The sequence below is a fragment of the Herbiconiux sp. genome (assembly GCF_023264895.1).
GTDB lineage: Bacteria > Actinomycetota > Actinomycetes > Actinomycetales > Microbacteriaceae > Herbiconiux.
Window position 1 is genome coordinate 1 of record NZ_JAHFUY010000027.1, and the last position, 52,079, is coordinate 52,079.

A 52,079-nucleotide genomic window follows, 5' to 3' on the forward strand; every position below is an offset into this window, starting at 1 on the left:
CGCGATCCGACCATTCCTCCCCGCCGGCTGCCACCCCGAACAACCCACGCCAAGCACGCCCCTACCGCAAAGCCCCAGAAGGCATCCCCAAAGCCCACTCCGCCACATCCGAGATGAAGCGAGCATGAGCCTCCCCCAGCAGATCCGCCCCACTGTTCACATAAGACCCGCTCCCATCCACAGCGATGAAGATCCGAGCGCACACCACCTCCACGTCGACCTCCCCGAACTCCCCCGCAGCGACCCCTTCCCGCAGCAGCGCGAGAAGCCGCTCCCGGTCCAGCGCGTCCTGCTCGTCGAGCACCACCCGCAGCGGTTCGCTGAACCGCGAGAGGTGCCGCGCGTTCAGCCACAGCCGCGCGAGCGGCGCCGAGGTCCCGCTCTCGATGTACCGGATGAAGTGCACGAGCCGTTCGACCGGCGTCCCGGCAGCCGGGAAGAACCGCTCCCGTTCCACCTCGGCGGCCCGCGTGAACGCCTCGATCACGAGGTCCTCGGCCGCCGGGAAGTAGTGGGTGATGAGGCCGGGCCGCACGCCGAGGCGGTCGGCGACGGCGCGCAGGGTGATGCGTTCGATCCCCTCCTCGAGCGCGATGTCGGCCGCCGCCCCGAGGATCTCCTCGCGCCGCTCCTCGGGTCGTTTGCGGGATCGGGGTGACGGAGTGCTTGACGTCATGGGATCCATGTTATTGACTGTGTGACCAACAGTCCATTGGGCGCGTGACCAATAGCCCGAGCATCCGAGAGGCACGGCATGAACGACACCCCAGCGCGAGCGGCGCACGAAGCGCACGAAGCGCAAGCGGCGCGCGGAGCGCACGAAGCGCGAACAGGCCGCCCCACCGACACGGCCGCGCATCCGGAGACCCGAGGCATCGAGCTCATCGCCGACTCCGAGCGCAGCGGCCGCGCCCGCAGCCTCTTCTTCATCTGGGCCGCGCCCAGCGTGAGCATCCTCACCCTCACCATCGGCGCCACCCTCATCCTGCTCGGCCTCGAGCTCTGGCAGGCGGTCGCGGTCGTGCTCGCGGCCTCGCTGCTCTGGATCCTGCCCGGCATCGTCGCCGCGAGCGGCCCGGCGGCCGGCACGTCGGGCTCGGTCATCACCCGCGCGATGTACGGCATCCTCGGCAACCGGCTGTTCGTGGCGGTCGTCGGCTGGTTCATCGGTGCGGTGTTCCTCTCGCTCACCTGGCTCGCGTCGTCGTTCATGGGTGCCGACCTGCTGCGCCGTGTCGGAGTCGACGACCCGATCTGGGTGCCGATCGGGGTCACGATCGTGGTCTCGGCGGTCACCGTGCTCGTGGCGATCTACGGGCACGGCCTCATCGCGAAGCTCTACCCGGCCATGGCCGTAGCGCTGTTCCTGATCTTCCTGCTCGTCGCCGCCTTCATCCTGCCGACCGTCGACTGGCAGTACACGGCCCCCGCACCGCTCGAGGGCGTGGCGCTCTGGTCGGCGGTGTCGATCGGCTTCACGATCCTCGCCTCCACTCCCCTGTCGTTCATCAACAGCCCCGACATCGCCCGCTACCTCCCGCGCTCCACGAAGCCCTCGCACATCGCGGCGGCGACGGCGCTCGGCGGGGCCGTGCCGTTCGTGGTGTTCACGGTGCTCGGCGCGCTCCTCGCCACGAGCGTCGGCCCGGCAGCCTTCGATGCGGGCCTCGACGTGGCGCTGCTCGACCTGCTGCCCGTCTGGGTGGGGCCGCTGCTGGTGGCCGGCGTGATCATCAACACGATCGCACTCAACGCCATGACGGCCTACTCGTCGAGCATGGCGCTGCAGTCGATCGGGTTCCGGCTCCGTCGCATCCCGGCCACGGTGATCGTGGGGCTCGTGGGCACCGCGCTCACCATCTACCTCGTGCTGTCGTCGAGCCTGCTCGAGGCCGCGAACCTCATGCTGCAGTTCCTCGTGATCGTCTCCGGCCCGGCCATGGCCATCTTCGTGGTCGATGCGCTGCTCCGGCGCTTCGCCTACGACGGGCTCGAACTCTTCGACGACCGGCCGGGCGGCCGCTACTGGTACTCGCACGGGTGGGGCGTCCCGGGCCTCGCCGCGCTCCTCCTCGGCGGCCTCGTCACGGCGCTCTCGCTCGCCACGGATGTCTGGGCCGGTCCGATCGCCGAGGCCACCGGCTACATCGACCTCTCGGTGCCGCTCGGCATGCTCGTGGCCGCCGCCGTCTACGCCGGCCTGCTGCGCACACCGCTCGGAAAGAAGGGACGACCATGACCACCCGCTACCGCAACGCCCGCATCTTCACGGCAGACCCGCATCCGGATCACGCCTGGGCCGAGACCCTCGTGGTCGACGGCGACATCATCACCTTCGTGGGCCGCGACGACGACGCTCCCGAAGCATCGACGACGGTGGATCTCGGCGGCCGCCTCGTGCTGCCCGGGTTCACGGATGCGCACACGCACCTCCTCATGATGGGTGCGGCCCTCGGCCAGGTCGCGTTGACCCACGCGCGCACCCTCGACGAGATCCAGGGGCTGCTCGCCGCCGCGCACGCCGCCGCGCCCTCGGCCACGGTGCTCCGCGGGCGCGGCTGGCTGTTCGACTCGATCCCGGGCGGCCTCCCGACCGCGGCGATGATCGATGCCGTCGTGAGCGACGTGCCGGTGTACCTCGACGCCAACGACTACCACTCGTGCTGGGTGAACGCCGCCGCCCTGGCCGAGCTCGGCATCACCCGCGACACCCCCGATCCGCTCGGCGGGCGGATCGCGCGCGACGCCGACGGCGAACCGACCGGCCTGCTCTACGAGACCGCGGCGACGCAGTACGCGTGGGCGCACCGCGACGCCACGACCACCGACGCCGACCGTGATGCGGACGTGGAGCGCGTGCTCGAGGCCTACCTCGCGAGCGGGGTCACGGGTGTGGTCGACATGGCGTTCGACGACTACGGTCTCGCGGCGTTCGAGCGGGCACGGGAGCGCCGGGGCGGCACGCTGCCCCTCCGGGTGGCCGCGCACTGGATCGTGGAGAACACCGGCGACGAGGCGGCGAACCTCGCGCAGGTGGCGCGCGCCGCCGAGCTGGCGGAGCGGACCGGCGGCACGGCCGGCAGGACGACCGGCGGCGGAAGCGACGCCGCGGTCGGGACGGCGCCGTGGCTGCGGGTCGTCGGCATCAAGCTCATCCTCGACGGCGTCATCGACGCCTGCACGGCGGCGATGCGGGAGCCCTACGCGGGCGGCGGCAACGCCGATCCGATCTGGCCCCTCGAGCAGCTGAAGCCCGTCGTGGCGGCGGCCGATGCGGCCGGCCTGCAGATCGCCCAGCACGCGATCGGCGACCTCGCGAGCGGGATCGCCCTCGACGCCCTCGAGCACGCCATCGCGGTGAACGGCGAGCAGCCGGGCGACCGAGCAAGCGGCCCCGGTGCGGGCCGGCCCGGCCGCCTGCACCGGATCGAGCACCTCGAGTACGCGGCGCCGGGAACGGCCGAGCGGATGGCGGCGCTCGGGGTCACGGCCTCCATGCAGCCCGTGCACTCCGATCCGGCGATCTTCGACAACTGGGCCGCCCAGCTCGGCGACGAGCGCGTCGACCGGGCGTTCGCCTGGCCGGAGTACGAGCAGGCGGGAGCGCTGCTGGCGTTCTCGACCGACGCGCCGACGGCACCGCACGAGGCCCTCGCGAACCTCTACATCGCGGCCACCCGTGCTTCGGCGCTCGACCCGGCGGTGCCCGCCGTGCGTCCGCAGTTCGCGCTGCCGCTCGAGAGCGCCATCGGCCACGCCACGCGCGACGCGGCGGCCTCGGTGGGAGACGGCGCCTGGCGCGGCAGACTCGCCCCCGGGTTCGCCGCCGACCTGATCGTGCTCGACACCGATCCGTTCACCGCCGGAGCGCCGTCCTTGCTCGGAGCCCGCGTTCTCGAGACGATCGTCGCAGGGCGATCGCAGCACACCGCAGCAGCACCCACCGAGGAGGAAGCACGATGACCTGGAGGATGCCGTCCGAGACGGCCGAGCACACCCGCACCTGGATGGCGTTCCCCCGCGAGGGCATCACGCTCGGCGGCACCGACGCCGAGCGCACGGCGGGCTACGCGGCCTGGACCGCCGTGGCCCACGCCGTCGCCGAGTTCGAGCCCGTCACGATGGTGGTCGACCCGAGCGAGACGGCGCGCGCCCGGCGCATGCTGTCCGGCGACATCGAGCTGCTCGAGGCGCCCCTCGACGAGTTCTGGATGCGCGATGTCGGCCCCACCTTCGTGCTCGACGACGACCGGCCCGGCCACCTCGGCGCCGTCGACTGGACCTTCAACGGCTGGGGCGACCACGAGTGGTCCGAGTGGCGGCTGTCGGCCGGTCTCGGCCGCGTGGTCGCCGAGGCCGCGGGTGCCGAGCTCGTGAGCTCGCTGCTCGTGAACGAGGGCGGCGGCATCCACGTCGACGGCGCCGGCACCGTGCTCGTCACCGAGACCGTGCAGCTCGACCCCCGCCGGAACCCCTACGCCGACCGTGCCCGGGTGGAGGCGGAGCTCCGGCGCACCATCGGCGCCACGCGCGTCGTCTGGCTGCCCCGCGGCCTCACCCGCGACTACGACCACTTCGGCACGAGCGGTCACGTCGACATCGTCGCCACGATCACGGCTCCCGGCACCGTGCTGCTGCACGACCAGCGCGACCCGCAGCATCCCGACCACGCGGTCTCGGCCGAGCTCCGCGCGTTCCTCGCCGGGCAGACGGATGCGGCCGGGCGGCCCTTCACAGTCGTCGACCTGCCGGCCCCGGCGACCCTCCGCGACGCGGTCGAGGCGAACGACGCCGCCGATGCGGCCGGCACCGCGGTCGCCGATGCCGACGCAGGCGCCGCCGGCGACTTCGTCGACTGGAGCTACGTCAACCACCTCGTCGTCAACGCAGGCGTCGTCGCCTGCGGCTTCGACGAGCCCGAGGCCGACGCCGGGGCCCGCGAGATCCTCGCCGAGGCCTATCCGGGCCGCACGGTGGTGACGGTCGACGCGCGCGAGCTCTTCGCCCGCGGCGGCGGCATCCACTGCATCACCCAGCAGCAGCCCGCGGTGACGTCGTGATCGAGGTGCACGAGGCATCCGTCGCCGACCTGCAGCGCGCCCTCGCCGAGGGGAGCACGACGGCGGTCGAGCTCGTGCGCGCCCACCTCGCCCGCATCGACGCCTTCGACGGGCCCGCGACGCCCACGGCCCTGAACTCGGTCGTGGTGCGGAACCCCGAGGCCCTCGCCGAGGCCGAGGTGTCGGATGCCCGGCGACGTGCCGGGGAGACGCTCGGCCCGCTCGACGGCATCCCCTACACCGCGAAGGACAGCTACCTCGTGCGGGGCCTCACCGCCGCGGCCGGCAGCCCGGCGTTCGCCGAGCTCGTCGCCCAGCGGGATGCCTTCACCATCGAGCGGCTGCGCGCGGGCGGTGCGATCTGCCTCGGCCTCACCAACATGCCGCCGATGGCCAACGGCGGCATGCAGCGGGGCGTCTACGGCCGGGCCGAGAGCCCCTACGACGCCGCCTTCCTCACCTCGGCGTTCGGCTCGGGCTCCTCGAACGGCTCGGGCACCGCCACCGCGGCGAGCCTCGGTGTCTTCGGGCTCGGCGAGGAGACCTGGTCTAGCGGCCGGGCGCCGGCCTCGTGCAACGCGCTCTGCGCCTACACGCCCTCGCGCGGGGTGATCTCGGTGCGCGGCAACTGGCCGCTCACCCCCACGATGGATGTCGTCGTGCCCCACACGCGCTCGATGGCCGACCTCCTGGCGGTGCTCGACATCATCGTCGCCGACGATCCCGAGACGCGTGGCGACTTCTGGCGCGCGCAGCCGTGGGTGCCGCTGCCGTCGGCCTCCGAGGTGCGGCCTCCCTCGTACCCGGCTCTCGCCCCGGTCGATGCGTCGGCCGCCCGTGAGCGGCTGGCCGGGGCGCGCCTGGGTGTTCCGCGTCTCTACATCAACGCCGATCCGCTCGCCGGCACCGCCGAGCCTGCGGGCATCGGCGGTGCCACGGGTCAGCGGATCGAGACGCGGCAGTCGGTCATCGACCTCTGGGAGTCGGCGCGCGCCGACCTCGAGGCCGCGGGCGCGAGCGTCGTGGAGGTCGACTTCCCGCTCGTGTCGAACTACGAGGGCGACCGGCCGGGCGCGCCCACGATCCTCACGCGGGGGCTGGTGTCGCCGGAGTTCCTGCAGCGCGAGATCGTGGACCTCTCGGCGTGGGCGTGGGACGACTTCCTGCGCGCCAACGGCGATCCCGCCCTGCCGTCGCTCGACGGGGTCGACGGCGCGCAGATCTTCCCGCAGCCGCCCGGCGCCCTCCCCGACCGCTACGACGGCTTCCCGGACGACATCGCCGACTACCCGCGTCAGGTGCGCGAGCATCCGGTCTCGGCGTTCACCGAGATCCCTCACCTCGAGGAGGGGGTGCGGGGCCTCGAGGAGACCCGCCGGCTCGACCTCGAGGAGTGGATGGACGGGCTCGGCCTCGACGCGGTCGTCTTCCCGGCGATGGCCGATGTGGCCCCCGCCGACGCCGACGTGGAGCCCGCCTCGGCCGACATCGCGTGGCGGAACGGGGTCTGGGTGGCCAACGGCAACCTCGCCATCCGGCACGCCGGGGTGCCCACCGTGACCGTGCCGATGGGCACCATGAGCGACACCGGAATGCCCGTGGGGCTCACCTTCGCGGGCCGCGGGCACTCCGACAGCGCGCTCCTCGCGCTCGCGGCGGCGTTCGAGCGGCTCGCGCCGCGGCGCACCCCGCCCCCGCGCACGCCGCCGCTCGGGTGAGTCGCTCGGGTCAGGCGTTCGGCCCGGCACCGTGACGAGGCATCACGGTGACGGGGCATGTGGGGATGCCCCGCCACCGCGCATCGACGTCCCCCTCCACCCGAGACAGACGCGACTCCGTCAGGCTAGGGCCGACGAGGGGTCGCTGCCCCGGGGTTGATTTGCGGGCGCGTTCGTGCAGGTCGCGTTCGTGCAGTGCGCGCAAGCCCCTGCCGGAACGCACGCCGAGGACTACAGTCGGCCTCAACGTGAAGGAGCGACGATGAACGACGAACCCTACCTCTGGCTCGAATACCTCTACATCGGCCTGCTGGGGCTGGCGACCGTGGCGATCGTGTGGGTGTCGGCGATCGTCATCCTCAGGCTCTTCCGGGGCCAGCGCTGACAGTTCGCCGCACGGTTGTCGACCCCCTGGACAGCCGCGGAAACGCGTCGTAGCCTTTCCTGAGGTCGCGACGCTGAATCCCTATCAGGGTGGCCGCGGTCGTCTCGGAGTCCTGGTTCGCAGACCGAACCGCTCCGCACAGAGGGCAAGGGCGCCCCACAACGTCGTGCAGCGCCCTTGCTCTCGTCCAAGCCTCCGGCCTGCCGCCTTTTGGCCTTCAGCACTCCGGTAGAAAGACCTGTGGCCCCAGGTGGGTGCTCCTGGGGCCACGCCGAAGCAACTGCGTTCGGGTCGGCCGCCGAAGGATGGGGATCGGAACGGCGGCCGTGGCCATCGTATGCGCACCGCCTGCCGCACCGCGGGCCACCGCGCCGTGCTTCACCCGCACATTCACCCGACGGCCCCGTTCACTCGTCGATCAGCGCGACGGCCCTCGTCCATCCGGCCGATGCACCGAGGATCTTCGCGGGGAAGCACGAGACCGTGAAACCGGAGTCGGGCAGTGTGTCGAGTGCCGTGAGCTTCTCGATCTGGCAGTAGGCGGCCTCCATGCCCGCCTTGTGACCTTCCCACACGATGCTCGGGTCCCCGGTTTCAGCGAAACGAGCAGCGGTGGCCGAAAAGGGTGCATCCCAGCTCCAGCCGTCGGTACCCACCACTCGAATGCCGGCCGCAATCAGATGGAGTGTCGCTTCCCGGCCGAAGCCGCAGCCGCTGTCGACGAAGTCGCCGTGCCCGAGTCGCGCTCCGGCTGCCGTGTTCGCAAGCACGATGTCGAACGGGTGGAGCTCGTACCCGATGCGGGCGAGTTCGGCGTCGATGTCAGCAGGCTGCACGACATACCCGTCGGGGAGGTGCCTGAAGTCGAGTTTGACGCCCGGTGCGAAGAACCATTCCAGCGGAACGGCATCGATACCCCAGGCGGGCTCGCCTCGGTTCATCGTGGGATGGTAATGCCACGGGGAATCCACATGCGTCCCATTGTGGGTCGAGAGGGTCACGTTCTCGACGGCCCATCCCGTTCCTCCGGTCAACTCCTCGATGGCCAGACCCGGGAACAACGATTCCACGAGAGATTCGGTCTGCTCGTGCGTGGTGTACTCGATCCGCGGCCGCTGGAACGGCGGATCTGCGACGGTGTCGTTGTCCAGTGTGATGGAGAGGTCGATGATCCTCATCATGCCGTACCGGTCGTGGTCGACCAGGGGTTGGTGAGCGCTTCCTCGAGCTGCGGTGACGCGCCGTCTTCTGTGGCGGTCATGCCTGACGCAGCAGGAAACGCCTCCATCATCGAGTCGGGCATGTTCCAGTTCTTGAAGAAGTTGTTCGACCCCACCGATGGCGTCCAGCGCCGCGCCTCCCAATCGGGCACGTAGTTGCGGTAGCCTCCCGAGTTGACCTCCACCCTCAGCCCGCTGGGCTCTCGGAAGTAGAGGTAGTTCTGCTCGCCGATCCCGTGGATCGACGGTCCGTACTCGATCGGCACGGAAGATTCGAGCATGAGGTCGGCGGTGCGCACGAGGTCTTCCGGGTGGTCGGTCCAGAAAGCGATGTGGTGGACGCGACCGGGCACGCCGGAAGTGTCGAGCACGATACCGAGGTCGTGGGACTTCTCGTTGGTCGTGAGCACAGTGAACACGTTCACGGGCGCATGGTCGAGGTAGGTCTTCGCCATCACGCGGAAGCCCAGGGCCTCGGAGTACCACGCTGCGAACCCCTCCACATCGGTGCTGGCGACCGTGACGTGGTCGAGGAAGCGGGGCGCGGCACCATGGACGGCCCTGCGCTCGGGTCGATCGGGGTAGACGGAAGCGAACTCCGGGTCCGTCGTGAAGGGCTCAACCTCCCAGAACAGGGTCATCGAGTGCCCGAAGGGGCCCACGAACTCGTAGGCCCGCCCCACCGCCGGGAGGTCATCGCGCCAGACGCCAGAGATGCCGCGTTCATCAAGCCGGCCGACGAGCTCGTCGAGTGCCTCGGAGTAGTCGACCCGCCAGGCCATCGTCGCGAGCGATGCTTCTGCACCCGGAGCGATCACGAGACTGTAGCGGTAGTAGTCGCCCCAGCACCTCAGGTAGATGCGGTCGCCTCGTCGGTCCACGATACGCATACCGAATCTCTCGACGTAGAAGTTCGCCGACTTCTCCGCATCCGGTGCGGTGATCTCCAGGTGGGCGATGTGGCCCAGCAGCTTCTTCATCTGACGCGTCCTCCGACTCCTGCTCGTCTTCGAGCTCAGAGGCCACGATGTCCGGTGGGTTCCGAAGCGTAAATGCGCCCGCACCTATGGCATCCATCGATCACGCCGATACTCTTCCCCCATGAATCTCCGGAGCATCGATCTCAACCTGCTCGTCTCTCTCGACGCACTGCTGAACGAGAGCAGCGTGAGCCGGGCAGCCGATCGGATGCGTGTGGGCCAGCCTGCCATGAGTGCAACTCTCGCCAGGTTACGTGCGCTCTTCGACAACCCATTGCTCGTGCGGGTGGGAAGGGAATTGCGGCTCACGCCGTTCGCGGAGGCGCTCCGGGAACCGCTCGCCGAGGTGCTCGCCGGGATCGAGGCCGTCGTGAACGCGGGCGTCGCCTTCGACCCCGCGACGAGTTCCCGGACCTTCACGGTGATGGCGAGCGACTACGTGGCCCTCGTGCTTCTTCGTCCGCTCATGGAGAGGCTGCGCAGCGTGGCTCCGGGCGTGCGGCTCGTGATCACACCGGTGGGACCCGACCTGCTCATGCAGCTGGGACGCAGCCAGACCGACGCGGTCGTCGTGCCCCGGGAAATTCTCCCCTCGAGGCTCGACCTTCCTCACGAGACCCTCTTCGAGGACTCGTTCGTGTGCGTCACCGATGCCGCGCTGGGCAACAGGGAGGGGTCAGGCTTCTCGGCCGGGGATCTGACGACAGCGCCTTACCTGCAGTCCAATCAGGGCCAGATGACCACCCTCGTCGACGGGCGCTTGCGGGCCCACGGCATCCAACGCGATCCTGAGGTCGTCACGACGTCGTTCGTGATGGCTCCGTTCCTGCTCCCGGGCACGAACCTCTTCACGATCGTGCAGCGGCGGCTCGCGCTCGAGCTCATGGGCGATGACGCGCGCTACCAGATCTTCCCGCCGCCGATCGACCTTGGGGTGATCACGGAGACGATGGTGTGGTCGCCACGCTACGGTGCAGATCCGGGGCACCGCTGGCTGCGGGAACAGCTCGCCGACTTGGCGAGCCAGGGTGATCATCGATCCGGATGATGGGTGACATACGGACGGTGCCATAGGAACGGCGTCCTGCGTCCTGCACACTCGGGTCTAATCGACACACTGGAGTGGCAATGCGCTGGGTACGGTACATCTCGGATTCGGACGGTCTGGAGCACGTCGGGATGCTCGGAAGCGACACGATCCTGGCACTCGGTGCTGAGGAGCGGCTCCTCGACATTCTCGGCCGAGGGGATCTGGAGCAGGCGGCGCGAGCTGCTACGGAAGCGCCCTTCGAAGTGGTACCCGCCTCCTCGGTGCACCTGCTCGCTCCGATCGAGACGCCTCCCTCGGTGCGTGACTTCATGTCGTTCGAAGAGCACGTGACCGCCTCCATGGCGGCGCTTGGACGCTCGGTGAGCACCGTCTGGTACGAGCGTCCCGTCTTCTATTTCAGCAATCCGGTCGCGGTGGCGGGACCGGCGCAGGCGATCGCGATTCCTCCGGGCTGCGCCGAATTCGACTTCGAGCTCGAGATCGCGGCAGTCGTCGGCGATCGCTGTTCCGATGTGGCGGTCGACGACGCCGAGCGACACATCGCCGGTTACACGATCCTCTGTGATTGGAGTGCGCGGGACCTTCAGGAACGGGAGATGGCCGTGGGGCTCGGACCCTCGAAGGGCAAGGATTCGGCAACCACGCTCGGGCCGGCTCTCGTGACTCCCGATGAGCTCACCGACCGACGAAGCGGCCACGGGTATGCCTTGAGGATGTCCGTCGACGTGAACGGTCGACCGTATTCGCGCGGCGACTGGTCGAGCATCCACTGGTCGTTCGCCCAGATGCTGAGCCACGCGTCCCGGGGCACCACCCTCGTGCCAGGGGACGTGCTCGGCAGCGGCACGGTGGGCACCGGTTGCATCCTCGAGCTCGGCCGGGTGCACGGGTTCGAGCGATTCCCGTACCTCGAGGCCGGGGACGTGGTGACCCTCGAGGTCGAGCGCCTGGGCCGGATCAGCACCACCATCCAGCCGCCACGCGGCGCCTGATCGAAAGAGAGCAAGCATGTTCGAACCATTCCCCGGCAACTACGTCTGGAACCTGTCGGTGAACCTCTCGCTCTCGACCGGCGGGCAGCTGACCGAGATCCTCGAGGCCATCGATCCCGTGATCGCACTTTCGGCAAAGGGGGACGACGCCACGTCCGCCTACCTCGACGCCTGGGAGGGGCTCGGCGATCGCATGGTCTCGCTGGGCGACGAAGAGCTTGCCGCAGGCCGACCGTGGAGTGCCGCATCTCGTTTCGAACGCGCCGCCAACTACTACATGACAGGCGAACGGATGCAGGAGATCGGCGGTCGCCGCAGAACCGAGGTCTACGGCAAGATGCTCGAGGCCTTCGCTCGGGTCGTGGTGCACGGCGGTGAACCCGTCTCGAGGGTCGAGATCCCGTGTGAGGGCGGGAGCTTCCCCGGCTTGTTCTTCCGGGCACCCGGTGCCGGGCCGCGGACCCCCGTGATGGTGCAGTTCAACGGCCTCGACTCCACGAAGGAGCAGATGTGGGGGTCACCGCTGCGCACCGAACTGGCGCGCCGGGGGATCTCGCTCCTGATGGTCGACCACCCGGGAACAGGCGAGGCGCTTCGACTGCGGGGCCTCACGGCTGTGCCGGAGAGCGAGCGCTGGGGATCGGCCTGCATCGACTATCTGGAATCGCGGGACGACATCGACCAGGCGCGCATCGGCATCGTGGGCTGGTCGCTCGGCGGGTACTACGCACCGCGGGCTGCGGCATTCGAACCGCGATTCGCGCTGTGTGTGGCCTGGGGCGCCAACTACCACTGGGGTGAGCTGCAGAAGGCACGATCCCGGCGCGAGGGTGAGAATCCGGTACCGCACTACTGGAAGCACGTGCAGTGGGTGTGGGGCGTCGAGGATCAGGACGCCTTCATGGAACGCGCGGCCGAGGTCTCCCTGGCGGGAGTCGTGCCTTTGATCGCCGTGCCTTTCCTCGTGACGCACGGAGCGGGTGACCGTCAGATCCCTCTCACCGATGCGACCGAGCAGTTCGAGGCCGCCACCGGCTCGCCCGACCGCGAGCTGAAGATCTTCACTGAACGCGACGGCGGCATCGAGCACGTCAGCGTCGACAACATGCTCCCCGTGTCGGCGTTCATCGCCGACTGGGTGGCGGCACGACTGTGACGCCGCACCTCCCTCATCCCGAAAGGACACCATGAACGAGCACTCCAGCACCCGACCCCGCGGTTCGCGGGGAACCGTCGCCATCGTCGGCGCCGGCGTCGGTGGCCTCTCTGCCGCGCTCTCCCTCCACGAGGCCGGCTTCGACGTCACGGTCTACGAGAAGAGTCTGCTTGTGGAGCCGCTCGGCGGAGCCATCACCATCAACGCAATCGGCATCGTGATCCTCCGCAGCTACGGCATCGACATCGAGGACCTGAAGCCGGCGCGCAGCCAGCGCATGGTCAGAAGCGACGGCCGCCATCGGGTGCTCTGGGAGACCGATGATTCGCTGCTCCACCAGGCCGGGGTCTCCGGGTGGCTCGCGGGTGCCATGCGCTCCGACATCTATCAGCGAATGCTCGCCCGGGTGCCCTCCGACATGATCCGGGGCGGCTACGCGCTCGACCACCTCGAACAGTCCGCCGACGCCGTCGAGCTCCACTTCACCGACGGCCGGGTGGAGCGGGCCGATCTTGTGATCGGTGCCGATGGCATTCACTCCAAGGTTCGCGAGAGCATCTGGGGGCCGTCCGAGCTCAAGCATCTCGGTATCGCGGTCTGGCTCGGGTGGGCGGAATTCGACGGTGCGTCACGCGATGAGATGGTCATGCACCACGACGAGCATTACCAGCTGGGAATCCAGCCCCTGCGATATCAGGAGAAGGACTGCTTCGAATGGTGGTTCGTCGAGTCGTGTGCGATCGACCAGGCCGCGCCGGCGGATCCCTACCGGTACGTCGCTGACCGTGTGCAGGAGTTCGTCGATCCTGTCCCCGCGCTCGTGGGCGCCACGGACCCTGACCATCTGTTCCGATGGGTCGTCAAATACCGCGACAACCTCGGCGCGTGGTCGAAAGGCCGGGCCACATTGCTCGGCGACGCCGCACATCCGACCTCTCCCTACGCCGGGTACGGGGCGGGTATGGCGATAGAGGACGGCTACTTCCTCGGGCGGTACCTACGGGGCCGCGACCTCAGCGACTCCCGATCGGTGGAAGCCGGCCTGGCCCGGTACGACGCGCAGCGGGTCGAGTACACGAACGGCGTGGTCAGCTTCGCTCAGACGCTCGGTCGGGTCTTCCACAACTATCCAAAGCCGGTGCGGATGCTGCGCAACTTCCTGTTCGACCACACGAAGATCCCACAGAAGCAGATCAGCAAGGGCTACACAGGCGAGGCGCAGACTCTGCTCCGCGACGTGCTGAGCGCTCAGGGTCCCCAGTGATCCGGCAGGTGGGAGCCGGTTCGTCCTAGCGGTGCGCGGCGAGGGCCACGATCGTGCGGATCCAGCGGTACGCCTCCGCCATGGTGGGGGCGACGACCCGCACCGACCGCTCCCCCGTGCGCGTCACCGGCGGGGGCACGCTCGCGGCGTCGGCCTGCACCGCGAAGGCGAGGTCGACGTCGACGGTGACGGGTCCCTCGATCCGCACGTGGCCGCCCCCGCGCGCGGTGACGAGCGCGTGCACGGCGTCCTCGATCCGCTCGCACGCGACCGACGGATGCACCGACTCGGCCGCCGACGACGACACGGCCGTGCTCACGACCACCGTGCCCACGTCGGCGGAGAGCTCGGCCACCTCGGCGGCGAGCGCGTCGCTCCCGGAGACCAGGAGGAGTGTCGCGCCGACCTCGGTGAGCACGGCGGCGTTCAGCCCCGCCTCGCCGAGCGGCCGGCCGTTGCAGCGGAGGTCGACGACGGCGTCGTCGAAGGTGTGGCTCAGCGTTCCGCGCACGCCGGCGCGGGGGTGGTAGCCGATGAAGAGCGCCTCGTCGCCGCTCCGGATGCCGTCGACCATCGCGAGCGGCCGCGGCTTCCCGCGCAGCAGGGTGGCGGTGGGGTCGAGGTCGGCGGGCAGGATGTTGCGATAGCCGCCGTGGCCGTCGGAGACGACGACCTCGGCCGCGGCATCCGCTCGCCTGATGCCCCGCACGGCGGCGTTCACCTCGTCGGCGAGCAGGCGCCGCGCCCAGTCGTACTCGGCTTTCCCGGGCCGCAGCTCCTCACTCGCCACGACCCCCGCCACGCCCTCCAGGTCGGCCGAGATGAAGAACCTGCGCGTCGCGTCCATCCCCCGAGCCTAGGCGGAGGCCCGGCCGCGTGCCCGGGCGGCGACCTCACCGACCTAGAGCCCGCGCACCCGGTCGAGCAGCCGCGCCCGGGTGATCAGCAGCATCCCGGCCACGATGCCGAGCACGCTCAACACCAGCACCACGGTCGGGGCGGCGTTGTAATTGTGGACCGTCTGGGGCCCGAAGGCGTCGCCCTCCACGTCATACGAGCAGTCGACGCCCAGGGGGAAGTAGGTGCGCCGACCCTCGATCCGCGTGCTCTCGTAGAAGGGGCCGCCCTGCTCGGGCTTCGGCCCGTCGATGCACTGCAGGTCGGGCACCACCCAACCGCTGCGGATCCAGCCCACGGAGAACATCAGCAGGGCGATGAGGGCGAACACGATCACGCACACCCATCCGGCGAACCTCTGCGTGCTGGCGCTCATCCCCCGAGCGTAGGCCCTGCGCCGGGCGCCCCGGGGCGAGCCGACCTCAGCCCTGGCGGGCCTTGAAGCGGGGGTTGAGCTTGTTGATCACGAAGGTGCGGCCGCGGCGGCGCACGATCTGCGCTCCGGGCATGCTCTTCATCGACTTGAGCGAGTTGCGGACCTTCATGAAGACCTCCGATTGTTATTGAGAACTGTTCTCAAGTAGCCTAGTCGACATGAGCGCCCCCACGTCACCCGGTCTGGCCGTCACCCTCGTGAGCGGCAGCGATGCCGTCGCGAATTCCGTCGTGGCCCGACTGCTCTGCGGCGCCTCCCCCACCGACCCTCCGCGCGAGATCGAGGCCCCCGACGTCGACGACGCGGAGTTCGCCACCGGACTCGCCGACGACCTCGCCGAGGCCTCCCGCAACGGGCTCACCGGAACGACCGCGATCGTGCTCGAACCCGGCACCGACGTGGTCGAGGTGGCTCTCGTGCTCGAGCACGTGCTCGGCGGGCAGGAGCCGGCCGTCGCCGTCGGCATCCGCGACGTCGTGGCGGTGTCGTCCGTCCGAGAGATCCTCGCCCTGCTCTTCGTGACCGGATCCGATCCGTCGGCCTTCCGCCGCGGCGGCGACTTCGACTCACCGGGCAGGCTCGCCCGCCGACTCGAGTTCGCGAGCCTGATCGTGCTGACCGACACCGCGTCGGCTCCCCCCGAGCTCGGCCTCGTGCAGTCGTTCCTCGCTCGCCTCGCCCCCGCGGCCCGGATCGTGGCGCTCGAGAACCTCGGCAACGCACGCCCGCGCGCCGCGGCCGTCGTCGTGCGCGGGCGGGCGCACCGCCTGGGCGCCGCGATGGGCTGGCAGCAGCAGCTCGCCACCGGCACTCCCGCGACCGGGCGGCGCGCCCCGATCGGCGCCTTCGTCTTCCGCGATCCCCGGCCGTTCCATCCCGAGCGCCTGCACGAGGCGATCCAGCAGCACCTCACTCCGGACCGGGTGGGGCGGATCGCGCGCTCCCGCGGATTCGTGCGCCTCGCGTCGCGGCCCGAGCGGGTGGGCTCCTGGTCGAGCGCCGGCGACGTGGTCGACATCGATCCGACCTTGATGCTCAACTGGGATCCGGAGTCACCCGTTGGGCAGGAGATCGCCTTCTTCGGGCTCGACCTCGACGGCGACGCGCTGGCGGCCGTGCTCGGCGACTGCCTCGTGCGAGGCGAGGAGCTCGTGGCGGGAGCGGGGGTCTGGTCACGCTGGGCCGACCCGTTCCCGGAGTGGACGATCCACCACCACTGACCGCGCCGGGCCCCGCCCGCCTCAGGTCGTGATGTAGAAGAAGAACATCACGAACGGCACCGCCGACACCACGACTCCGACCGTCGCCAGCCACCGCGCGGCCGAGGGCCGCGACCGCAGCACCGACACCACTCCGGCGAACATCCCGATCACCGCGAACCACAGCGGGATCCACGTCGGGATCCCCACCACCAGCGTCACGATCGCGACGAGCCCGCCGAGCACCGCCACGACGGCGACGGGGTCCACACCTCCTCGCGGCCGCTGCAGGGTCTGAGGTCGTTCCGTGGGGTCGTCGATCGCGCTCATGCCCCCAGCGAACCCACCGCTCCCTGCCTCCCGCAAGGGGCTTGCGCCCTCGCGAGACCCTCGCGCGGGATCCGGAGATGACGTATAATCACCAAGCGCGTCCGCACTAGCGGAGCGAAGTGGACTCGGCAGCCTTCCGGACGGTGGGTGGGCCGAGTTCCGCGGTTAAGCCCCTGCCGTCGTCACACCCTGAACGATCGTTGCTATCCGCCGACGCCAATCGCCACCTTTGACGAAGCTCCAGGCGACCGCATCGGGAATCCACAGCAACGGCTCATCGATGGGCCCCTCGAACTCGTACTGGAACCCATCGCCCGCTCCCCGAGCGCGCAGTTCACGGAAGAGGACCCGCCTGTCCGACTTCTCGATCGATGCATCACGCTCCAACACGATCCGCCGATGCCCTTCCCGCACCGCGAAGGCGACGAGTTCGCCGAGGCATTCTTCCCGCGCGTCGCGTTCCCGAGCCAGTCCTGACTGGAACACATGGGCGGCAACCTCGAGTTCGACGAGCCTCGTCAGGACGGCGCGACGCCGAGCATCGCTCTCGTGGGTGAAGTGGAGACGGCGCTGACCGGGCAGCACCAGGGCCCTCAGCGCTTGCCGCATCGTCGCCAGCTTGCCCGGCTCGATCACCGCGGCGACGACTGTGTACTTCCGATTCTTGCTCTCATCCACAAAGACGACACTCATTTGGGGATCACAGTGCATGACATTAGCTCACTTAAGCAGGTGAGGTCGGGTGCGAGCGGCTCGATTTCGTGGGGGCGGTTCGAGACCGTACTATGGCGGGTTGTCGGCCCCTGAACCTGGTCGGCGTGATTTCGGGAATCGCGTCGGAAGGGTGTCTCTGTGGGTGTCGTGGCGGTTGCGCGGTGGAAGTTCGGGGCCTGGCGGGTCGTCATCGAGGGCTCGGGGTTCGCCTTCACCGCCGACAGCGTCGGCAGCATCCCGCATCTGGTCAGCCTGCACACCCCGGCCGCCCCGGGCGGCGCAGCTGAGATCGCACCGGATGACGTCGTGGTGCGGTTCGACTTCCCCGGCGAGGTGGGCAAGCACCTCGAGAAGGCTCGCCGGTTCCGCGCGACGGGCCAGCACACCGCCGCCGAACGCGAGCTCGGTCACGCCGCCCTCAAGCTGCGCTCGAAGCGGATGCCTCCCGCCGACATCGCCGCGTGCCTCGAGATCACCGAGCACGAGGTGCATCGCACCTCCGGCCACGGCGGGTTCTAGACGCGGGCCCGCTCAGAGAGCGAGGTGCCCGTTGACGAGCTCCTCCGCGAGATCTCTCAGGCGCCGCTGCTCCCGCCGGGCCTGGCCCCGCAGCAGCTGGTAGGCAGCGTCGATGCTGATGCCGTGCCGACTGGCCACGAGTCCCTTGGCCTGCTCGATCAGCACGCGGGCGTCGAGCGCGCGCTGCAGCTGCGCGGCGAGGTCGGCGTGCTCCGCGATGGTGCGCTGCTGCACGACCGCGATCGTCGCCACCTGCGCCATCGCCTGCACGAGCGCCGCCGACCGGTCGTCGAGCGCCTCCGGCCGATCGAAGAAGATGCCCACCGCCCCCAGGTGGTGCCCCCGCAGCGTGAGCGGCACCGCGTAGACGGCGCGGAATCCGCTCTGCTCGGCGAGCTCCACGAAGCGCGGCCACCGGTCGCGCTCGGCGTCGAGCCGGGTGCTCTCGACCGGCGCCGCCGATCGGTAGGCCTCGAGGCAGGGCCCCTCGTCGGCCCCGAGCTGCGCCTCCTCCACCTCGGCGGCCCGCTCGCTCGTGGAGGCCACGACGCGCAGCGCGCCCTGCGCATCCGCCAGCACGATGCCCGCGTCGACGGCGGGGGTCACCGCGGTGGCGGCCGCGACGAGCCTGTCCATCGTGTCGATCACGTCGTGCTCGGGCCGCAGGGTGTCTGCGAGCTCCACGATGGCCTCGGCGAACGCCGTCTCCGCAGCCTGCGTCTCGTCCATGCCCCACCGTCCCGTCGCTCTGCTCTCACCCTCGTCTCCCGGCCGCCGAAAGACAAGCAGAAGTCACCCGAACAGGGGATACGGCGCCGACCCCCCTGGAACTAGAGTCGACCTGGCGAGCGACGACACCCACCCGTCGCTCGCCTCCCGATCACCGATCCATCCCCGGGCACGAGCCGACGTCACGTCTTGTCCGAAGGCCCGGCCGATCTCGAGGATGCGCGTGCCTGATTCAGTGACCAGCTATGGTGTCGGAAAGTTCGGCTCGAGCGAAGCCCGCCCGAAGATCGTGGGGGTCTACGCCGGAGCCGGAGGCTGGAAGGCCGCGGAGGGTTCCCGCCTCACGAAGGGCACGGCGGCCCAGCTGCGCGCCGAGGGCGTCACGATGGTGCGCGTGCGGTGGCGCTTCCGCACCCACGAGATCCTGCTGCGCCGGTATCTCGGCGGCTGACACGGGCGCATCCGGGGCCACCCCGATACGCTCGGGCTCATGGAGCCACAGGACGAGAAGGATGCGCACGGGCCCGACGCGGCCGACGACACCAGAGCGGAGAACGCCGCGGAGAACCCAGCCAAGGCCGAGACCGAGGACGCGCTGAGGTCGATCAAGTCGCTCGGCGAGGACCTGAGGGGCTGAGAGGCGAGATGAGCCACCCGGAGCAGGGACCGGTGTACGGACAGCCGCAGCCACAGCCACAGCCACAGAACCAACCGCAGAACCAGCCGCAGGGCGGCACAGCCCTCGCCACGACCGCCCTCATCCTGGGCATCGTCACGATGGTGCTCGCGTTCGTGCCCATCCTCAACCTGCTCGCGGTGTTCGTGGGCATCGCGGCGCTCGTGGTCGGGCTCATCGGCGTGAACCGGGCCCGCTCCCGCGGCAAGGGGAAGGCGCTCACGGGCGCCATCCTCGGCGGTGTGGGCACCCTGCTCTCCATCGTCCTCATCGTCGTGTACACCGTCATCGGGGTCACGGCGCTCATCGACAGCGTCGAGTCGAACCGTCCCACGGCCATCTCGCTGCCCCCGCTGCAGATCACCCCCTCGCCCGCGCCCGAGCTGCCGACCGCAGGCGGTCCGCTCGATCCGGATCCGGCACCGGGCTCGGCCGCCGAGCGCCAGGTATTCACGGGCGAGGGCGACGACGTCGTGGTCATCGACCTGGCGGGGCGCGCGGGAGTCGTCACCTTCGACTGCCCCGCGTGCGAGGGTCCGACGTCGCTGGAGACGAACGGCTCCGCGCCCGAGCTCGTCGAGGTGGAGGGGCCCTGGAACGGCCAGTACCTGCTCGACCCGACCGGGTTCGACGACCCCACGACCGAGCTGACGGTGACCACGACGGGCCTGTGGTCTCTCGTGGTCGACGACGTGTCGTCGGTGACCCCGTCCTCCGGCGAGGTGTCGGGTGCGGGCGACCGGGTGGTCCTCTTCACCGAGGAGTTCTTCGAGGCCGCCGTGACCCATGACGGCGCCGGACTGTTCGGTCTGGTGTCGTACGCCACCGGATCGCCCGAGGTCGTCATCGACCCCGCGGACGACGTCGACCTCGACGGATCCGTCGACCTCAGCGGCCCCGGCTACGCCCAGGTGATCGCCGACGGCGACTGGACGATCACACCCACCGATCCCCTCCTGCAGTAGCAGCCTCAGGAGGCGGAGGGGTCCGGCGCTGTGTCGTCGGTGTCGTCGAGCGCCACCGCGGTGCGCGGGGTGAGCCCCGGGATCTGCGAGGCGGGCACGGGGAGGCGCACGATCAGCGATCCGGGATCGACGCCGAAGCGGCCCCGCGTGGTCTCGCCCACCGGGTCGCCGTCGAGCTCGGCGAGCACGGGCTGGTCGAGCTCGAACTCGAACTCGCGGCCGGGCCACTGCTTGAGCGACGCGAGCCCGTTGCGGTTGCGGGTGGCGACGTCGATCGCGACGCCGAGCCAGCCGGCCACGGCGTTCGGCCGCAGCATCACGAGCTCGAGGTCGCCGTCGTCGAGCACCGCGCCGGTGGCGAGCTCGATGTTGGCCACCACCGAGCTGCAGTTGCAGGCGAGCACCATGAGGCAGTCGGTGGGCTCCTCGGCCTCGCCGTCGATGGTGAGCGTGGCCTCGAAGCCGCCCTTGAACAGGGCGGGCGCGCCGGCGGCGACGTAGGCGCCCCAGCCGACCTTCTTCTTCAGCTCGTCGTCGGTGTTGTCCATGATCTGGGCGTCGAGCCCGACTCCGCCCATCACCACGAAGGTGCGCTCCTCGCCGTCGTCGAACGTGGCGGTGCCCACGTCGATGGCGCGCTCCTGGCCGAGCAGGGCGATCTCGACGGCGTCGTCGAGGGAGTTCAGCGGCAGGCCGAGGTTGCGGGCGAGGAGGTTGCCGGTGCCGCTCGGCAGCAGCCCGTAGGGCACTCCGGTGCCGCGGAGCACGCCGGCGACCGCGCGCACGGTGCCGTCTCCTCCCATGGCGCACACGAGATCGGCGCCCGCCTCGAGGGCCTCGCGACCCGCGGCGGCGCCGGAGTCCTCGATGCTCGTCTCGAACCAGAGCGGCTCGTTCCAGCCGGCGCGCGCGGCGCCGGCGGCCACGATGGCCTTGACCTCGTCGACGTCGGTGAACTTCGAGGGGTTGATGACGACCGCGACGGTGCGCGGTTCGGCAGAAGTGGTGGTCATGTGCTCAGTCTCCCTCACGCGAAGGGAGCACGACCGCCACCGGGTGACGGTCGTGCTCTCGGATGGTGCGCCGATCAGTTCTTGAAGGCGTCCTTGACGTTCTCGCCGGCCTGCTTCACGTCCGACTTGGTCTGGTCGGCCTTGCCCTCGGCGACGAGCTCGTCGTTGTTCGTGACCTTGCCCACGGCCTCCTTGGCCTTGCCGGCCAGGTCTTCGGCGGCGTTCTTGATCTTGTCTGCTGCGCTCATGTCGAGCTCCTTTCGATGGTGTTCTTCGGGTGGGAGGGCGCCTGCGGGTCGCACGCGCCCGGGGTTGAGTCAGTGGTCGGTCATTGCAGACGGGTGCTCGAGCCCGTGCGGGCCCGGAACCCCCCGCTGATCTGCACGAGCGCCGGCAGCGGCCGGCCGAGCAGCTCGTCGAGGGCACGCACGGCGCCATCGACGATGTCCGCGGCGTCCTTCGGCGAGACACCTCGCCGGCAGGTGACCGCGACCTTGAGCACCGGCGTGCGGCGCACCCGGTAGGCCGAGACGTGCGAGGCGATGAATTCGGGTCGGGACCCGATCGCGTCCTCGAGGGCGTTCGCGGCGAGCGCCGCGTCGATCTCGGTGCGGCCGTGCTCGCTCGTGCCCTCGGAGAGCACGGTGCGGGTGTGACCGCGCCCCTGCCGCACGATGAAGACGATGAGCAGGATGACGGCGAGCACGAGCACGACGAGCACGGCCGGCATGATCCAGCTCACCCCGGTGTCGCCGAGCGGGGTGGCCTGCAGCCAGGAGGCGACCTGGGCGTTCACGTCGCCCGCGATCGCCTTCCAGGCGTCGCGCACCACGGGGATCAGCACGGCGGCCGCTGCTGCCGCGCCGACGACCACGAGGAACAGGCCGACGATGAGGATGAGGAGGCGGTTGGCCGCCCGGTTGGTGCTGTTCATGCGCCGATCCTCCCGCTCTCCGCGAGGCGCACACGCGCCGAGACCGCCGGGCTGAGGCCGTAGCCGGCGAGGCGGCGAGCCGTCTCGGCGGTGACCTCGTCGCGGTCGACGGGGATGCCCGAGGTGGGGGTCAGGTGCACCACGGCACGCCGGTGCGAGACCGAGACCGAGGCGTTGTCGGGGTCGACGTTGCCGGCGACCGAGGCGTGCCGGGCGAGCGCCGAGGCGATCACCTCGTTGTCGACCACCACGGCCGTGCGCTCGGAGGCGAGCACATGGCGCGCACGCCGGCCGGGCGACAGGGCGGCGATCACGAGCACGAGCCCGATCACGGCCGCCACGATGCCCGCCGCCGCCACGATCGCCGCGGGGGCGGCGGCGAGGCCGACGGTGGAGGTGAACATGTCGACCGGAGCCACGAGCAGCGCAGGGGCGCCGATCAGGGCGATCACGATCTCGGTGCCCACCCAGGCGAGCGTCACGATGAGCAGCACGGCCAGCACGATCGCGAGGAGCGAGCGCGGCGAGTGGGTCTCCCGGCGCAGGATCCGTCGGTAGACGGGGCCGAAGGAGGGTCCGGATGCGCGCGCCGGAGCCGTGGGGGCGGTGGTGCGCGCATCCGGGGCTTGGGGGGCCGGCTTGGCGAGGGTGGTGCTCATCGGACTCTGTCCTCTTCTCGGATGTCGGCGGCGGTGAGCCGCACGACCACGCGGGAGACGGCCGAACCGGTGAGGGCCCGGACGCGGTCGCGGATGGTCTCCTGGGCGGCGGCGGCGCGGTCGACGACGGAGCCGCCGGTGCGCGCCACCACGTCGGAGCCGGCCTGCACACGGTTCAGCGACACGACCCGGATGGGTGTCGAGACGGTGAGCACGAGCAGTCCCTTCTCGTCGGCGATGTCGACCCCCACGCGGGAGGCCTTGACGTCGAGGGCGTCGGCCGTGACGGCCGCCACCACCCGGTTGAGGGCTTTCGCGGCGATCCGGTTGCGGCCCCTCGGCTCCGTCGCGGCAGCGTCGGCCGCGGCAGTGCTGGTCGGGGCTGCGCTCATGACGACGAGCGCTTCCCGCGGAAGGCGTCGACGAGGCCGGCGACGCTGAGCTTGCCCTCGACGATGCGGCCGACGAGGGCGCCGATCGCCATGGCGACGGCCACGAAGAAGAAGGCCCAGAAGCCGATCACGACCCAGGTCAGGGCGAGGACCGCCCCGACCAGGATTCCGGTGCGGGTGGCGGAGGCGGTCACTGGACTCGCGCCTCGGGGGTCTCGTCGACGTCGTCGGAGGGCAGGTGCACGTCGTTGACGGTCACGTTGACCTCGGTGACCTGGAGGCCGACGATGGTCTCGACGGCCTGGATGACGCCGGAGCGCACGCCGTCGGCGACGTCCTGCAGCGAGAGCGGGTACTCGGCCACGATCGTGACGTCGACGGCGACCTGGGTCTCGCCGACCTCGACGCTGATGCCCTGGGTCTGGTCGACTCCGCCGACGGCCTCGCGGATGGCGCCGAACGCGCGGGCCGCTCCGCCACCGAGGGCGTACACGCCGCGGGCCTCGCGGGCGGCGATACCGGCGACCTTCGCCACGACGCCGTCGTTGATGACGGTCTTGCCGAGGGCGGTCTGCAGGTTGGTGGGTGAGCTCGTGGTGCTCGTGACGGTGGCGGTGGTCGGCGTGGGCGTCGAGGTGGCCATGGTGTGCTCCTTCGGTTCGGGTGCTGTTGCGTTGTCACCGGTGAGACGCACCCTGCTCGGGATTCGTCACGCCTTCGTCATGAAAATATCCGGATTCATCTAGAACGGCTAGTCATTAGTTCATCTAGACACCTGGCGACCGGGACCGAATGTGCACGGTGCGGCGTTCAGGGCCACACTGGATGCATGATCGGAATCGCAATCGTCGCCCTCGTCATCGGACTCGTCCTCCTCTTCATCGGCCTCTTCGTCGAAGCGGCCAAGTTCCTGCTCTGGATCGGACTCGTCATCGTCATCCTCGCGATCATCGCGGCGATCCTCCGCTACATCCGCCGCAAGGCGTGACGGGGATGGGGAGTTCTCCCCATCCCCGCGAGGTGCCGTCAGGGAGGGAACCCGCTACATTCAGGAGTTCCACACCGAACTCTCCCTGGGGGAAAACATCATGACGAACAAGGACACTCTCACCACCGCGCCCGCCGGCACCGACTTCCCGGGCAAGACGCTCGGCATCGTCGGCCTCGTCGTCGCGATCATCGCGAACCTGATCGGCCTCATCATCAGCGCCATCGCCCTGTCGCAGTCGAAGAAGGCCGGCTACAAGAACACCCCGGCTCTCGCCGGCGTGATCGTGGGCGCGATCCTGACCGTGCTCGGCATCATCTTCGGCATCGTCGGCGTCGTCGGCGCCATGTCGATGGCTACGTACACCACGTACTGAGCCTCGACCACGAAAGGCCCCGTCCCTCCTCGAGGGGCGGGGCCTTTCGCCGTTCCGGGCGGGAGGCTACTGCCCGCGGCCCGTGAGCTTCTGGAGCCGGTCGATGTGCTCCGAGGCCTCCGCCTTCGTGAGGTCGGCCGGCAGCTCCTCGCCCGCCTCTCGGAGGAGGGTGTCGAGGTAGCTCTTCTGCGGGCCGGTCATGGGCTCGTCGCCCGTGACCCAGTCCTCCGGATCCTTGCTCGCCGACTGCGCCGGATCGGGCCCGGCACCGCCGAGCATCTCGGTCTCGCCCGAGCCTGCGCCGGCATCGGCGGGGGACGCGATCTGCTCGTTGTCGGCGAAGGACTCGCGCGCATCCGGGCCATTGGGGTTGTCGTCGGGGGTGTCGGTGTGGGTGGTGTCGCTCATGGGCTGGAGCGTACGCCGCCCCCTCGACACCGCCAGGGGTTGCGGCGCGAGCGGCATCGTGATGCGAGCGGCGGACTGGCTAGGCTCGTCGCATGGACGAGGCCCGCCGCTACGCTCACTCCCGCCTCGCCTCCGGGGCCGCACCCCGGGTGGTGGTCTCCGAGCTCGTCTCCACCGGCTGGCCGGCGGCGGCCGCCTGGAACGTCGTCTCCTCGGTGACTCCCCCGCCGGCGCCCGCGCAACCGCCCCTCGACCAGCCCGCCGGCTGGCTCCCCGTGGGCAGCATCGTCGTGGGCGGCGCCTTCTTCGTGGTCACCGCGCTCATGGCCGTCGCGGTCTTCCGCTCGCCGGGAGGCCCCCGCGCACACCTGGCGAGGTTCACCGATGGCCAGCTGCCGATCGGTCTCTACCTGACGGTCACGGCCGCCCTGTGGGTCGTGGGCCTCGGGCTCCTGATCGCCCACCACGTGCGGTCACGGCGAGCGCGGCTCGCCACCGGGCGGAGGAGGCGGGTGTCGGTGGCGGTGGTGTTCGCGTGGATCCTCACCGTCGGCAACCCGATCCTCGTCGTGCTGCTCGGCACCGTCGGGTTCATCTTCTTCGTCGCCCTCGGCGTGATGTGCGGCGAGGCCGTGAGCGAGAACTGCGGGATGGGCTAGCAGCCCACCCCGCCTCGTCCTCGCGGCGCTACTCGTCGGTGTCGCGGAGGTCGTCGGGCGCCTTGTCACCCACCGGCTGGGACTCGTCGGAGCCCGGCATGCTCGGCGCGTAGCGGTCCCAGTCGGGCTGAGCCTCTCCGGGAGCGCCGCCGGTGGGCCCGTCGTTGCCGTCTCCGACGCCGGAGAACACGGTCTCCCCGGCCACGGCGTCGTTCGTCACGGTCTCTCCGGCCAGGTCGGGGTCGTCGAGTCGGTCGTCGTTCTCTCGTGCAGTCATGCCTCCACACCTACTCCACCCTCGCGGCGCCCACCAGCCCGGTCGGCCCCGGACGGCCCCGGACGGCCCCGGACGGCACGATGTATGGCGCCGTGGGCGAATCGAGGCATCCTGGGAGGGATGCCTCTCCACCCCCACAGCACGCCCGCGTCTGCCGATGCCGGGCGGCGCACCCATTTCGCCGGGTTCTACGGCGCCGTGCCCGACGACGACCGCCCCCTCGGACTCGTCATGGGCAACTGCCAGGCCGAGTCGCTGCGGCTCGCGCTTCCGGATTCGGTGGCCTGGGTGCGCACTCCGCCCGTGCACGAGCTCACGGCCGACGACGTGCCCCACCTCGACCGCCTCCTCGACTCCGTGTCGATTCTCATCAGCCAGCCCGTGCGCGACGACTACCACGGCCTGCCGATCGGCACGCGACAGCTGTTCGCGCGCGCGGGCGCGAGCACCGGCACCGCCACCGGCACGGGCATTGGCGGAGCCACGCGCCTCACCGCGGTGGTGCCGGTCATCCGCTCGGCCGCCCTGTACCCGGCTCATGCCCTCGTGCGCCCTCCCCGCGACCCGTCGCTCTCGCCTCCCGTGGTGCCATACCACGACCTGCGCACGCTCGCCGAGGCGGCGGGCAACCCGCTGCCGCCGCTCACCGTCCGCGGCACTCACGCGATCGGAGCGCTCTCGCAGCGCGAGCTGCGGTCGCGTGAGCAGCGGCACGGCGCGGTCCCCGTCTCGGATCTCTTCGAGCACCCGTCGTTCGACCTCCTGCGCACGATCAACCACCCCGGGAACCCGGTCTGGACCGAGCTCGCCGCCCGTGTGGCCGCGCACCTCGGTCTCGACGGCGATCCGGTCGAGCTCGACCGCCCGCTGCTGAACGGCATCCACGCTCCGCGGAGCGCCGTGGTGATCGACGCGTGGGAGCTCACGGCGCCCGCGACGGCGGACTGGACCGTCGATGGGGAGCAGGTGCCGGATGACGACGTGCGCCGGGCGCACCTCGCCTGGTACGGCGAGCATCCCGACGTCGTGGCCGCGGGTGTCGCCCGTCATGCCGAGGCGCTGTCGCTGCTGGCGGACGCGTGACGACCGCCGCGGACCGTCACGCCCGCGACCTCCCGCTCCCACCGCCGCCGCGACCCGCGCCCGGCTGGACCCCGCCCACGCTCCTCCTCACCGGTCAACCGGAGCACGGCGTGAGCACCTACGCGCGCCATCTCGCCGAGAGCGTGCACGCGCTGCACCCCTCGACCGAGCTCTCGGGGGTCGACCCCGCCGCCTCACCCACCTCCCTCCCGGGCGCCGGCGGCTGGGTGCACCTGCACTTCACCGACCGCCTCTGGGGTGCCGACGCCGCGTCGGCCGCGGCTGCCATCGAGGCCATCGCCGCCGAGCGCCCCTTCACGGCCACGCTGCACGACGTGCCGCAGCCCTCCGACCGCCTGCACTTCGACCGGCGGGCCGCGGCGTACCGCCGGGTCGTCGAGGCCGCCTCGGGCGTGGTCTGCAACAGCCGGCACGAGGCCGACCTGCTGCGGGAGTTCACCTCGGGCGAGGTGTCGCCGACGGTCATCCCGCTGCCGGTCGCGGCGGCGCATCCGTTCGCCCGGCCGGCGGAGCTGGAGCAGGAGGTGGCACTGCTCGGCTTCTACTACCCGGGCAAGGGGCACGACCGCGTGCTGGAGGCCGTCGGCCGGCTCGCTGCCACGGGAGCATCGGATGCGCGTGCGGTGCCGCCGCGGGTGGTCGCACTCGGGCGGGCGTCGGGCGGTCATGAGCCCGACCTCGAGCGGATGCGCGCGCGGGCCGCCCGGCGCGGCCTCCGCTTCGAGGCCACCGGCTACCTCAGCGACCCCGAACTGCTGCGCCGGTCGAGGAGGGTGGCCGTGCCCGTGATCGCGCACGACCACGTGTCGGCCTCGGGCTCGCTCGCCTCGTGGATCAGCGCCGGTCGCCGACCCCTCGTGGTGCGGAGCCGCTACATGGAGGAGATGGCAGCCCTTCGGCCCGGCACCCTCACGCTGGTGGGCCCCGAGGATCTGGCCGAGGCCATCGCCCGCGCGCTCGCCGACCCGGCCTCGACCTGGCTGTCGGGCGACGAGTCGCTGCACCCCACGGGCCGCGACGCGGTCGACCTCTACTGCGCGTTCTGGGCCGAGGCGATGGCGCGATGAAGAGCTCCGAGCCCACGGCCCCGCCGTTCGGGCGCACGGTGCCCGGCAACGACTGGAGCGTGCTCGACGGGCAGGTGCCCGCCTCGCCCCCGATGGTCTCGGTCATCGTGGTGCACTTCGAGCAGCACGACGACCTCGCCCGCACCCTCGCGGCGCTCGCCGCCCAGACGCATCCGGCCGATCGCCTCGAGGTGGTGGTCGTCGACGACGGATCGGCGACCCCTCCGTCGGTGCCGCCCGGCGTGACGCTCCTCGTGCAGGAGGACCGCGGCTTCCGTGCGGCGGCCGCGCGGAACGCCGGTGTCGCGGCCTCGTCGGGCTCGGTGCTGTGCTTCCTCGACGCCGACACCGCCCCCGAGCCCGGTTACGTCGAGGCCATCACCCGCCTGCCGGCTCTGGCGCCGGAGGCCGTCACGGTGGGCCGCCGCCGCCACGCCGACCTCGCCCCGTTCGTCGGGGGCGGCAGCAGCAGTGGCAGTGGCACCGACAGCAGCGGCGGCGGCGGCAGTGGCATCCCGATCGCGCAGGCCGCGGCCGGCCGGGAGCTTCCCGAGCCGAGGTGGCTCCGCGAGGCGTACGCCGACAGCCGCGATCTGCTCGACGCCGACGAGCGCTCCTACCGCCACCTCATCGGTGCCGTGCTGTGCTGCTCGCGCTGGTTCTTCGACGAGCTCGGCGGCTTCGACGAGGCGTTCGTCGAGTACGGCGGCGAGGACTGGGACTGGGCGCACCGCGCCTGGGTGGCCGGAGCGATCCTCGCGCACGTGCCGGAGGCCGTGGCCTGGCACAACGGCGCGGATGCGGCGCTCCGCGAGTCCGACCCCGTGCGGGCGAGCGAGAAGAAGAACGCCGAGACCCTGGCGCTGCTGCCGCGCATCACGGTGCCGGGTGCGACCGGCCGTGGTGTCGCATCCGCTCGGCCGGATGTCGTGGTGCTGCTTCCCGAGGGCGATCCCGCGGCGGTCTACCGCACGGCCGACACGCTGCTGCGCGCCCTGCCGACCGCTCTGCTGGTGGCGGCCGACGAGGCGTCGGCCCGCCTCCTCGGGCACGACTCCCGCATCACGGGCGACCGATCCGGTGCCGTCGGCCTCGCGCGCACCCTCATCGCCGTGCCGTCGGTGTTCGGCGTGGCCGAGGCCGACTCCGAGCCCTTCGGCCGGCTGCTCACCGAAGCCTCGGCCCGGGTGGGGCGCGGCACCCTCGGCACGGTGGAGCTCGTCTCCCCCCGGGCGCCCTTCGCCCTCGCCCTCACGTCGACCCGCCGCCTCGCCCGCCTCCGCCGCTGGGGCGACGACACGGGCTGGCGCACCGAGCGCCTCCCGGCCCCGTTCGTCGCGCTCGCACCGCAGTCCGACCTCGCCGCCTACCTGGGCGGATGGGGCGACCCGGCCTGAACCGCCCGCAGGCCTCTCCTGAGCTGCTCCACGCCGACCACGAGCCGCCCCACGCCCAGCACGAACCGCCCCTCGCCCACCACCGAGCCCTCCGGCGCAGAGGCGTCGCTCAGCCCGGTGCGATCTCCCCCGAGCCCCGCACGATCAGCCGGGTCGGCACGATGAAGTCACGGGCGGGCTCGTCGAACCCGTCGAGCCGTTCGAAGACCAGGCGGGCCGCGATCGCCCCGATCGACGCCGGGTCCTGGGCGATGACGGTGACGGCCGGTTCGAGCAGGGCCGCCATGGGCACGTCGTCGAAGCCCACGAGAGCCACCCGCGCCGAGGCACCCGCCGCCCGCAGCGCCATGATCGCGCCGATGGTGATGAGGTTCTGCGCGCCGAAGATCGCCGTGGGCGGGTCGTCGAGCGCGAGCAGCGACGCCACCGCCTCGGCGGCGAGCGTCTCGTCGCCGAGCCCGTCGACGATGAGACGGGGATCCGGCGCGATGCCGCCGTGCCGGAGGGTGTCGAGGTAGCCGCGCTTGCGCTCGCGGGCGGTGAAGATGTCGGTGCTGTCACCGAGGTAGGCGATCCGGCGATGACCCACCCGGAGGAGGTGCTCGACCGCCCGCGCCGCCCCCTCGGCGTTGTCGGTGAGCACGGTGTCGGCCACGATGCCGCTCGGGCGCCGGTCGACGAAGACGAGGGGGATGCCCTGCTCCACCTGGGCGCCGAGGTAGGCCTGGCTGGACTGGATGGTCGTGAGAATCAGGCCGTCGACCCGGCGCCGGAGGAACGCCTCGACCGAGGAGACCTCCCGTTCGGGGTCGTCATCGAGGCTCGAGGCGAACACGGCCACGTGGCGGGCGAGTGCCGCGTCCTCCACGGCGCGGTGCACGGCCGCGGAGAAGGGGTTGGCCACGCTGCCGACGAGAAGGCCGAGCGTGCCCGTGCGCCGGTCGGATCGCCTGAGGTTCCCCGCGTGCACGTCGGGCTGGTACTGCAGCTGCTCGGCCGCCCGGCGCACCTTCGCCACCGTCTCCTCCGAGACGTACGGCTCGTTGTTGATGACCCTCGACACCGTCTTGATCCCGACGCCCGCGAGATCCGCGACGTTCTTCATGGTCGGGCGGCGACGGGGGGCTCGCCCCTTCGTCGATTCTGATAACGATGTCATAACCACTCTTCATTTCGAGCCAATTGCTTGACTCTAGCGACTCGAGGCGTCTATACCTAGACCTGACATCGTTGTCGGAGACGGTTGTCTCCCAATCGCAGAAGAGGACTTCAATGAAGAATCGCATGTCGACCGCAGCCCGGGTGGGCGGCTTCGCCTCCATCGCACTGGTCGCCTCCGTGGGGCTCGCAGCGTGCTCGAGTGGCAGCGGCGCCGGCGGCAGCACCGACTCCGCCTCGGGTGACGACATCGGCGTGACGCTGATCGTCAAGACCACGACCAACCCCTTCTTCGTCGCCATGGAGGACGGCGCGAAGGCCGCCGCCGAGAAGGCGGGCGTGAACCTCACCCTCGCCGCCGGCAAGGAGGACGGGGACGAGGACACCCAGATTCAGGCCATCGAGAACGCCATCTCCAAGGGCGACCAGGGCATCCTGATCACCCCCAACGGCCCGTCCGTCGTCGATGCCCTCCAGAAGGCCCGGGAGGCAGGCCTCTACGTCATCGCCCTCGACACCGCGCCGGATCCCGCGGACGCCGTGGACATCACCTTCGCCACCGACAACTTCACCGCCGGTGAGTCGATCGGCACCTGGACGGCCGCTCAGCTGAACGGCGAGAAGGCCACGATCGCCATGCTCGACCTCTTCGACGACAAGGTCGTCTCGGTCGACTACAACCGCGACCAGGGCTTCCTGACCGGGATGGGCATCGACACGGCAGACGCCGAGAAGAACGGCGACGAGGCGGCCACGGGCAGCTACAGCGGCGGCGACTACGAGATCGTCGGCAACGAGGCCACCAACGGCGCCGAGGACGGCGGCCGCACCGCCATGGAGACGCTGCTGTCGAAGAACTCCGACATCAACGTCGTCTACACGATCAACGAGCCGGCCGCCTACGGCGCCTACCAGGCCCTCCAGGCCGCCGGCAAGGAGAAGGACGTGCTGCTGGTGTCGATCGACGGCGGCTGCGCCGGTGTCGAGAACGTGGCCGAGGGCATCATCGGCGCCACGGCCCAGCAGTACCCCGTCAAGATGGCGGAGCTCGGGGTCGAGGCCATCGCGAAGCTCGCGACCGACGGCACCGCTCCGGAGACCACCGACGGCCTCGACTTCTTCGACACCGGCTCAGCCCTCGTGACCGAGACCCCCGTCGACGGCCTCGACAGCATCACGGCGGCCGACGCGGCCGACATCTGCTGGGGCGAGTGACCCCGTGACCGGGGCCGCTCGAGGGCGGCCCCGGTCATCCCCCTCCCCTTCTTCTCCACCAGAAAGGCTCCCGTGAGCTCTCCCACCCCGGCGTCGAATCCGCCCACCTCCTCGCTCGATCTCGCGTCCGAGTTCCTCGACCGCCGCTCGCCGCTCGACCGCATCCGCGGCGTGCTGCACCGCTACCCCGCCGTCAGCCCGGCTGTCGTGCTCGTCGTCGCGGTGATCGTGTTCGGCATCCTGAACGACCGCTTCCTCGCCCCGGCGAACCTCTCCCTGATCACCCAGCAGGTGGCCGTGGTCGGCACGCTCGCCGTCGCCCAGACGCTCATCATCCTCACCGCGGGCATCGACCTGTCGGTGGGAGCGGTGATGGTGCTCTCGTCGATGCTGATGGCCCAGACCGCCTCCCAGAACGGCGTCCCGGCCCCGCTCGCCCTGCTCCTCGGCCTCCTCGTCGGCATCGCCGCGGGCCTGTTCAACGGCATGCTCGTCACCCGGCTCCGGCTGCCACCGTTCATCGTGACCCTCGGCACCTCAACATCTTCGTGGCGCTCACGCTGCTCTACTCCGCCGGCGCCACGGTGCGGGGCGGCGACATGCCTGCCCTCCTCACCTGGACGGGCCAGACCTTCGACATCCTCGGCGTGCGCTTCAGCTTCGGCGTCGTCATCATGCTGCTGCTCTACGTGATCGTCGCGTTCGTGCTCGGCAAGACGGCCTGGGGCCGTCACGTCTACGCCGTGGGCGACGACAAGGAGTCCGCACGCCTCGCGGGCATCAGCGTCAACCGCGTGCTGCTGAGCGTCTACCTCGCGGCCGGCGCGATCCTCGCCATCGGTGCCTGGATCCAGATCGGCCGCACCAACGCCGCCAGCCCCAATGCGGGAGCCGACCTCAACCTCGACTCCATCACGGCCGTCGTCATCGGCGGCACGAGCCTCTTCGGCGGGCGCGGCACCGTCTGGGGAACCCTGCTCGGCGCCCTCATCGTGGGCGTGTTCCGCAACGGGCTCTCGCTCGCCGGCCTCGACGTGCTCTACCAGACGCTCGCCGTCGGCGTGCTCATCATCGTGGCCGTGGCCGTCGACCAGTGGATCCGGAAGGTGCGCAAGTGACCATCATCGACAAGACCGAGCCCGCCACCCGCACCCCGGTGCTGCAGGCGCGCCGGCTCGTGAAGACCTTCGGCCGGGTCGTCGGCCTCGACGGCGTGAGCCTCGAGCTCTACCCCGGCGAGGTCCTCGCCATCATCGGCGACAACGGCGCCGGCAAGTCCACGCTCATCAAGTGCCTGACCGGCGCCGAGATCCCCGACGAGGGCGAGCTCTTCCTCGACGGCAGGAAGGTGTCGTTCAAGCGGCCCCAGGATGCGCGGGGCGCGGGCATCGAGACCGTGTACCAGAACCTCGCGGTCTCCCCCGCGCTGGATGTCGCCTCGAACCTCTACCTCGGGCGAGAGAAGCGCCGGCCCGGCATCCTGGGCTCGGTGTTCCGGATGCTCGACACGAAGGGCATGCGCCAGGAGGCGAAGCAGGAGCTGACGACGCTCGGCATCTCGACGCTGCAGGATGTCACGGTGCCGGTCGAGAACCTCTCGGGCGGCCAGCGCCAGGCCGTCGCCGTGGCCCGCGCCGCGGCGTTCGGCTCGAAGGTCGTCGTGCTCGACGAGCCCACCGCCGCCCTCGGCGTGCGCGAGTCGAACCAGGTGCTCGAGCTCATCCGCAACCTGCGTGATCGAGGGGTGCCCGTCATCCTGATCAGCCACAACATGCCGCACGTGTTCGACGTGGCCGACCGCATCCACATCCAGCGGCTCGGCAAGCGCGCGGCCACGATCACGCCGCAGTCGCACTCGATGACCGATGCGGTGGCGATCATGACCGGGGCGGCCACCGCATGAGCTCGCCGAAGGCCCTCGTGGCCGAGTTCACGGCGCTGCCGGGCGAGGAGGAGACGGTGGCCGAGCTGCTCGCGGGCCTCGCGGAGCTCGTCCGGGCGGAGCCCGGCTGCCTCGAGTTCGCCCCGCACCGGCTGGCCGAGGAGCCCTCGCGCTTCTTCGTCTACGAGGTGTACCGGGACGGCGACGCGTTCGCCGCGCACCTCGCAGCCCCCTACGGCCTGGAGTTCAACACGCGGCTCGTTCCGCTGATCGTCGAAGACGGCTCGCAGCTCACGATGCTGCGGTCTCTCCGAGGCTGAACCGATCGTCGCCTCCGCCCTCCCCGCGGCGGAGGCGACGCCCTGCCCGAAAGGCGTTCCGTGTCGAACACCCCCACCTCCGTGGTCGCGATCGGCGAGTCGCTCATCGACGTCGTCGTCCCGGCGTCGGGTGCACCGGTCACGGAGCATCCGGGCGGGTCGCCCATGAACATCGCGCTCGGGCTGGGCCGCCTCGGCCGGCCCGTCACCCTCGTCACCCGCCTCGGATCGGATGCGCGGGGGGCCGCGATCGCCGACCACGTGCGCTCCGCGGGAGTGCGGCTCGCGACGGGCTCCCTCCACGACGGACCGACCTCCACCGCCACCGCCCACCTGAGGGCGGGCGGTTCGGCGGAGTACCTCTTCGACCTCGACTGGTCGCTCCCGAGCGGCTTCACCGCCGCCGATCCCGCACTGCGTGCCGTCGGCATCGTGCACGCCGGCTCGATCGCGGCCTTCCTCGAGCCCGGAGGCGCGGCCGTGGCGACGCTGCTCGCCGAGCTGAGGGCGACCGAGCATCCGCCCCTGATCACCCTTGATCCGAACGTGCGGCCCTCGGTCGTGCCCGACCGCGCGGCCGCGGTCGCGCGCTTCGTCGAGCTCGCGTCGTCGGCCGCGGTGGTGAAGCTCAGCGACGAAGACGCCGCCTGGCTCTACCCCGGCTCCGACGTCGACGCCGCGGCCGACCGGATCCTGGAGCTCGGCCCCGGGCTCGTCACGGTCACCCTCGGCGCCGCCGGGGCGCTCCTCGCGACCCGCTCCGTGCGATGCACAGCCCCCGGCGCCGCCGTGACGGTGGCCGACACGATCGGCGCCGGGGACTCCTTCATGAGCGCCCTGATCGACCAGCTCGCCGCCCTGCTCGACGCGGGGATGCCGGTTGCGGCTCTCCGCGACGGAAGCGGTCTCGACGAGGCGGCGCTCGCGACGATCGGCGCCTTCGCGGTGCGGTGCGCCGCGATCACCGTCTCGCGCCCCGGAGCGGATCCGCCTCGACGAGCCGAGGTCGGCTAGCGCCTACTCCTTGTCGATGGCGTCGACCGCCTCGCGCATCCGCTCGAGGAACTCCACGATGGCGAGTCCTCCTGCCGCGTCGATGCCGGAGGTCGCCGCGATCATCCGCTCATGCATCTGGTCGAGGGTCTTCCGCACCTCGGCGTCGGCGTGGTCGGTGGGCTCGATCATGGTGCGGCGGCGGTCGAAGGGGCTGGGCACGCGGCGCAGGTGCCCGCCGGCCTCGAGCCGGTCGAGCAGCGCGGTGATCGACGAGGTCTTCACGCCGAGGTAGTTGGCGAGGTCGGTGGGGGTGATGTCGCGGCCGCGCTGGCGGCCCCGGATGAGGAACCGCAGGGCGAGCAGGTCGTTTTCCCCCATGCTCATGGAGTCCTGCGTGCGGCGGCGCATGGCGGACTCGGCGGCGCGGTACAGACGCATCGATTCGAGGATGCGCACACCGCGTTCGTGCTCGGTCTGGTCGAACCAGTACCGATCTCTCTCCACAGGTTCTGCACTCATGTGGATAAGTCTAGACCGACTGATGATTAGACGCTCTAAAGAAAAACCCAGACTTTGTCAATGGGGTACGAAAAGCATTTCTTTTGTCTAGATTGACTAATGACTCGTTCGTCTAGCGAAGGATACGACCTCATGAACCAGGACTCAGCCCGCATCCCGACCATTACCCCGCTCGTGCACCCCGACGTGCTCGACTACGTGAAGCACCGGTTCGGCTATTCGGACCACGACCTCATTCTCGACAGCCTCGAGCCGCTCGGCTCCGAAGCCGCCTGAGACCCACAGCCCAGCCCCGACAGCCAGCCCCCAAATAGAAGGAGCACCACCATGGCCCAGATCATCGAGACCATCGACGTCGACGTCCCCGTCCGCACCGCCTACAACCAGTGGACGCAGTTCGAGTCGTTCCCGCACTTCCTCGACGAGGTCGAGTCGATCACCCAGACCGATGACACCCACTCGCACTGGAAGGTCAACGTGGGCGGCGCCGAGCGCGAGTTCGACACCGTCATCACGGAGCAGCACCCTGACGAGCGCGTGGCCTGGACGAGCACGGGCGGCGACACCGAGCACGCCGGCGTCGTGACTTTCCACAAGCTCTCCGACACCGAGAGCCGCGTCACCGTGCAGATCGACTGGGAGCCCGAGGGACTGCTGGAGAAGGTCGGCTCCCTCGTGGGCGCCGGCACGCACGCCGTCAAGAAGGACCTCCAGAACTTCAAGGAGTTCATCGAGAAGCAGGGCTCCGAGACGGGCGCCTGGCGCGGCGACGTCGAGGCCTGATCCCCGTCGGCGCTCTCGCCTCTGATGGCACCCATCCGCTCGGCGGCCGGGTCCGAACCAGAGGCGAGAGCGCCGCGACCGCGGTGCAGGAAGGTCCACCGATGACTGAGATCACCGCCCACCATGGAATCCTCAAGGACACCCAGCTGCACGTCGACGACACCGGGGGCCCCGGCCGCCCGATCGTCCTGATCCACGGCTGGCCGCTCTCCGGCGAGAGCTGGTCGCATCAGGTACCTGCCTTCGAAGCGGCCGGGTACCGCGTGATCACGTATGACCGTCGTGGCTTCGGCCGGAGTGACAAACCACTCACCGGATACGGCTACGACACCCTCGCCGACGACCTCGAGGCCGTGCTCGCTGGCCTCGACCTCACCGACGTCACGCTCGTCGGCTTCTCGATGGGCGGCGGCGAGGTCGCCCGCTACGTCACGAAGCACGGCACCGGCCGCCTGCGCAGTGTGGTGTTCGCATCTGCGGTGCCGCCCTATCTGCTCCAGATCCCCGGCAACCCCGACGGCCCCCTGCCTGTGAGCGAGGCGGCGAAGATGACCGCGGGCCTCACCGCGAACCGGGAGGCCTTCTTCGACCAGTTCACGACCGACTTCTTCTCGGTCGACGGCGAGCTCGTCGTGAGTGAAGAGGAGCGCCTGGCCGCTCTCGCCCTCACGGAACAGGCCTCGAAGGTCGCGGCGCTCGAGGCGATGGCCTCGTTCGCGAACACCGACTTCCGGGACGACCTGCCGAACGTCACCGTGCCCGCTCTCATCATCCACGGCGATGGTGACGGCACCGTGCCGTTCGAGGGCTCCGGCAAGCGCACGCACGAGGCCCTCGAAGGCTCCGAGCTCCACGTCATCGCGGGCGGCCCCCACGGCATCAACGCGAGCCACCCCGACGAGTTCAACCGCGTGCTGCTCGACTTCTTCGCGAAGTAGCAGGCCGCTGGGCCCCTTCTACGCCCCTCCGGCCGAGATGACCAGCCCCCTGCGGGCCGGCGGCGGGTGGAGTGCACTGGTGGCATGGCCATCTCAGCACTCCACCCGCTCCCCCGCCGCCTCCTCCCCCGCCGCCTCCTCGCCCGCCGCGTCGTCGCCCTCGGGGCCGGCACCCTCCTGGCGGCCGGCGCCGTCCTCGGCCTCTCCGGATGCGGCGACGCCGACGCGCAGACCCCCTACCCCGAGCGCACCGAGTCGGGCACGCCCGTGGCGCCGGACGACGACATCACGCCGTCGCCGTTCCAGTCGGCCGAGCCCACTCCCGCGGAGTCCGACTTCCCGTCGCCCGTGCCCACTACCGAGGACAACTCGGACACTCTCGACGGCTGACCCCCGCTACGCGCGCGAGTGCAGGAGCGTGAACGACCCGTCGCGCACGATGAGGGTCGTCACCGGCCCCTCCACCCGCTGACCGTCGTCGCTCGACGCGGAGAGCTCCCACTCGGAGCCGGGCGCCCCGGGCACCGCGAACTCCACGCCGTTCTCGGCCGCGTTCAGCAGCAGAGCGAACGAGTCGGCACCCGGATGCGTGAACACGAACGCGATCGACCGCGCATCCGGGTTGTCCCAGTCCTCGTCGGCGAAGCCCTCGCCGTCGGCGCGCAGCACCAGCACGCTGTCCTGCGCCCCCTCCACGCCAGGACCCTGCCGGAACCAGACCGGCCGGAGCGCCCGGTGGGCCGCCCGCAGCTCGAGCAGCGTCTTCGTGAACGACAGCAGCGACTCGTCCACCGCCGACCAGTCGAACCACGAGACCTCGTCGTCCTGGCAGTAGGCGTTGTTGTTGCCGCCCTGGGTGCGCCCGAGCTCGTCGCCGCCGAGCAGCATCGGCACTCCCGCCGAGAGCAGCAGCGTCGCGAGCAGGTTGCGGCGCCTGCGGTCGCGCCGCTCGTTCACGGCGGGGTCGTCGGTGGGGCCCTCGACGCCGCCGTTCGACGACCTGTTGTCGCTCTCGCCGTCGTTGTTGTCCTCGCCGTTGGCCTCGTTGTGCTTCTCGTCGTACGAGGTCAGGTCGTGCAGGGTGAAGCCGTCGTGGGCCGTGATGAAGTTCACGCTCGACAGCGGCGAGCGCCGCGAGGCCTCGTAGACGTCGGGCGAGCCCAGGATGCGCTGGGAGACCGTGCCGAGCACCGCATCCGTGCCGTTCCAGAAGTCGCGCACGTCGTCGCGGAACTTTCCGTTCCACTCTGACCAGTCGGCCGGGAACCCGCCCACCTGGTAGCCCGCGGTGTCCCAGGGCTCGGCGATCATCTTCACCGGTGCGAGCACCGGATCCTGCTGGATGAGGGTGAGGAACGCGCTGTGCAGCTCGGCGTCGCCGCCCTGCCGGGTGAGGGTGGTGGCGAGGTCGAAGCGGAAGCCGTCGACGTGCATCTCGGTCACCCAGTAGCGCAGCGAGTCCATGATGAGTCCGAGCGCCGCCGGGTGCCCCACGTTGAGGCTGTTGCCGGTGCCGGTGGTGTCGAAGTAGTGCGCCTCGTCACCCTCCACGAGCCGGTAGTAGGCGGCGTTGTCGATGCCCTTGAACGAGAAGGTCGGCCCCAGGTCGTTGCCCTCGGCGGTGTGGTTGTAGACCACGTCGAGGATGACCTCGAGCCCGGCGGCGTGAAGCGCCTTCACCATCTGCTTGAACTCGGCCACCTGGCCGCCCGCGCCGGAGGCCCGCGCAGCGTCGCTCGCGTACTCCTCGTGCGGGGCGAAGAAGCCGATCGAGTTGTAGCCCCAGTAGTTGCGGAGGCCCTTCTCCTCGAGGTGGCTGTCCTGCACGAACTGGTGCACGGGCAGCAGCTCCACGGCGGTCACGCCGAGGTCGGTGAAGTGCTGCAGGGCGGCGGGATGGGCGAGGCCCGCGTAGGTGCCGCGGATCTCCTCGGGCACCTCCGGGTGCAGCTTCGTGAAGCCCTTCACGTGGGTCTCGTACACGACGGTCTCGGCGAAGGGCGTGCGCGGTGCGCGGTCGCCCTCCCAGTCGAACGAGCGGTCGGTGATCACGCAGCACGGCGTCACCGGAGCCGAGTCGGTCTCGTCGAATGCGGCCGGGTGGTTCAGGTCGTGGCCGAAGGGCGCCTGGTTGTCGGTCGCCCAGTCGTAGCCGCCCACGATCGCGGTGGCGTGCGGGTCGAGCAGGAGCTTGTTGACGTTGTGCCGGAGCCCCGCCTCGGGGTTCCACTCGCCCTCGACCCGGATGCCGTAGTGCGTGCCCACGCGGGCTGCGTCGACGAAGCCGTGGAAGACGTGCCCGGTGCGGTCCTCGAGCCGCGTCCGCGTCTCCGTCTCGCCGTCGAAGGTCGACACGAAGACGGCATCCGCAGTCTCGGAGTACAGGGCGTAGTTGTAGCGGTCCCCGATCAGGGAGAAACCGAGCGGATAGGGCAGCGAGCGGGGCGAGTCGGATTCAGGCACCCCCTCATCTAGGCATGATCGCCCGAAAATCACAGAGTGACGCCGAGGGGCTTGCCAGATCGCTCGAGAAGCACCTTCGCCGCGGCCACGGCGAGCCCGCGGTCGTGGCTGAGCGCGAACTCGTACACCCCCTCACCGTGTCGTGACGGGTCGAGCTCCCGCGCGGCGAGCACGGCGGCGAAGTCGGCGGTCACCACCACGATGTCCCACTCCGCCAGCAGCCGGTCGCCGTCCGGGATGGGCGCGAGCCTGATACCCTCCGGCAGCTCGACCGGGCCGTTCACGTGCGCCACCACGAGGGCGCACTCGCGCTGGAGGCGCTCGTAGCGGCGCCAGGTGGCGGGCGTGATGTTGGAGGCGTGCTGGAAGGTCGAGATCAGGACGGCCGAGTCGCCGCCCGCTCGCGCCCGCGCCTCGAGGAAGATGCTGAGCTGCACGAGCAGATCCCGGTCGGAGGGCTTCGAGCCGATCGCGCGGGCCACGATCTCGAACGGCGTCTCGCTGTCGGGTGCCTGCACCGCCTGACCCCTGTGCATCGGCATGCCCGGGAGCCCCGCGAGGGCACCGCCGTCCACCGGCATCCGTTCGGGTCGCCCGAAGAGCCAGCCCTGGCCGTGGGTCGCTCCGAGCGCCCGTGCCATCACGAGCTGGCGTTCGGTCTCGATGCCCTCCGCGATCACCGGGATGCGGCGCCGGGCGAGGTGCGTGTTGAGGGCGCTCATGATGCGCGCCACACCCGCGTCGGGCTGCCCCTGCAGGATGCCCAGGTCGAGCTTCACGACATCCGGGTCGATCAGGGGCAGCAGCGCGAGCGACGCCGGATCGGCGCCCAGGTCGTCGACGGCGATCGCGTGCCCCTGCGCCCGCACGCTGTCGATCATGGCGAGCAGGTCGCCCGGCGCGTCGAGGAGCGCCCGCTCGGTGAGCTCGATCACGATCGGCGCCCGCGGCCCACCGCTCTCGTCGGCGCCACCGGCGAGGGCTATCCCTGCCTGGAACGACTCGGGTTCGACGTTCACGAGCACGGCGAACGGGGCAGCCGATCCCACCCGCTCGATCGCGCGCCGGGTCGAGCGCCAGCAGGCCTCATCGAGCTCCACCGTGCGGCCGGCCGCCGCAGCGTGGTCGAAGAGCTGCACGACCGAGGAGAAGGCCGACCCGCGGGGCGGTCTCGTCAGCGCCTCGTACGCGACCACCTCGCGCGTGTCGAGCGACACGATCGGCTGGAACACCGTGTCGACGGTTCCGGGCGCTTCAGGCGACCGGGGCTTCGCGATCGCCTCGAAGTGGGCGTCTCGCACTTCCGAGAACGGAGTCATCGAGGTCAAGCCTCGCAGGAGTGGGCCGACCTCGCCACACGGGCGCGAAGAACTACGCGCGGAGGGGAGCCACGCGCTCGATCACGGCGGTGAGCCTGGCCTGGAGCTCCAGCAGCTCGTCGAGCTCCACCCCCAGAGCGGCGACCACCTGCGGCGGCACCTCCTCGGCACGCGAGCGCAGCCGCTCCCCTGCCTCGGTCAGCCGCAGGTCGAGCCGTCGCTCGTCGTCGGCGGCGCGCTCCCTGGTGACGAGTCCGGCGGCCTCGAGCCGCTTCACGAGCGGCGAGAGCGTGGCGGGCTCGAGCCGCAGCACGGTCGCGACGTCCGACAGCGAGCGCGGCGCCCTCTCCCACAGCGCCAGCATCACGAGGTACTGCGGATGCGTGAGCCCCAGCGGCTCGAGGATCGGCTTGTACGCCCCGATCACCGAGCGCGACGCCACGGCGAGCGCGAAGCACAGCTGCCGATCGAGCGCCAGGAGATCCACATCGTCCTTCATATGTTTAGTATACTAATTGTTATGGCACGAAAGAAGCGGATCGACCCGATGAATCCGTTCAGCGGCAGGTCCGGGTTCATCAACAACCTCAACCGCATCGTCTACAGCTTCACCGGTCCGGCCCAGGTGGGCATCGGCCGCGCGGAGGCGCCTTACGTCCCGCCCGCCGATCCGCGCTGCCCGCTCTGCGGGGCCCCGATGGCGGCGCACGAGATCGACCGCTCGGGCGAGCGCACCCAGCTGCACTGCCCCACCCCGTAGCCCCTGCGGCTTAAAGGTCGAAGCCGTCGTACTCCACGAACGATCCCGCCTCGGGAATCGGCATGCGCGGCGAGGCGGTGTCGCCCTCGTCGATCCGCACCGGCGTCCCGATCGTCACCAGCACGTCGGTCACGCCCTCGCGATGCTCGATGCGCACGAAGTCGCCGCCGTCCCGCACCGCTCGACGGATCTCCGCCCGTAACGACTCGAGCCCCGCATCCTGAACGACGAAGCGCTCGCCGTGCACGCGTACCACCGACATCAGCTCTCACCCGCCCTGGATCGTGGACCGATCGACACCGGCGGGGACCAGGCCGGCACGAGCGAGCCTACTCCGGCGCCTCAGATCCGGAACAGGAGCGCGACGGGCCGCACCCTGAGGCTCAACCAGGTCACGCCGAGCCCCACGAGCACCGCCGAGGCGAGGGCCGCGGCCACGAGCACGAGCGCCGGGAGTCCGGGCACCGCGGCATCGAGCAGGCGGATGCTCCAGAAGACCACGATCCAGTGGGTCACGTAGAAGACGATCGAGTTGCGGCCGATGTAGCGGATGATCCGCGCATCCGGAACCCGCTGCGCGAGGCCGAGGGCGAGCGCCAGCCCGCACGCCACGAGCGGGAACGCGAGCGGGTTGTACTGCGTGTCGCCGACGGTGATGGCGAACCACGCGCCGACGGCCGTGGGCACGGCGAGCAGCGCCATCACCCACCAGCGCCGCACGACGCCGAGCCACCGCTCCCGGTGCTGCCAGGCCCAGGTGCCGCAGAGGAAGGCCGCAATGAGGAAGAGCATGCGCCCCAGTCGGTACTCGTCGAACGGCACGAGCGCCGACCCGACCAGCGCGACGGCAGCCGGCCACAGCGGGTTGACCACGCGCGTCAGGAGCGCGACGACGTACCCGACGAAGAGCACCTGCAGGTACCACAGCAGCGTGGGGGGCAGCCAGAGCATGCCGAGCGCGGCCTCGGCCGTGAAGGCGCCGGTGGCGAGCAGGATGAGCAGCGTCCACACGACGTACGGCCACAGGATGCCGCGCACCTTGCCGGTCAGATACGGCCGCACGCCCTTGGCGAGCGAGTTCGGCACGAGCATGCCCGAGAGGAACATCAGCAGGGGGATGCGGTAGGGCGCGGCGGCGGTGTTGACGTCGTGCAGGAGCTGGGGCGCCTCGCGCCCCACGAGCAGCACGAGATCGGAGGAGTGTCCGAGGATCACGAGGAGGATGGCCGCGCCGCGCAGCACGTCCATCCACGACATCCTGGGCGAGCCGAGCACGCGCCGAGTCTAGCTGTGGAGCGGTCAGAGCCTGGCGAGCAGGAGCAGCCAGCTCTCGCCGGCGGCGAGCACCCCCGGCCCCTCGAGCGTGAATCGCGCCGGATGCTGCTTGGCGAGGAACGCCACCGTCTCCTTCGAGCCGCCCTTGCCCACCACCCAGCGGTCGCTGGCGACCGGGGAGAGCCAGTAGACCGTGCCCCGATGGGCATAGCTGATCGCGCTTCCGATGCTCTTGGGAAGCGTGGCCAGAGCGGTCAGTTCTGGGAGTTCGACCGTCGCGTCCTCGTCGATGTGCGACATTCAACCACCTGCGCCGCCCCGTGACCAGCACCACTGCACGACTCCTGGGCGATAATGAAGGGTGGGTTCACTCTTCTACGGCGGCGAGTACGAGATCGAGATCGACGACCGGGCACTCGCGCACCTCCAGATCGCCGTGCTCTCGAAGCTGCGGAGAGGCGAGGCCTGTTCGTTCACGTGGTCGCTGGGCAAGCAGGCCGGCAGCGGCCGGGAGAGCGTGTGGCTGCACGAAGGGGTGGCGCTGAGGTTCCGCTACGACTCCGCGCAGGCCATCTCGCTCAACCCCGAATGGATCGCAGCTCTCACCGCCACGGGGCACCGGGGTGACATCCAGCTCCTCGAGGAGCCCGTGCCCGCCGGGAGCGCCTGACCCGGCCCGACCCGCGGATCAGCCGACCGCTCAGCGCCCGAAGACGCCCTCGATGCGGGCGGCGACCTCGCGCGTCATGTTCGCCACCCGCCAGTGCTCGTCGACGCCGTCGGGAGCCGCGTACGCGGCCTGCCCCTCGAACGCCGCCGAGATCTCCTGCGCCACCCGCACCGCGATCGCGGGCGTGGCGGCGTCGCGGATGCGCGACTCGTCGTAGACGAGCGGGAGATCTCCGAGCGGCGTGCGGCGCACCCGGATCTGCTCGAGCACCATCACGGTCCCGGTGATGAAGATCTGGTCGGAGAGATTCATCGCCTGCAGCCAGCGGGCGGGATCCGTCGAGTGTCGTTCGTGGTTCATGGCGCTCCCGGCTCGACAGTACCGAGAATCGGATGGGACTCGTACTCCCATCCCGGGGGGTGCTAGTCGGCGAGGAACAGCAGCGGCTTGCCGTCGTAGTAGTCGAACGGGTTGTCCTCGCTGAAGCCGCCGTCGTACATCAGCCCGGCCGGAGCGCCACCACCGGCGGGAGCAGCGGCGATGTAGCACTGCACGAGGGTCTCGCCGGAATCGAACTCGGGCGTGAACGACTCGGTGCCGCACTCGTCCCAGCCGATCACGGTCACGTCCTGCACGCGCTGCCCCTCGGCGTCGACGGGCTTGAACGAGGTGTAGTCGGCGTTGAACTCGATCGGGTCGCCCGAGACCTTCTTCTGCTCGAGGTGGATGAAGGAGATCTCGAAGCCGTCGAGCTCGCCCTTGTCGAACTGCTCGTTGAGGAACGCGACCTGCTCGGTCGTGGCCGGCACGACGTCGACGAGCGAGGAGGCGATGAGGGCCGTCTGGCCGTCGGTGCCGGTGAACTCGGTCACGAGTGGCTCGCCGGGGCCGGCGGTCGTGCCGGGGGCGGCGACCTCGCCGCTGGCCGCGGAGGCGTCGGCGGGCTCCTCGGCCTCTTCGGTGGGGGTGGAGGTCGCCGACGGCTTGCTGGTCTCGGGGGCGGGCTCGGGTGCCGAGGGCTGCGGGAAGGCGCAGCCGGCGAGGGTCAGGAGGGTGATGGCGGGGAGCGCGACGAGGGCGCTGAGCTTCTGTGGTTTCACCCTGCATATGGTGGTCATCCACTACTCACAGCACCATGGGGAGTAGTACCCATGGTGCTTGACGACAAATGTTGTATAAGGTGTAACCCGGTCGGGGGAACTGGGTTCCGAAGTAGGAGACGCCAAAGCACGCCCCTGGCACACGCAAAGGAACTAGGGGTCTATGACGAACTCATGGAAGAAACGACTGGCATATCTCGCCGTCGGAACGGTCACGGTCGCCGGAATGACCGGCGCATTCGGAACGGCTGCCTTCGCAGCTCCGGACGACGATCGCACTGCTCCCACGTCGGGTGCTGCGTTCGACGCATACGCACAGGAGCTGCTCGCCTCCTCCGCTGACGTCGCAGCCGTGCTGCCCGGCGACAGCAAGCCCGTCGTCTACGTCGTCAAGGACTCGACCGACGAGGTTGTGAAGGCCCTCCAGGCCAGCGGCATCGTCGATGTCAAGACCGTCGACGCCCCCATCACCGCCTACGCCGACACCGACATCGTCGGCGGCGCGGGCTACGGCGCACTCACGCAGCCCGTCGACAACACCGTCGGCCTCTGCTCCGTCGGCTTCTCCGGCTGGTCGACCGCCGGCGAGCCCGCCATCATCTCCGCCGGTCACTGCACCGACAACAGCGCCCGCACGCTCGCGGAGCTGACGCTGCCGACCGGTGACCCTGCTGGTGGCGGAGCGTCCGACAACACGGACATCGAGCCCACCTACGCCGTGGGCGACCTCGCCTTCTCGCAGTTCGGCGGCGCCAATGACGCCCCCGGCAGCGACGGCAGCACCACGAGCGTCGACATCTCCGTCTTCAACGTGCAGAACGCCGACCTGAACACCCTCGCCGAGGTCACCGACTGGACCACGTCCGGCACCGAGGACCTCTCCGCCTCGACCATCCCGGTCCGCTCGGTCGGAACCGCTGTCGAGGGCCCTGTCGCCAAGAGCGGCCGCACCACGGGCTTCACCGAGGGAACGGTCATCGAGACCAAGGGCTGGGCCAACGTGTCCGACCACTGGGTGTACGGCTTCATGGCCGAGCTCGACTCCATCCAGGGTGACTCCGGCGGAGCGATGATCCAGGGCAACACCGCCGTGGGCGTGCTCTCCGGCGGAACGACCTCGGGTGGCATCAACTACACCTTCGGTGCCGACCTGCAGGCCGGCCTCGCGCTCGCCGGCGGCTACACCGTCGCCCTGTACCTCGACGCTCCCGTGGTGACCTCGGTCACCGACGGCGGACAGGTCTACTCCGGCTCGACCATCTCCGGAACCGGCCCTGCCGGTGCGACCCTCGAGGTCAGCCAGTCCTTCGGCAACGCGGGCGACTCGTTCGAGGTGGCCATCGACGGCAACGGCAACTGGAGCTTCCCGGCTGCCAACCGTCTCGGTGAGGTCAACTACACCCTCACGGCCACCCGTGGCTTCGACAGCTCCGACACCACGTCGTTCGCTGTCGACGTCGTGCTCGGCGCCCCCGCCATCACGTCGCCCTTCGACGGCCAGCTCGTCGAGACCGACATCCCCGTGATCTCGGGCACCGGCTACCCCGGCGCCACGGTCACCCTCACGGGTGACGTCACGGGCGAGGCCGTCGTCGCCGACTCCGGTCTCTGGAGCATCGAGACCGGTGGCCTCACCTACGGCCGCTACTCCGTCTCGGCCACCCAGGTCGTCGAGGGCCAGCCGGCATCGCCGGCAGCCGTCTCCACCTTCCAGGTGGTCCCGGTCGCCCCGATCATCACCTCGCCGGTCAGCGGCACCACCTACGAGCCGGGCGCAGCCCCGACGCAGCTCACCGGTACCGGCATCGCCGGCGCCACGGTGGTCGCCTACGTCAACGGCAGCTCCGCGGGCTCCGCGGTCGTCGCCGAGAACGGCACCTGGGCGATCCCCTTCGCCGCCGCTCTCGCTCAGGGCACGTACGAGATCAGCGCCGCTCAGGTCATCAACGGTGTCGGTGGAACGGTCGCGACCGTGAACATCGCCGTCGCCGGTACCGGCGGATCCACCCCGACCGGCAACGGCCCGGGCCTCGCCAACACCGGTAACCCGGCCATGCCGCTCGTCGGCGGAGGCGCGCTCGCGCTCCTGCTCGCCGCCGGTGGTGTGCTGCTGATGGTCCGTCGCAACCAGACGACCGCAGCAGACCGCCGCAGCTGAATCCAGCGGTGAACGCCTGAGGGCGGGTGCGACTCCGGTCGCACCCGCCCTTTCGCGTTCCCCCGTTCGGGGTACGCTTGGCCTGTGCACGAAGAGACACCCCTCGACGACGCGGGCAGGAAGCCCCTCACGTCATCGCGCCCGCAGACGGGCGCTGGCGACGCGTTCCTGATCGATGTCGACGCGATCCCCACGGGCCGCTTCGCGGAGCCGCAGACGGGCCGTCAGCACCCCAAGGGCCGGTTCTACCGCCCCGAGCTATACAGCACGACCGAGAAGATCGGTTCGAGCCTCGCGCTCAAGGTCGGCCTCGTGTGCGCCCTCACCATCGCGGCGAGCGCCCTGATCGTGGTCGCGGTCTCCTCGGGCGCCATCCTGTGGCTCCCACGAGCCACGTCGTCCGGCCGGGCTCCTGGGCTCAGGGGTTCGCGAGCGCGGCGATCCGCAGCACGCGAGCGACCTCCTCGGCCGCCGGCACGAGCTGGTCGGCCGACCGCTCGTAGGTCGCGTCGCTGCGCCGGTACGGGTCGATGACGTCGTCGTCCTCCGTGGTGGCGGGCGGACCGATCTGGCCCTTCCTCGAGGCCACGAACGCCACGACCTCGGCGAGCCCTGCCCGCACGTTCCCGCCGCGCTCGGCGACGGCCGCGACCTCGGCATCGGGGACGCCGGCGGAGAGCCGGGCGAACTCCCTCAGGGTGAAGGTCACGCCGACCTTCCGGGGCACGAGCTCCACGATCTCGCGACGGTGACTGCGCGCCATCGCGAACACCAGGTCGCTCGCACCCACGATCTGCTCGGTGAGGTAGCGGGCCCGGTGCGCCTCGGGCGCTCCGCCGAAGCGGGTGGAGAGAGCGGATGCCTGTGGCGTCATGGCGTCGCCCTCGCCCGCGTAGGTGCCCGCGCTCGCGAACTCCAGGGCGTTCACGTCGGCGAGCCGGGCCCGGAGGATCTGCTCGGCCAGCGGGGATCGGCAGATGTTGCCCGTGCAGACGGTCAGAACGGAGAATTCGGCCACGGGTTCACGCTATCGCGTCCGCCGAGTTGGTGCGCCGCCGCGCCGTCGAATATGTTGTGACTGAAGACTTTTTATCCCTCCCCTCAGCTGTCCGCAAAGACGCCCCGACACACCGGCCGCCACGGCCCAGGAGAAGACCATGACGCTCGTCGCCGGAATCGACTCGTCCACCCAGAGCTGCAAGCTCGTCGTCCGCGACCTCGAGAGCGGTGAGCTCGTGCGCCAGGGGCGTGCCCGCCACCCCGAGGGCACCGAGGTCGATCCCGAGGCCTGGTGGGCTGCTCTCCTCGAGGCCGTCGCCGGTGCGGGCGGTCTCGACGACGTGGCGGCGATCTCGATCGCGGGCCAGCAGCACGGCATGGTGGTGCTCGACGAGGCGGGCGAGGTCATCCGGCCCGCGCTGCTCTGGAACGACACGCGCTCCGCCGCGGCCGCCCGCGACCTGATCGAGGAGTTCGGCGCCGCCGAGCTCGCGGCCCGCACGGGCTCGGTGCCCGTGGCCTCCTTCACCGCCACCAAGCTCCGCTGGCTCCGCGACGCCGAGCCCGAGGCGGCGGCCAGGGTCGCCGCCGTGGCGCTGCCGCACGACTGGCTCACCTGGCGCCTGCGCGGCTTCGGCCCCGCCGGCCGCAGCCCGCTCGGCCCCGTGCTGGGCGAGCTCGTGACCGACCGCTCCGACGCGAGCGGCACCTCCTACTGGACCCCGGGGGCCGACGAGTACGACCGGGGCCTGCTCATCGCCGCCCTCGGCCACGACGCCGTGCTCCCGCGCGTGCTCGGGCCGGCGGAGAGCGCCGGGAGCACCGTCGCGTTCGAGTCCGCCGGCGTGACGATCCCGGCCGGGATCGTGGTCGGCCCCGGTGCGGGCGACAACGCGGGTGCCGCCCTCGGCCTCGGCGCCACCGAGGGCGACGTGGTCGTCTCGATCGGCACGAGCGGCACCGTGTTCGCCGTGACCGGCAGCCCGTCGGCCGACGAGTCCGGAACCGTCGCCGGCTTCGCCGACGCCTCCGGCGCCTACCTCCCCCTCGTGGCCACCCTCAACGCCGCGCGCATCCTGGACTCCGTCGCCGCCCTCCTCGGCGTCGACCACACCGCGCTCGGCGAGCTCGCGCTCGAGGCGGAGCCCGGCTCCCGTGGGCTCGTGCTGCAGCCCTACTTCGAGGGCGAGCGCACCCCCAACCTGCCGGATGCCACCGCCACCCTCTTCGGCATGACCCTCGCGTCGACCACGCGCCCCACCCTCGCCCGAGCGGCCATCGAGGGGCTGCTCTGCGGGCTCGCCGACGGCCTCGACGCCGTGCGCCGGGTCGGTGTCGAGCCCCGTCGCATCCTGCTGATCGGTGGAGCCGCCCTGAACCCCGCCGTGCAGACCATCGCCGCCCAGGTGTTCGACGCCCCGGTGGCCGTGCCGCTGCCGGGTGAGTACGTCGCCGACGGCGCCGCCACCCAGGCCGCCTGGGCCCTCACCGGCACCCGTCCGGTCTGGCCGCTCGCCCTCTCGGCCGAGCCGGCACCCGATCACCGCCCCGTCATCCGGGAGCAGTACGCGGCCGCGGCCCGCTCCTAGGCGCCCGGCTCGTCGCGCCCCGCCTCCCTGGCCCGCTCCATCTCACGGAGGCGGGCCACGGTGGCGTCGGCGTCGTAGTCCGGATCCGGCTCGACGAATCCGTGCAGCACGGCCACGAGCGCGATCGCAGGGAGCTTCCATCCCGGCTCGTCGCTGCCGAGGGTGACGCTCGCGGGGCCGCGGAAGTCGGCGTCGACGAGATCGGGGTTGCCGAGGTGCCGGAGGCCGAGACCCTCCACGAGCGAGGAGATCACCACGGCGTACGGGCGGTAGTCGCCTCCCCACTGCTCGCGCAGCCGGTAGCCGAGGATGTTCGAGATCCAGGCGTGGAACTCCGCCATGCGCTCGATGAACTCTCCGCTGCCGTTCCGCAGCGCGCGCTCGATCTCGTCGCGGGCCGACGACTCCATGTGGCTGAGCAGTGTGGCCGAGAGGCCCACGTAGGACTGCCAGGCCACGGAGGCGATCACGGCGCGGAAGTTGTGCTCGAGGGCGACCCGGACGACCTCGTACAGCACCCGCTCGCGCCCCGCCGGATCCTGCAGCTGGTCGAGGTTGTCGAGGAGGATGCGCTCACAGATCTCGAACGTCTCGTCGTCGGCGAGCTTGGTCGAGGTGTCGGTGGCGATCTCGATCAGGAGGTCGGCGATGAACGACTCCTTCGAGTCCCAGAGCCGGTAGGTCGAACTGCGGGGCACCCCGGCCTCACGGATGAGGTCGTCCATCACGATGTGCTCGAAGCCGATCGTGAGGCCGATCCCCTCCACCCGCTCCAGCGCGACGTCGAGCACGCGGCGACGCACCTCGGCGGCCCGGATCCGCGAGCGTCGCTGATGGTCGTTCCCGGTCGGAGCCTCCTCGACCATTCCCCGCACCCCCAGCCTCGTCGTGCCCTGTCATCGCTCACGACAGGTGTTGTCAAACCTAGCGAACGAGAACCCGCCAAGCGTTCCTAGCGGATCGGAGGCATCCGAGTCAACCCGTTTCTCGTACGTCAACTACTAGTTAGGCTATCTAGCATTACGTCACGCGTGAAGGAAGGCGAGCAACTATGAGCACGATGCAACTCATCTCGAACGGACAGAACTACAGCGTCGAGCGACAGGCCGCCGGACTCTACCGCGTGCTGTCGGGTGATCGGTTCCTGGGCTTCGTCGAGCGGGCGGGCAGCGTCTACGTCGCCCTCTCCGGTTCGCGCTACGACCGCGCCGTCGAGGCCGGCCAGGCCCTCTCGCTCGCGGCGGCCGTGGCGCTGCTGCGCAGCGCTCAGCCCGAGCGCCCGGTGCGTTCGCTCACTCGAGCGCTGCGTTCGGTGGCCTGAACCTCGACATCGATTCGAGATCGATACCCGCGAACCTAGTCGTTCTAGTTACAAGTGGGTCTACGCTTAACGGATGACCACCGAACGACCCGATTCGGCGCCGCACTACTGGTACGGCTCCGACTCCGAAGCCGCCCGCCAGAGGGGCGTCGCCGTTCTCGAGGCCATGCGCACCTTCCGATCGGCGGAGACGGCCATGCGCCGTCGCTCCGAGGTGTCGATGGGGATGGGAGAGAACGACCTGGCCGCGATGCGGTACCTGCTCCGTGCCCACGAGCAGGGCAAGGCCGTGGGGCCCAAGGAGCTGGCGCAGTACCTCGGCATCACGAGCGCCTCCATCACCGTCCTCCTCGACCGACTCGAGAAGCAGGGCCACCTGCACCGCGAGCCCAGCCCCTTCGATCGCCGTGCCCTCATCGTGGTGCCGACCGTTCCGACCGACGAGGTCAAGGCCGCTACGCTCGGCGACGTCCGACGTGAGCTGCTCGAGGTCGTCGAGCGGCTGACGCCCGAGGAGGCGTCCGTCGTGATCGGCTTCCTGGCCGAGCTCCGCGACGCGGTCGACCAGATCGACTCGCACATCGCCGAGCCCGATGACCGCCGCTGAGCAGGTGACCTCGCCGCACGCCGCCGAGGTCCTGCGCGAGCTCCGGGCCTACCGTGCTGCCGAGGAGGCCATGCGCCGGCGCACCCGCGATTCGATGAAGATGGGCGAGAACGACCTGGCCGCCCTGCGCTTCCTCCTCCGCGCCCAGGGTCAGGGCCGCGTGGTGACACCGGGAATGCTCTCCGACCACCTCGGCATGAAGTCGGCCTCGGTCACCGTCATGCTCGACCGGCTCACGAAGTCCGGGCACCTCACCCGCGGGGCGCACCCGACCGACCGGCGCAGCATCGCGGTGAGCGCGACGCCCGGCTCCGACGACGAGGTGCGCGCGACGCTCGGCGAGATGCACCGCCGGATGATGGGCGTCGCCTCCCACCTCGACCAGCGCGGAGCCGAGATCGTGCGCCGGTTCCTGCTCGATCTGGCGACGGCCGCCGACGAG

General features: G+C 70.6%; 65 protein-coding genes and 1 pseudogene (1 of these 66 running past the window's edge). 36 read left to right on the forward strand and 30 right to left on the reverse strand.

Annotated features, from left to right (window positions below):
- Positions 1 to 61 precede the first annotated feature (61 nt).
- Positions 62 to 676 (reverse strand): TetR/AcrR family transcriptional regulator, encoded by a 615-nt coding sequence (locus Q0D57_RS05970; protein ID WP_291039804.1) that lies wholly within the window; start codon positions 674 to 676, stop codon positions 62 to 64.
- Between the two features lie 78 nt (positions 677 to 754).
- On the opposite strand from Q0D57_RS05970, the gene Q0D57_RS05975 reads away from it, so the two are divergent.
- The 5 genes from Q0D57_RS05975 (at position 755) to Q0D57_RS05995 (ending at position 7,163) form a co-directional block, all read left to right on the forward strand.
- Positions 755 to 2,239 (forward strand): cytosine permease, encoded by a 1,485-nt coding sequence (locus Q0D57_RS05975; RefSeq protein WP_291039817.1) that lies wholly within the window; start codon positions 755 to 757, stop codon positions 2,237 to 2,239.
- Positions 2,236 to 3,963, forward strand: a complete 1,728-nt coding sequence (locus Q0D57_RS05980; protein ID WP_291039820.1) for an amidohydrolase — start codon at positions 2,236 to 2,238, stop codon at positions 3,961 to 3,963. The genes Q0D57_RS05975 and Q0D57_RS05980 overlap by 4 nt, the downstream gene beginning before the upstream one ends.
- Positions 3,960 to 5,060: an agmatine/peptidylarginine deiminase gene (locus Q0D57_RS05985; RefSeq protein ID WP_291039822.1), complete on the forward strand. Its 1,101-nt coding sequence runs from the start codon at positions 3,960 to 3,962 to the stop codon at positions 5,058 to 5,060. The genes Q0D57_RS05980 and Q0D57_RS05985 overlap by 4 nt, the downstream gene beginning before the upstream one ends.
- The gene (locus Q0D57_RS05990; RefSeq protein ID WP_291039826.1) at positions 5,057 to 6,778 is read left to right on the forward strand and encodes an amidase; all 1,722 of its coding nucleotides are present in this window, start codon (positions 5,057 to 5,059) and stop codon (positions 6,776 to 6,778) included. The genes Q0D57_RS05985 and Q0D57_RS05990 overlap by 4 nt, the downstream gene beginning before the upstream one ends.
- 262 nt (positions 6,779 to 7,040) lie before the next feature.
- Entirely contained in the window at positions 7,041 to 7,163 is a 123-nt protein-coding gene (locus Q0D57_RS05995) for a hypothetical protein (RefSeq protein WP_291039828.1), read from the forward strand.
- Between the two features lie 407 nt (positions 7,164 to 7,570).
- On the opposite strand, the gene Q0D57_RS06000 is transcribed toward Q0D57_RS05995, so the two are convergent.
- The gene (locus Q0D57_RS06000; protein ID WP_291039830.1) at positions 7,571 to 8,344 is read right to left on the reverse strand and encodes a cyclase family protein; all 774 of its coding nucleotides are present in this window, start codon (positions 8,342 to 8,344) and stop codon (positions 7,571 to 7,573) included.
- Positions 8,341 to 9,363, reverse strand: a complete 1,023-nt coding sequence (locus tag Q0D57_RS06005) for a VOC family protein (protein ID WP_291039831.1) — start codon at positions 9,361 to 9,363, stop codon at positions 8,341 to 8,343. Before Q0D57_RS06005 ends, Q0D57_RS06000 begins: the two co-directional genes overlap by 4 nt.
- Before the next feature lie 121 nt (positions 9,364 to 9,484).
- Here Q0D57_RS06005 and Q0D57_RS06010 point away from each other — a divergent pair, with 121 nt between their 5' ends.
- The 4 genes from Q0D57_RS06010 to Q0D57_RS06025 all read left to right on the forward strand — a co-directional run bounded on the left by Q0D57_RS06010 (position 9,485) and on the right by Q0D57_RS06025 (position 13,826).
- On the forward strand, positions 9,485 to 10,411 hold the full coding sequence (locus Q0D57_RS06010; protein ID WP_291039832.1) for a LysR family transcriptional regulator: 927 nt from the start codon (positions 9,485 to 9,487) through the stop codon (positions 10,409 to 10,411).
- 80 nt (positions 10,412 to 10,491) lie between these two features.
- On the forward strand, positions 10,492 to 11,406 hold the full coding sequence (locus Q0D57_RS06015; protein WP_291039833.1) for a fumarylacetoacetate hydrolase family protein: 915 nt from the start codon (positions 10,492 to 10,494) through the stop codon (positions 11,404 to 11,406).
- Between the two features lie 16 nt (positions 11,407 to 11,422).
- Positions 11,423 to 12,562, forward strand: coding sequence for a prolyl oligopeptidase family serine peptidase (locus tag Q0D57_RS06020; protein WP_291039835.1), 1,140 nt, complete (start codon positions 11,423 to 11,425; stop codon positions 12,560 to 12,562).
- Between the two features lie 31 nt (positions 12,563 to 12,593).
- On the forward strand, positions 12,594 to 13,826 hold the full coding sequence (locus Q0D57_RS06025) for an NAD(P)/FAD-dependent oxidoreductase (protein ID WP_291039838.1): 1,233 nt from the start codon (positions 12,594 to 12,596) through the stop codon (positions 13,824 to 13,826).
- 25 nt (positions 13,827 to 13,851) lie between these two features.
- Here the strand turns inward: Q0D57_RS06025 and Q0D57_RS06030 are convergent, their stop codons facing one another.
- From Q0D57_RS06030 to ykgO, 3 genes are read right to left on the reverse strand one after another with little or no spacing between them, the layout of a single operon-like run.
- Entirely contained in the window at positions 13,852 to 14,673 is an 822-nt protein-coding gene (locus tag Q0D57_RS06030) for a M55 family metallopeptidase (protein ID WP_291039840.1), read from the reverse strand.
- Positions 14,674 to 14,727: 54 nt separating this feature from the next.
- Positions 14,728 to 15,099, reverse strand: a complete 372-nt coding sequence (locus Q0D57_RS06035; RefSeq protein WP_291039844.1) for a hypothetical protein — start codon at positions 15,097 to 15,099, stop codon at positions 14,728 to 14,730.
- A 46-nt stretch (positions 15,100 to 15,145) separates the two neighbouring features.
- Positions 15,146 to 15,268 carry a type B 50S ribosomal protein L36 gene (gene ykgO / locus Q0D57_RS06040; protein WP_291039849.1) on the reverse strand — a complete coding sequence of 41 codons (123 nt, stop codon included), beginning with the start codon at positions 15,266 to 15,268 and terminating at the stop codon, positions 15,146 to 15,148.
- A 49-nt stretch (positions 15,269 to 15,317) separates the two neighbouring features.
- On the opposite strand from ykgO, the gene Q0D57_RS06045 reads away from it, so the two are divergent.
- Positions 15,318 to 16,379, forward strand: coding sequence for a GTP-binding protein (locus Q0D57_RS06045; RefSeq protein WP_291039855.1), 1,062 nt, complete (start codon positions 15,318 to 15,320; stop codon positions 16,377 to 16,379).
- Positions 16,380 to 16,400: 21 nt separating this feature from the next.
- Here the strand turns inward: Q0D57_RS06045 and Q0D57_RS06050 are convergent, their stop codons facing one another.
- Complete coding sequence (locus Q0D57_RS06050) at positions 16,401 to 16,688, reverse strand: hypothetical protein (RefSeq protein WP_291039858.1); 288 nt, start codon at positions 16,686 to 16,688, stop codon at positions 16,401 to 16,403.
- 165 nt (positions 16,689 to 16,853) lie between these two features.
- On the reverse strand, positions 16,854 to 17,381 hold the full coding sequence (locus Q0D57_RS06055; RefSeq protein WP_291039860.1) for a hypothetical protein: 528 nt from the start codon (positions 17,379 to 17,381) through the stop codon (positions 16,854 to 16,856).
- Positions 17,382 to 17,540: 159 nt separating this feature from the next.
- Here Q0D57_RS06055 and Q0D57_RS06060 point away from each other — a divergent pair, with 159 nt between their 5' ends.
- Positions 17,541 to 17,921, forward strand: a complete 381-nt coding sequence (locus tag Q0D57_RS06060; protein WP_291039873.1) for a hypothetical protein — start codon at positions 17,541 to 17,543, stop codon at positions 17,919 to 17,921.
- A 12-nt stretch (positions 17,922 to 17,933) separates the two neighbouring features.
- Here the strand turns inward: Q0D57_RS06060 and Q0D57_RS06065 are convergent, their stop codons facing one another.
- Complete coding sequence (locus Q0D57_RS06065; protein ID WP_291039880.1) at positions 17,934 to 18,650, reverse strand: GAF and ANTAR domain-containing protein; 717 nt, start codon at positions 18,648 to 18,650, stop codon at positions 17,934 to 17,936.
- A 223-nt stretch (positions 18,651 to 18,873) separates the two neighbouring features.
- Here Q0D57_RS06065 and Q0D57_RS06070 point away from each other — a divergent pair, with 223 nt between their 5' ends.
- From Q0D57_RS06070 to Q0D57_RS06080, 3 genes are read left to right on the forward strand one after another with little or no spacing between them, the layout of a single operon-like run.
- Positions 18,874 to 19,101, forward strand: a complete 228-nt coding sequence (locus Q0D57_RS06070; RefSeq protein WP_291039883.1) for a hypothetical protein — start codon at positions 18,874 to 18,876, stop codon at positions 19,099 to 19,101.
- A 39-nt stretch (positions 19,102 to 19,140) separates the two neighbouring features.
- Positions 19,141 to 19,287, forward strand: coding sequence for a hypothetical protein (locus tag Q0D57_RS06075; RefSeq protein ID WP_291039885.1), 147 nt, complete (start codon positions 19,141 to 19,143; stop codon positions 19,285 to 19,287).
- A gap of 8 nt (positions 19,288 to 19,295) precedes the next feature.
- Positions 19,296 to 20,291: a DUF4190 domain-containing protein gene (locus tag Q0D57_RS06080; protein WP_291039888.1), complete on the forward strand. Its 996-nt coding sequence runs from the start codon at positions 19,296 to 19,298 to the stop codon at positions 20,289 to 20,291.
- A gap of 5 nt (positions 20,292 to 20,296) precedes the next feature.
- On the opposite strand, the gene Q0D57_RS06085 is transcribed toward Q0D57_RS06080, so the two are convergent.
- The 7 genes from Q0D57_RS06085 to Q0D57_RS06115 all read right to left on the reverse strand — a co-directional run bounded on the left by Q0D57_RS06085 (position 20,297) and on the right by Q0D57_RS06115 (position 23,932).
- Complete coding sequence (locus tag Q0D57_RS06085; RefSeq protein ID WP_291039890.1) at positions 20,297 to 21,304, reverse strand: diacylglycerol kinase family protein; 1,008 nt, start codon at positions 21,302 to 21,304, stop codon at positions 20,297 to 20,299.
- 74 nt (positions 21,305 to 21,378) lie between these two features.
- Positions 21,379 to 21,552, reverse strand: a complete 174-nt coding sequence (locus tag Q0D57_RS06090) for a CsbD family protein (protein WP_173184127.1) — start codon at positions 21,550 to 21,552, stop codon at positions 21,379 to 21,381.
- Positions 21,553 to 21,632: 80 nt separating this feature from the next.
- A complete protein-coding gene (locus Q0D57_RS06095) occupies positions 21,633 to 22,238 on the reverse strand; it encodes a hypothetical protein (protein ID WP_291039894.1) in 606 nt (201 codons plus the stop codon).
- Positions 22,235 to 22,897 carry a DUF6286 domain-containing protein gene (locus Q0D57_RS06100; RefSeq protein ID WP_291039896.1) on the reverse strand — a complete coding sequence of 221 codons (663 nt, stop codon included), beginning with the start codon at positions 22,895 to 22,897 and terminating at the stop codon, positions 22,235 to 22,237. Before Q0D57_RS06100 ends, Q0D57_RS06095 begins: the two co-directional genes overlap by 4 nt.
- Entirely contained in the window at positions 22,894 to 23,289 is a 396-nt protein-coding gene (locus Q0D57_RS06105; protein ID WP_291039898.1) for a hypothetical protein, read from the reverse strand. Before Q0D57_RS06105 ends, Q0D57_RS06100 begins: the two co-directional genes overlap by 4 nt.
- Positions 23,286 to 23,483 carry a DUF2273 domain-containing protein gene (locus tag Q0D57_RS06110; RefSeq protein ID WP_291039900.1) on the reverse strand — a complete coding sequence of 66 codons (198 nt, stop codon included), beginning with the start codon at positions 23,481 to 23,483 and terminating at the stop codon, positions 23,286 to 23,288. The genes Q0D57_RS06105 and Q0D57_RS06110 overlap by 4 nt, the downstream gene beginning before the upstream one ends.
- Positions 23,480 to 23,932: an Asp23/Gls24 family envelope stress response protein gene (locus tag Q0D57_RS06115; protein ID WP_291039902.1), complete on the reverse strand. Its 453-nt coding sequence runs from the start codon at positions 23,930 to 23,932 to the stop codon at positions 23,480 to 23,482. The genes Q0D57_RS06110 and Q0D57_RS06115 overlap by 4 nt, the downstream gene beginning before the upstream one ends.
- A gap of 186 nt (positions 23,933 to 24,118) precedes the next feature.
- Between Q0D57_RS06115 and Q0D57_RS06120 the strand changes: the two genes are divergently transcribed.
- Positions 24,119 to 24,277, forward strand: a complete 159-nt coding sequence (locus Q0D57_RS06120) for a hypothetical protein (RefSeq protein ID WP_259529757.1) — start codon at positions 24,119 to 24,121, stop codon at positions 24,275 to 24,277.
- A 100-nt stretch (positions 24,278 to 24,377) separates the two neighbouring features.
- Entirely contained in the window at positions 24,378 to 24,653 is a 276-nt protein-coding gene (locus Q0D57_RS06125) for a hypothetical protein (protein ID WP_291039905.1), read from the forward strand.
- Positions 24,654 to 24,719: 66 nt separating this feature from the next.
- Here Q0D57_RS06125 and Q0D57_RS06130 read toward each other — a convergent pair whose 3' ends face one another.
- Positions 24,720 to 24,932 (reverse strand): DUF3072 domain-containing protein, encoded by a 213-nt coding sequence (locus tag Q0D57_RS06130; protein ID WP_291039981.1) that lies wholly within the window; start codon positions 24,930 to 24,932, stop codon positions 24,720 to 24,722.
- Positions 24,933 to 25,153: 221 nt separating this feature from the next.
- Here Q0D57_RS06130 and Q0D57_RS06135 point away from each other — a divergent pair, with 221 nt between their 5' ends.
- Positions 25,154 to 25,720, forward strand: coding sequence for a hypothetical protein (locus Q0D57_RS06135; RefSeq protein ID WP_291039906.1), 567 nt, complete (start codon positions 25,154 to 25,156; stop codon positions 25,718 to 25,720).
- Positions 25,721 to 25,748: 28 nt separating this feature from the next.
- Here the strand turns inward: Q0D57_RS06135 and Q0D57_RS06140 are convergent, their stop codons facing one another.
- The gene (locus Q0D57_RS06140; RefSeq protein ID WP_291039907.1) at positions 25,749 to 25,997 is read right to left on the reverse strand and encodes a hypothetical protein; all 249 of its coding nucleotides are present in this window, start codon (positions 25,995 to 25,997) and stop codon (positions 25,749 to 25,751) included.
- A 120-nt stretch (positions 25,998 to 26,117) separates the two neighbouring features.
- On the opposite strand from Q0D57_RS06140, the gene Q0D57_RS06145 reads away from it, so the two are divergent.
- From Q0D57_RS06145 to Q0D57_RS06155, 3 genes are read left to right on the forward strand one after another with little or no spacing between them, the layout of a single operon-like run.
- The gene (locus Q0D57_RS06145) at positions 26,118 to 27,080 is read left to right on the forward strand and encodes a WcbI family polysaccharide biosynthesis putative acetyltransferase (RefSeq protein WP_291039908.1); all 963 of its coding nucleotides are present in this window, start codon (positions 26,118 to 26,120) and stop codon (positions 27,078 to 27,080) included.
- Complete coding sequence (locus tag Q0D57_RS06150; protein ID WP_291039909.1) at positions 27,077 to 28,168, forward strand: hypothetical protein; 1,092 nt, start codon at positions 27,077 to 27,079, stop codon at positions 28,166 to 28,168. The genes Q0D57_RS06145 and Q0D57_RS06150 overlap by 4 nt, the downstream gene beginning before the upstream one ends.
- Positions 28,165 to 29,565, forward strand: a complete 1,401-nt coding sequence (locus Q0D57_RS06155) for a glycosyltransferase (protein WP_291039911.1) — start codon at positions 28,165 to 28,167, stop codon at positions 29,563 to 29,565. Before Q0D57_RS06150 ends, Q0D57_RS06155 begins: the two co-directional genes overlap by 4 nt.
- A 109-nt stretch (positions 29,566 to 29,674) precedes the next feature.
- On the opposite strand, the gene Q0D57_RS06160 is transcribed toward Q0D57_RS06155, so the two are convergent.
- Complete coding sequence (locus tag Q0D57_RS06160) at positions 29,675 to 30,670, reverse strand: LacI family DNA-binding transcriptional regulator (protein ID WP_291039912.1); 996 nt, start codon at positions 30,668 to 30,670, stop codon at positions 29,675 to 29,677.
- Positions 30,671 to 30,849: 179 nt separating this feature from the next.
- Here Q0D57_RS06160 and Q0D57_RS06165 point away from each other — a divergent pair, with 179 nt between their 5' ends.
- The 5 genes and pseudogenes from Q0D57_RS06165 to Q0D57_RS06185 all read left to right on the forward strand — a co-directional run bounded on the left by Q0D57_RS06165 (position 30,850) and on the right by Q0D57_RS06185 (position 35,154).
- Positions 30,850 to 31,938, forward strand: coding sequence for a substrate-binding domain-containing protein (locus Q0D57_RS06165; RefSeq protein ID WP_291039914.1), 1,089 nt, complete (start codon positions 30,850 to 30,852; stop codon positions 31,936 to 31,938).
- Positions 31,939 to 32,010: 72 nt separating this feature from the next.
- Positions 32,011 to 33,056: pseudogene (locus tag Q0D57_RS06170) on the forward strand (ABC transporter permease).
- Positions 33,053 to 33,841, forward strand: coding sequence for an ATP-binding cassette domain-containing protein (locus Q0D57_RS06175; protein ID WP_291039916.1), 789 nt, complete (start codon positions 33,053 to 33,055; stop codon positions 33,839 to 33,841). Before Q0D57_RS06170 ends, Q0D57_RS06175 begins: the two are co-directional and overlap by 4 nt.
- The gene (locus Q0D57_RS06180; RefSeq protein WP_291039918.1) at positions 33,838 to 34,140 is read left to right on the forward strand and encodes a putative quinol monooxygenase; all 303 of its coding nucleotides are present in this window, start codon (positions 33,838 to 33,840) and stop codon (positions 34,138 to 34,140) included. The genes Q0D57_RS06175 and Q0D57_RS06180 overlap by 4 nt, the downstream gene beginning before the upstream one ends.
- 60 nt (positions 34,141 to 34,200) lie before the next feature.
- A complete protein-coding gene (locus Q0D57_RS06185; RefSeq protein WP_291039920.1) occupies positions 34,201 to 35,154 on the forward strand; it encodes a carbohydrate kinase in 954 nt (317 codons plus the stop codon).
- Positions 35,155 to 35,157: 3 nt separating this feature from the next.
- Here the strand turns inward: Q0D57_RS06185 and Q0D57_RS06190 are convergent, their stop codons facing one another.
- The gene (locus tag Q0D57_RS06190) at positions 35,158 to 35,655 is read right to left on the reverse strand and encodes a MarR family transcriptional regulator (RefSeq protein WP_291039923.1); all 498 of its coding nucleotides are present in this window, start codon (positions 35,653 to 35,655) and stop codon (positions 35,158 to 35,160) included.
- 132 nt (positions 35,656 to 35,787) lie between these two features.
- On the opposite strand from Q0D57_RS06190, the gene Q0D57_RS06195 reads away from it, so the two are divergent.
- The 4 genes from Q0D57_RS06195 (at position 35,788) to Q0D57_RS06210 (ending at position 37,766) form a co-directional block, all read left to right on the forward strand.
- Positions 35,788 to 35,931, forward strand: coding sequence for a hypothetical protein (locus Q0D57_RS06195; protein WP_291039925.1), 144 nt, complete (start codon positions 35,788 to 35,790; stop codon positions 35,929 to 35,931).
- A gap of 51 nt (positions 35,932 to 35,982) precedes the next feature.
- Positions 35,983 to 36,438, forward strand: a complete 456-nt coding sequence (locus Q0D57_RS06200; RefSeq protein WP_291039927.1) for an SRPBCC family protein — start codon at positions 35,983 to 35,985, stop codon at positions 36,436 to 36,438.
- A 101-nt stretch (positions 36,439 to 36,539) separates the two neighbouring features.
- Positions 36,540 to 37,376: an alpha/beta hydrolase gene (locus tag Q0D57_RS06205; protein ID WP_291039929.1), complete on the forward strand. Its 837-nt coding sequence runs from the start codon at positions 36,540 to 36,542 to the stop codon at positions 37,374 to 37,376.
- Between the two features lie 84 nt (positions 37,377 to 37,460).
- A complete protein-coding gene (locus Q0D57_RS06210) occupies positions 37,461 to 37,766 on the forward strand; it encodes a hypothetical protein (protein ID WP_291039931.1) in 306 nt (101 codons plus the stop codon).
- Positions 37,767 to 37,772: 6 nt separating this feature from the next.
- Here Q0D57_RS06210 and glgX read toward each other — a convergent pair whose 3' ends face one another.
- From glgX to Q0D57_RS06225, 3 genes are read right to left on the reverse strand one after another with little or no spacing between them, the layout of a single operon-like run.
- Entirely contained in the window at positions 37,773 to 39,812 is a 2,040-nt protein-coding gene (glgX, locus tag Q0D57_RS06215) for a glycogen debranching protein GlgX (protein ID WP_291039987.1), read from the reverse strand.
- Positions 39,813 to 39,868: 56 nt separating this feature from the next.
- Positions 39,869 to 41,158 (reverse strand): EAL domain-containing protein, encoded by a 1,290-nt coding sequence (locus Q0D57_RS06220; protein ID WP_291039933.1) that lies wholly within the window; start codon positions 41,156 to 41,158, stop codon positions 39,869 to 39,871.
- Between the two features lie 52 nt (positions 41,159 to 41,210).
- Positions 41,211 to 41,657 carry a MarR family transcriptional regulator gene (locus Q0D57_RS06225; RefSeq protein WP_291039935.1) on the reverse strand — a complete coding sequence of 149 codons (447 nt, stop codon included), beginning with the start codon at positions 41,655 to 41,657 and terminating at the stop codon, positions 41,211 to 41,213.
- A gap of 21 nt (positions 41,658 to 41,678) precedes the next feature.
- On the opposite strand from Q0D57_RS06225, the gene Q0D57_RS06230 reads away from it, so the two are divergent.
- Complete coding sequence (locus tag Q0D57_RS06230) at positions 41,679 to 41,918, forward strand: hypothetical protein (protein ID WP_291039938.1); 240 nt, start codon at positions 41,679 to 41,681, stop codon at positions 41,916 to 41,918.
- Between the two features lie 10 nt (positions 41,919 to 41,928).
- Here the strand turns inward: Q0D57_RS06230 and Q0D57_RS06235 are convergent, their stop codons facing one another.
- The 3 genes from Q0D57_RS06235 to Q0D57_RS06245 form a co-directional block, all read right to left on the reverse strand.
- Positions 41,929 to 42,180, reverse strand: a complete 252-nt coding sequence (locus Q0D57_RS06235) for a hypothetical protein (protein WP_291039940.1) — start codon at positions 42,178 to 42,180, stop codon at positions 41,929 to 41,931.
- 80 nt (positions 42,181 to 42,260) lie between these two features.
- Positions 42,261 to 43,193, reverse strand: coding sequence for an acyltransferase (locus Q0D57_RS06240; RefSeq protein WP_291039942.1), 933 nt, complete (start codon positions 43,191 to 43,193; stop codon positions 42,261 to 42,263).
- Between the two features lie 24 nt (positions 43,194 to 43,217).
- Complete coding sequence (locus tag Q0D57_RS06245; RefSeq protein ID WP_291039944.1) at positions 43,218 to 43,493, reverse strand: hypothetical protein; 276 nt, start codon at positions 43,491 to 43,493, stop codon at positions 43,218 to 43,220.
- A gap of 61 nt (positions 43,494 to 43,554) precedes the next feature.
- Here Q0D57_RS06245 and Q0D57_RS06250 point away from each other — a divergent pair, with 61 nt between their 5' ends.
- Positions 43,555 to 43,863 (forward strand): ATP-dependent DNA ligase, encoded by a 309-nt coding sequence (locus Q0D57_RS06250; RefSeq protein WP_291039946.1) that lies wholly within the window; start codon positions 43,555 to 43,557, stop codon positions 43,861 to 43,863.
- Between the two features lie 30 nt (positions 43,864 to 43,893).
- Here Q0D57_RS06250 and Q0D57_RS06255 read toward each other — a convergent pair whose 3' ends face one another.
- Together Q0D57_RS06255 and Q0D57_RS06260 are read right to left on the reverse strand one after the other, a co-directional pair.
- Complete coding sequence (locus Q0D57_RS06255) at positions 43,894 to 44,223, reverse strand: hypothetical protein (protein WP_291039948.1); 330 nt, start codon at positions 44,221 to 44,223, stop codon at positions 43,894 to 43,896.
- Between the two features lie 62 nt (positions 44,224 to 44,285).
- Positions 44,286 to 44,963: a hypothetical protein gene (locus Q0D57_RS06260; RefSeq protein WP_291039950.1), complete on the reverse strand. Its 678-nt coding sequence runs from the start codon at positions 44,961 to 44,963 to the stop codon at positions 44,286 to 44,288.
- A 163-nt stretch (positions 44,964 to 45,126) separates the two neighbouring features.
- On the opposite strand from Q0D57_RS06260, the gene Q0D57_RS06265 reads away from it, so the two are divergent.
- A complete protein-coding gene (locus tag Q0D57_RS06265) occupies positions 45,127 to 47,121 on the forward strand; it encodes a hypothetical protein (protein ID WP_291039952.1) in 1,995 nt (664 codons plus the stop codon).
- 418 nt (positions 47,122 to 47,539) lie between these two features.
- On the opposite strand, the gene Q0D57_RS06270 is transcribed toward Q0D57_RS06265, so the two are convergent.
- Positions 47,540 to 48,139, reverse strand: coding sequence for a low molecular weight phosphatase family protein (locus Q0D57_RS06270; RefSeq protein WP_291039955.1), 600 nt, complete (start codon positions 48,137 to 48,139; stop codon positions 47,540 to 47,542).
- 139 nt (positions 48,140 to 48,278) lie between these two features.
- Here Q0D57_RS06270 and xylB point away from each other — a divergent pair, with 139 nt between their 5' ends.
- Entirely contained in the window at positions 48,279 to 49,709 is a 1,431-nt protein-coding gene (xylB, locus tag Q0D57_RS06275; protein WP_291039957.1) for a xylulokinase, read from the forward strand.
- Here xylB and Q0D57_RS06280 read toward each other — a convergent pair.
- Positions 49,706 to 50,575: a TetR/AcrR family transcriptional regulator gene (locus Q0D57_RS06280; protein WP_291039959.1), complete on the reverse strand. Its 870-nt coding sequence runs from the start codon at positions 50,573 to 50,575 to the stop codon at positions 49,706 to 49,708. The two genes, xylB and Q0D57_RS06280, sit on opposite strands and share 4 nt — an antisense overlap.
- 185 nt (positions 50,576 to 50,760) lie before the next feature.
- Here Q0D57_RS06280 and Q0D57_RS06285 point away from each other — a divergent pair, with 185 nt between their 5' ends.
- The 3 genes from Q0D57_RS06285 to Q0D57_RS06295 all read left to right on the forward strand — a co-directional run.
- On the forward strand, positions 50,761 to 51,030 hold the full coding sequence (locus Q0D57_RS06285; RefSeq protein ID WP_291039961.1) for a hypothetical protein: 270 nt from the start codon (positions 50,761 to 50,763) through the stop codon (positions 51,028 to 51,030).
- A gap of 73 nt (positions 51,031 to 51,103) precedes the next feature.
- A complete protein-coding gene (locus tag Q0D57_RS06290) occupies positions 51,104 to 51,637 on the forward strand; it encodes a MarR family transcriptional regulator (protein WP_291039964.1) in 534 nt (177 codons plus the stop codon).
- On the forward strand, positions 51,624 to 52,079 hold the 5' portion of the coding sequence (locus tag Q0D57_RS06295; RefSeq protein ID WP_291039967.1) for a MarR family transcriptional regulator. It continues 15 nt past the right edge of the window; only the first 456 of its 471 coding nucleotides appear in the window; it begins with the start codon at positions 51,624 to 51,626; the stop codon falls past the right edge of the window. Before Q0D57_RS06290 ends, Q0D57_RS06295 begins: the two co-directional genes overlap by 14 nt.

Bases quoted from the DNA above. Each gene is read 5' to 3' on its own strand.
- Q0D57_RS06135 (WP_291039906.1), top strand. From the start codon at position 25,154: ATGGACGAGGCCCGCCGCTACGCTCACTCCCGCCTCGCCTCCGGGGCC.
- Q0D57_RS06075 (WP_291039885.1), top strand. From the start codon at position 19,141: ATGGAGCCACAGGACGAGAAGGATGCGCACGGGCCCGACGCGGCCGAC.
- Q0D57_RS06100 (WP_291039896.1), bottom strand. From the start codon at position 22,897: ATGAGCACCACCCTCGCCAAGCCGGCCCCCCAAGCCCCGGATGCGCGC.
- Q0D57_RS06105 (WP_291039898.1), bottom strand. From the start codon at position 23,289: ATGAGCGCAGCCCCGACCAGCACTGCCGCGGCCGACGCTGCCGCGACG.
- Q0D57_RS06005 (WP_291039831.1), bottom strand. From the start codon at position 9,363: ATGAAGAAGCTGCTGGGCCACATCGCCCACCTGGAGATCACCGCACCG.
- Q0D57_RS06225 (WP_291039935.1), bottom strand. From the start codon at position 41,657: ATGAAGGACGATGTGGATCTCCTGGCGCTCGATCGGCAGCTGTGCTTC.
- Q0D57_RS05985 (WP_291039822.1), top strand. From the start codon at position 3,960: ATGACCTGGAGGATGCCGTCCGAGACGGCCGAGCACACCCGCACCTGG.
- Q0D57_RS06195 (WP_291039925.1), top strand. From the start codon at position 35,788: ATGAACCAGGACTCAGCCCGCATCCCGACCATTACCCCGCTCGTGCAC.
- Q0D57_RS06145 (WP_291039908.1), top strand. From the start codon at position 26,118: ATGCCTCTCCACCCCCACAGCACGCCCGCGTCTGCCGATGCCGGGCGG.
- Q0D57_RS06160 (WP_291039912.1), bottom strand. From the start codon at position 30,670: ATGAAGAACGTCGCGGATCTCGCGGGCGTCGGGATCAAGACGGTGTCG.
- Q0D57_RS05970 (WP_291039804.1), bottom strand. From the start codon at position 676: ATGACGTCAAGCACTCCGTCACCCCGATCCCGCAAACGACCCGAGGAG.
- ykgO (WP_291039849.1), bottom strand. From the start codon at position 15,268: ATGAAGGTCCGCAACTCGCTCAAGTCGATGAAGAGCATGCCCGGAGCG.
- Q0D57_RS06165 (WP_291039914.1), top strand. From the start codon at position 30,850: ATGTCGACCGCAGCCCGGGTGGGCGGCTTCGCCTCCATCGCACTGGTC.
- Q0D57_RS06245 (WP_291039944.1), bottom strand. From the start codon at position 43,493: ATGTCGCACATCGACGAGGACGCGACGGTCGAACTCCCAGAACTGACC.
- Q0D57_RS06255 (WP_291039948.1), bottom strand. From the start codon at position 44,223: ATGAACCACGAACGACACTCGACGGATCCCGCCCGCTGGCTGCAGGCG.
- Q0D57_RS06130 (WP_291039981.1), bottom strand. From the start codon at position 24,932: ATGCTCGGCGGTGCCGGGCCCGATCCGGCGCAGTCGGCGAGCAAGGAT.
- Q0D57_RS06025 (WP_291039838.1), top strand. From the start codon at position 12,594: ATGAACGAGCACTCCAGCACCCGACCCCGCGGTTCGCGGGGAACCGTC.
- Q0D57_RS06265 (WP_291039952.1), top strand. From the start codon at position 45,127: ATGACGAACTCATGGAAGAAACGACTGGCATATCTCGCCGTCGGAACG.
- Q0D57_RS06125 (WP_291039905.1), top strand. From the start codon at position 24,378: ATGACGAACAAGGACACTCTCACCACCGCGCCCGCCGGCACCGACTTC.
- Q0D57_RS06085 (WP_291039890.1), bottom strand. From the start codon at position 21,304: ATGACCACCACTTCTGCCGAACCGCGCACCGTCGCGGTCGTCATCAAC.
- Q0D57_RS06035 (WP_291039844.1), bottom strand. From the start codon at position 15,099: ATGAGCGCCAGCACGCAGAGGTTCGCCGGATGGGTGTGCGTGATCGTG.
- Q0D57_RS06290 (WP_291039964.1), top strand. From the start codon at position 51,104: ATGACCACCGAACGACCCGATTCGGCGCCGCACTACTGGTACGGCTCC.
- Q0D57_RS06065 (WP_291039880.1), bottom strand. From the start codon at position 18,650: ATGGACGAGACGCAGGCTGCGGAGACGGCGTTCGCCGAGGCCATCGTG.
- Q0D57_RS05975 (WP_291039817.1), top strand. From the start codon at position 755: ATGAACGACACCCCAGCGCGAGCGGCGCACGAAGCGCACGAAGCGCAA.
- Q0D57_RS06190 (WP_291039923.1), bottom strand. From the start codon at position 35,655: ATGAGTGCAGAACCTGTGGAGAGAGATCGGTACTGGTTCGACCAGACC.
- xylB (WP_291039957.1), top strand. From the start codon at position 48,279: ATGACGCTCGTCGCCGGAATCGACTCGTCCACCCAGAGCTGCAAGCTC.
- Q0D57_RS06210 (WP_291039931.1), top strand. From the start codon at position 37,461: ATGGCCATCTCAGCACTCCACCCGCTCCCCCGCCGCCTCCTCCCCCGC.
- Q0D57_RS06235 (WP_291039940.1), bottom strand. From the start codon at position 42,180: ATGTCGGTGGTACGCGTGCACGGCGAGCGCTTCGTCGTTCAGGATGCG.
- Q0D57_RS06010 (WP_291039832.1), top strand. From the start codon at position 9,485: ATGAATCTCCGGAGCATCGATCTCAACCTGCTCGTCTCTCTCGACGCA.
- Q0D57_RS06055 (WP_291039860.1), bottom strand. From the start codon at position 17,381: ATGAGTGTCGTCTTTGTGGATGAGAGCAAGAATCGGAAGTACACAGTC.
- Q0D57_RS06095 (WP_291039894.1), bottom strand. From the start codon at position 22,238: ATGAACAGCACCAACCGGGCGGCCAACCGCCTCCTCATCCTCATCGTC.
- Q0D57_RS06020 (WP_291039835.1), top strand. From the start codon at position 11,423: ATGTTCGAACCATTCCCCGGCAACTACGTCTGGAACCTGTCGGTGAAC.
- Q0D57_RS06045 (WP_291039855.1), top strand. From the start codon at position 15,318: ATGAGCGCCCCCACGTCACCCGGTCTGGCCGTCACCCTCGTGAGCGGC.
- Q0D57_RS06180 (WP_291039918.1), top strand. From the start codon at position 33,838: ATGAGCTCGCCGAAGGCCCTCGTGGCCGAGTTCACGGCGCTGCCGGGC.
- Q0D57_RS06285 (WP_291039961.1), top strand. From the start codon at position 50,761: ATGAGCACGATGCAACTCATCTCGAACGGACAGAACTACAGCGTCGAG.
- Q0D57_RS06080 (WP_291039888.1), top strand. From the start codon at position 19,296: ATGAGCCACCCGGAGCAGGGACCGGTGTACGGACAGCCGCAGCCACAG.
- Q0D57_RS06030 (WP_291039840.1), bottom strand. From the start codon at position 14,673: ATGGACGCGACGCGCAGGTTCTTCATCTCGGCCGACCTGGAGGGCGTG.
- Q0D57_RS06200 (WP_291039927.1), top strand. From the start codon at position 35,983: ATGGCCCAGATCATCGAGACCATCGACGTCGACGTCCCCGTCCGCACC.
- Q0D57_RS06280 (WP_291039959.1), bottom strand. From the start codon at position 50,575: ATGGTCGAGGAGGCTCCGACCGGGAACGACCATCAGCGACGCTCGCGG.
- Q0D57_RS06115 (WP_291039902.1), bottom strand. From the start codon at position 23,932: ATGGCCACCTCGACGCCCACGCCGACCACCGCCACCGTCACGAGCACC.
- Q0D57_RS06015 (WP_291039833.1), top strand. From the start codon at position 10,492: ATGCGCTGGGTACGGTACATCTCGGATTCGGACGGTCTGGAGCACGTC.
- Q0D57_RS05980 (WP_291039820.1), top strand. From the start codon at position 2,236: ATGACCACCCGCTACCGCAACGCCCGCATCTTCACGGCAGACCCGCAT.
- Q0D57_RS06120 (WP_259529757.1), top strand. From the start codon at position 24,119: ATGATCGGAATCGCAATCGTCGCCCTCGTCATCGGACTCGTCCTCCTC.
- Q0D57_RS06000 (WP_291039830.1), bottom strand. From the start codon at position 8,344: ATGATGAGGATCATCGACCTCTCCATCACACTGGACAACGACACCGTC.
- Q0D57_RS06140 (WP_291039907.1), bottom strand. From the start codon at position 25,997: ATGACTGCACGAGAGAACGACGACCGACTCGACGACCCCGACCTGGCC.
- Q0D57_RS06230 (WP_291039938.1), top strand. From the start codon at position 41,679: ATGGCACGAAAGAAGCGGATCGACCCGATGAATCCGTTCAGCGGCAGG.
- Q0D57_RS06090 (WP_173184127.1), bottom strand. From the start codon at position 21,552: ATGAGCGCAGCAGACAAGATCAAGAACGCCGCCGAAGACCTGGCCGGC.
- Q0D57_RS05995 (WP_291039828.1), top strand. From the start codon at position 7,041: ATGAACGACGAACCCTACCTCTGGCTCGAATACCTCTACATCGGCCTG.
- Q0D57_RS06155 (WP_291039911.1), top strand. From the start codon at position 28,165: ATGAAGAGCTCCGAGCCCACGGCCCCGCCGTTCGGGCGCACGGTGCCC.
- Q0D57_RS06205 (WP_291039929.1), top strand. From the start codon at position 36,540: ATGACTGAGATCACCGCCCACCATGGAATCCTCAAGGACACCCAGCTG.
- Q0D57_RS06050 (WP_291039858.1), bottom strand. From the start codon at position 16,688: ATGAGCGCGATCGACGACCCCACGGAACGACCTCAGACCCTGCAGCGG.
- Q0D57_RS06220 (WP_291039933.1), bottom strand. From the start codon at position 41,158: ATGACTCCGTTCTCGGAAGTGCGAGACGCCCACTTCGAGGCGATCGCG.